This is a genomic window from Scytonema sp. PCC 10023 (genome assembly GCF_963920835.1).
Lineage (GTDB): Bacteria > Cyanobacteriota > Cyanobacteriia > Cyanobacteriales > Nostocaceae > Kalymmatonema.
In genome coordinates, this window is record NZ_CAWUDP010000025.1 from 57,672 (window position 1) to 111,557 (window position 53,886).

A 53,886-nucleotide genomic window follows, 5' to 3' on the forward strand; every position below is an offset into this window, starting at 1 on the left:
TGGCTACTGTTTGGAACTTCTGGGTGAATTTGAAGCTCAGTTGGCGCGTCACACAGGTGAAATAGGTTTTATGAAAAGTGAAGTCAAAAAAAGTGGATATACATTTCCTTGCACATCCACTTTTTCTCAGTTCATGATTTGCCTTTGGGACAGACTCATAAACCCTACTTAATTGTATGAAGATAACCGTACTTCTTAGAAACTGATAAAAGCTTAAGAAGAACACAGAACGCAGAACACAGTTGCATCCCCAGAAATATAGCGCTTCTTTGTGTTGAGTGCAATACATCAAGTTAGGAGAACCACAGATGGACACAGATGGACACAGATAAATAATTACTTCATCCAAACGAGAAGCCCTATAAAATATGTTCTATTTGGCAAGGAAAGAATTCTTTTTTTCTGCATGCCCTAAGTTAGGGGGCTTTATACCAATACTCTCCACCCACTTGTACAGAACTTATACCGCACAAGTGCATACGCGTTTTTTCTTCTGAGTTCTGACAACTGTTTTCTGAGTTCTTTTTTGGTAAAATATGAAAGTTTAACTGTTTAAAACTCATCTTCCCGAGGTGGGAAAAACACTACTTCAAATGTCGTGTTCTCTGGATTTTCACCGCATAGAGTATTAGGGCAAGATAGCAGGTGTCAGCAGTAGAAACGCTGCAAGAATTACTGAATAACACCTAGTAACTAGTAACTAATGCAGAGGTAAACAGTTTATGATGATTCGCTACTGGCAACCTTTCAGAGAATTAGAAAACCTTCGTCGTCAGATGGATCAAGTGTTTGATGAGCTAACGGCTCAAACTAATGATGCATCATCTGCTGCTTGGGCTCCTGCTGTTGAGTTAATTGATGCAGGTGATAACTTGATTTTAAAAGCACAGCTTCCTGGTGTTGCGGCAAAGGATGTCGATGTGCAAGTCACTCGTGATGCTATTTCTCTTTCCGGAGAACGTCAGCGCCAGCATAACGACTCCAACCACCTGCACTCTGAATTCCGTTATGGTCAGTTCCAGCGCATCATTAACTTACCAGTTGCAGTGCAAAATGACAAGGTACAAGCTGATTACCGTGATGGTATTCTGACTCTTACCCTGCCTAAGGTAGAAGAAGTCCGTAATCGTGTGGTCAAGATTAATCTAGGCGAACTATCTTCCTCTGGTTCTGGTCAAACCCTCCAAGCCAGTGTCAAATAACTTCTAATACAAAATCCGCTTAATCACTTATCGTCAGTTTCCTCACCTTTAAACTCTCTCCCAAGCTGGCAAAGAAAGGAGTTAGGGGTGAGGATTTTTGTGCTGGAACGCTATTTTAACTGGTCACCCTGGGACTGGGTACTGGGGACTGGCTCAAGAGTGGAAATGCTCCCGACTTGGTGATGGTCAATATTTCCCCAGACATAATTTTTGGTTTGATATACCACTACCCCAATCTCTAATCCCCAATCCCCAGTCCCCTTTACACACAAAAACCCGCCAAAGCGGGTTGATACACAACAAAACTATGAACTAGAACAATAAAATCTTCACTTAGCTGAAATACTTCATTTCTGCTTCCAGCAGCCGAATTAGGTTTTCATCGCCCTTGGCTCTAGCTACTTCTAAGCGATGTTCTAAGCTTCTTTTAATATTCGATTGATGCACTTCCCGTGCTTTTGTTATTGCTTGCACTCTGTTCTTGGTCATTTTGACAATTAGCCTCTTTAACTTCTCCATTCTATGTCTGCTTTTCATAACATAGCAAATTTTTCGTAGCTTATGTTACAGACAAATGAAATGTCATATATATTAATCAACCAGAAATATATTATAGCCAGATGCATCCTAACCCCATGATCACTATGCTCAGCGATTTTGGCGATCGCGATATTTATGTCGGTGTAATGAAGGGAGTGATTGCCCAAATCAACCCCCAAGTGAGGGTGGTAGACTTGACACACCAAATTCCGCCGCAAAACATCGCAGCAGCTAGGTTTTGCCTGATGAATGCTTACCCGTACTTTTCAGATGGGACTGTGCATTTAGCGGTAGTAGATCCGGGTGTGGGAGGAACGCGACGGGCGATCGCAGTACAATTTGCCAATGGCTATCTGGTAGGACCAGATAATGGCACATTCAGCGGATTATTAAGTCAAAGTCCAGCGATCGCAGTAGTAGAATTGACAAACCCTGATTATTGGAGAACCCCTCAACCGAGCAAGACTTTTCACGGTAGGGATATTTTTGCACCAGTCGCTGCACATCTTGCCAAGGGAGTCCCTTTTCAAGAACTGGGGAATCCAATTAACTCAGCAACTTTGGTACAAATGGATATATCTGGATGTATTTTAACAGAAACTGGTATAGCAGGTTCTATTCAATATATTGACCACTTCGGTAACTTAGTGACCAACATTCCAGGGAGTTACGTGCAAGGCAAAACCTGGTATGTTAAAGCAGCTGGGTTAACGATTACAGGAAGTGAAACTTATAGTGACGTGGAAGTTGGAGAGGCGATCGCACTCGTTGAAAGTCACGGTTGGGTAGAAATTGCCATCAATCGCGGTAACGCACACTCACAGTTGCAGATACACTTGGGAGATACGGTGGAACTTGCTTTTTAATAGTATAGAAATTGTGGATTGAAAAATTTTTTGCTTTTACCACCAAGTCATCCAAAATGTCAAATCTAAAATAATTATGACTCAGCAAACAGTATATGTACCAGAAGTTTATCAAGGTCAGTTTGGAGAATTTACGATCACTGAGGGCGATCGCACAGGCGTGATCATCTACCGTACTGGCTTAATGGTAGCTGCACTCAGTTTTGCCATAGGCAGCGCTTTGGTTGTGCTAAACAATAACCCAAATTTCCAACTCCTAACGCCTTTATATGCCTGTTTCAGTTTGGCGCTTGGTGTCAGTTTACTGACTATCCATATATATATGGCGTTTCTGCACCGACTGTTGCAAGTTTGTTGGGTTATTGGCAGCATAACCGCAGTTATCCTGGCATTATCTAGCAGTACACCTTTAGCTGTCACCATTTACACCCAACCACTAACCTTGCTGGGAGTAGGCTTTACCTTTGTCGCTTTAACAGGAATTTACTTCAAAGAAGCATTTTGCTTCAATCGTCTGGAAACCAAAGTACTGACACCAATAGTGCCGGTACTACTGCTAGGGCATATGCTTGGAGTCTTGCCAACACAGGGAGAACAGGTTTTATTAGGACTGTGGGCAATTTTATTTGTGGTGTTTGCCGTGCGTAAAGCAATACAAGCAATTCCTCCGGATATAGGGGATAAATCTGTGTTTCAATATTTGAAGGCACAGCGTTTAGCAAAGGTGTAATGCCTAGTCAAACTCGTTATAAAAAGCACAAGTTCCCCAAAATTCGCTTAATAAAGCGGCAAGAAATGTGGATGCTTACCCTTCAAGGATGGGTGAGTCTGTTCGCAACTGCCGCTATTTTATTATTTTTCATGATAACTCATATACACCCATTTCTGGCAGTCACTTCCCCCATCAAAGCGGATGCATTGGTTGTGGAAGGATGGCTAACAGACGAAGCACTAAAACAAGCGTTTGCTGAAATTTCCACTGGTTCCTATCGCCAAATTTTTACCACAGGAGTACCCGTGGAAAGAGGTTCCTATCTGATTGAATACAAGAATTTTGCAGAAATTGCCGCAGCAACTCTCAAAGAAATGGGTGTACCAAAAGAAAAGCTGGTCGTTGTTCCGGCACCTAAAGTTATTAAGGATCGTACTCATGCCTCTGCCGTGGCATTTCATCAATGGTTATCAAATTCAAATGACCAGCTAGAATCAGTAAATTTGTTTACAAATGATGCCCATGCCCGTAGAAGTTGGCTGATATACAAACAAGTCCTTGCTCCCAAAATCAAAGTGGGAGTGATTGCTGCTGAACCATCAGAATACGATCCCAAGAAATGGTGGGTTTCTAGCGAAGGCGTGCGAACAGTCATTTCTGAGGCGATCGCTTATATTTATGCGCTATTTGTGAAGTGGAAAGCTTGAATAATACAGAACAAGGCAGTATTGCAGTAGCCAGCAGATATAGGCAGTTCCTGTGGCTACTTGAGTTCACTCAAATATTCCTAGAAAATTAATTTAGGCAGGAATGACTTGAGCAATCAGTGAGCGTTTATCAAGCGACTGGACTTTACCTACTTGCGAGAGAGCAGTTACAATCCGCTCTAACAGTTCTCCAGCCTGTTCACGATATTGATGTTCTCGACCTCGTAAACGAATAACAAACTTTACTGAATCGCCTTTACTCAACCACTGAATTGCTTGCTCGATACGTAAATTGTAATCAGCCACACCCACGTTAGGACGGAGCCGAACTTCCTTTACCGTAGGTCTAGCGCTCTGTCCCTGACGCTTTTTCTTTTGATACTGAAGCTTACCATAGTTAAGAATCTTCGCAACTGGAGCGTCTTTGCCTTCCGAGACTAGAACTAGGTCAAGCTCTACGCTCTGTGCTAGCTGTAGAGCCTCCTGTGTATCCATCAAACCACGGTTGTTGTTCTCATGGTCAATCAAGAAAACTTGAGGTGACTTGATTTGGGAGTTAATGAGTTGCTTTTGGATGACGATAATGGTTTCCTCTCAATTGTTCAATACTTCGCGAGTGCAAGTAATGCCAATGTAACACAACACTAACTATGAATTATGATCTGTTGAACAAGGAGTCAGAAGTCACAAATCAGAAATCAGCAATTCCTGCAGGTGGAGATTCAAACCGCCACCTGATTGTAGACCTCCAAATCAGGGATTATGTACGGGGACTTAAACCCGCGCCCTCACCCGCCAGTCGCACGGAATCCATTCTGGCGAATGGCGAAGTAGCGCCTCTATTCTTTCTTGTTAAAACAATACTCTCCTAATTGGTTAGACAAACGTATATATCATTGTGTAGAGTTTTCATGAACTACGTGTAGCCGCCTACGGCTGAGCTACACGTTTCTGACGCTTCCTCCCTCGCAACTTGCTTGAAGCTTCCGCACTCCTGTTGAGGTTGACTCATCAGCGTCTGTAGAGGTACGTTCCATACCCCTTGCATAATTTAGCATTACCATTGCTGCTGCTACGTCTCTATCGCATTGATAGTCGCATTTTTCGCAATGGTGTAGCCTTTCTGCTAGTGTTTTCTTTTTTTGATGACCGCAATTAGGGCAGGTTTGAGATGGCTTAACTTTTACCGTCGGAATCTCGATGTAAAAACCTCCAGCCTCAGTAACTTTATATTTAATTAAGTCTTTGAGATTGCCAATCCCAACGTCAAGCAGCGAACGATTAAGCCCTGATTTTTGACGCTTTCTCTTACCCTTAGACTTACGAGTCATCCCTTTAAGATTTAACTTCTCAGTCGCTACCAAGCTATTACAGCCAACTATTTGTGTAGAGACTTTATGTTGCCAGTCTTGTCTTTGACGCGCAACTTTAGACTGTATTTTAGCTACAGCAATATTTGCTTTTCTCCAGCGTCGTGAAGGTTTAACACCTCTTTTGGGTGGTCTTTTTCTACGACTAGTTTTAGCTATTTTGCTGATTTTGCTTTGAGCAACTTTAATAAATCTGGGATTCTCAATCACATTGCCGTCAGAGTCAGCAATCGCATGGTGAGTACCAAAATCTAAACCAATTGCGCCAGTATTTGTTTGTGGACGAGTAGGAACACAGTCAACAGTGATTGAAGCATACCACTTCCCTTGCTTAAATATGATTGTGCAAGTTTTAGGCTTTCCCCAATCTCTAGCCTGACCACGCATTTTAAGGTTGCCTAGATTAGATATTTTTAGATAACCGTTTTTCCCATTGGTACAAGCTTTCCAGCCTGCTGAACAAGGGTAAGTCCATCCTTTATAATAACGACTTGATTTAAATTTTGGATACCCAGACTTGAGCTTAAAGAAACGCTTAAACGCAAAATCTACACGCTTAACAGTGTCTTGCAATGTATGGCTACCAAGCTCTTTGTACTCTGACCAAAATTCTTTAAATTCAGGCAAACAATTTTGCTGGTCAAAATAATCTACCGATTTACTGAATTTCTTGTAAGAGGTTTTGCGATGCTCGACACAAGCATTATATAAATCTTTGTGGAGTCGTCGCCAATAGTGCATTTTACTAGCTTGTACCCTTGATGGGTAAAGTCTAAAAGTAATTCGCTTGGTAGCCATAACATATCGACCTGTCTGCTATATTCAAATGGTAGCATCATGAAAGCAGTTTGACAACAATGAAACAGGTAACAACACGAATATCGGATAGAGAATTTGAACACTTGCAAAAATATTGCGAAATATCAGAAAGAACTCAATCAGAAGTACTTCGTAATTTAATACGAAAATTGTCAATCAAAGGGGCATTGAACCCCATTGATTGACCGCTATCCTTCCCCACCCCGCCTTACGGCGCTCGGGTGGGGACTGCCGCGTAATACGTTCAAATTGAGTGGCACGCTCTTGAGCCTAGTGTCTACATCAAATTCAAACTGTAAAGAGTATGTCTCTAAGCTGTGCCATGATCATACTTAGCTATCAATTGCTTAGATAACTTTATATAACGCTTTTTCCAACTTCCTCCCTAAAAGTTGTCTGCTATGTCATGATGGAAAGTGAGAATTAATTCGGTTAACAGCGTTTGTTTTTAATATTGACAGGCTTTTTGTTTTTGGTATTTACAAACTTTTCTCCGAAACCTAAATCTCTACACATTTATAATTTCGGAGACAATCTATGTCAGTTTATGTAGGCAATCTTTCTTACGAAGTTACAGAAGATAGTCTCAATACTGTGTTTGCAGAATATGGTTCTGTCAAGCGCGTTCAGCTACCTACGGATCGTGAAACAGGTCGTATGCGCGGTTTTGGTTTTGTAGAAATGGGTACAGATGCTGAAGAAACAGCTGCGATTGATGCGCTCAATGGTGCGGAGTGGATGGGACGTGATTTAAAAGTGACTAAGGCTAAGCCCAGGGAAGAAAGAGGTTCGTTTGGTGGTAATCGGGGAAACAACAGCTTCCGCAACCGCTACTAAGCTTAATAGATTTAGCTCTTTGAGCTAACCCATTAATCTAGGAAATTAATTTTATTTAGCAGTGGCTCAGGCAAGAATGCTTGAGCCTTTTTGATACAACATTTGGACTGCGGATAAAAACGTGACATTCTGCTATACAAAACTTGACCAAACTTATTTAAAGCTAGCCATTCAACTAAAGTTTCCTTTAGAGGGTCTGCTTCTTGCTTCTATCAAGAGAGTCGGCTCCTTCTTGTCCACAAGCGTAAATTCGGGTGTAGCCCACCCTATGTATCGAAACGAATAACCTTTTTGAGGCTTTTAGTCATTTGTCACCCGTTATTTTCAGCTAATTTAACAAACTGTGGACTTCCCGTTTGACCTTTTTACAGGCTTGCTAGTAATGACCGCGACTGTGGTTTACAAACCAGAAATTTTAGCCTTGGTTTTCGGCATTAACTTAATTATACAACACAAGCTCTGTGAAAAACTTTCTTAAATTCCCAAACTTTGACTAAGTTTAGCAAAGTTTTTGACTATTTAATTATCCTCCCCATCCTGTCTTACGACTGAGGATGGGGCAACTCCTACGTCGCCTTGAAAAAATTTCCTGCTTCATTGGTCATTACTCCAGATACCCTAAGTCGGAAAACATACAGCAACATCCACGCGCTTATTCCTCCACAGGCAGTTTAGATTTTATTTTTTGGAAGTCCGCTTTGCTTTTTCAATTTGGGAATAATAAACCCAGAAGACGTGAGGATGGACTATTGGGGCAAGAACGTGCATACTGGCTAGCTTGGTCGCAAATTTCTGGGGTTGGTCCAGTTTTACTACAACGGTTGCAGCAGCATTTTGGTACACTGGCAGCAGCTTGGGAAGCTAAGCCTGCCCAGTTGGGAAAAGTAGAAGGTTTTGGTTTTCAGACTCTGCAAAAGGTCGTGCAACAACGTTCCCGTCTGCAACCTGAACAATTTCTTGTGCAACACCAAGAGCAAAACCCGAATTTCTGGACACCAGCAGATGCAGACTATCCCCGGTTACTGCTGGAAATTCCCAGTCCACCGCCGATTGTCTACTATCGTGGTGAAGTAGACTTGCAAGAAAATCTTGGACAAAAACAACTCGTTGGAATTGTAGGTACACGCCAACCTTCGGAGTATGGTATTCGTTGGACTCGCCAAATTAGTACGGCTTTGGCTAAAAATGGGTTCACTGTAGTTTCTGGCTTAGCAGAGGGAATAGATACTGAAAGTCACACCGCTACGATGAAAGCTGGAGGACGCACGATCGCAGTTTTAGGTACTGGCGTAGATGTCGTATATCCATCCAAAAATCGAGAACTGTACAAGCAGATTTTGACGGCTGGGTTGGTTGTAAGTGAGTATCCAGCGAAAACGCCACCCGATCGTACGCACTTCCCTCGTCGCAACAGAATTATCGCAGGTTTGAGCCGTGCTGTTCTGGTGATGGAAGCACCGATAAAATCGGGTGCTTTGATTACCGCAAGTTACGCAAATGATTTTGGGCGAGATGTCTATGTCCTACCAGGAAGACTGGATGATTACCCATCTCAAGGGTGTTTAAAATTACTCAGCCAAGGGGCTGCTCCCATTCTCAAGGAATTAGACGAACTGTTAAAAATGCTGGGAGCAATACCACAACTCGATTCTGTTGAAGCATCGCCGTCATTACAACAGCAGTTACCGTTGCCAATATTATCACCAGAACTCCAACGGGTTATGGATGCGATCGCTTCAGAATCTTTACCGTTTGATTTTATTGTCCAACAAACGGGGATGAGTGCGGGTGAAGTTTCCAGCGCTTTGTTGCAGTTGGAACTCATGGGTTTAGTTTCCCAATTGCCAGGGATGCGGTATCAGAGAAGTTAAAAAATAAAAGGCAAAAGATACTGTTTATTTTTAACAGTTACCAGTTATCAGTTATCAAGTACCCGCAGTATCAGTTTTATCGTTGGGGGAAACACCACACCAATTGGACCGAAAGCGTTGGTGGCGGGTTTAAATCCCCCACCATACGCACTGCGGCTGGTACTGCGGCTGGTACTGTTTTAACTTTGTTAAGGTTTGACTTTTGTTGATATCAATTTATTCATCTGATTAATGAAGCCCAAAAAATCTAAAAACCCATTAATATCATGTCCGGTTGAATAATTACATTAAATCTGGCGCTAAGGCGAGCCAGCGCTGCAGGAGGTGAGACCAGCGCTGCAGGAGAGTCTCCCGCTCTCACGGCGACTGGCGTGCCTCAATAGCGGAGGAGCTTCGCTAACGTCGAAGACGTGCCGAAGGCATACCCGAAGGGGTTTCCCGCAGCAGGCGACTGGCGTCGCAAAGAAAGACGCAAAATTTTTTAATAACTAATTAAGCGGACTTAGAAACCTTGAAACTTTGGGCAAGGCTTGGATTTATTTGCCTAAAATATTTGGACGAATCTGGTTGTTATTGTCATAGTCCTACAGACTATAATTATGCTCCATGCATGAGAACAAAATAAAGTACGGCAATCACTTTAGTTGAGGTAGACGTATAAATATCTTCGGTATTTGGGAGCCTGATACATATGCATGATTACGCACTAATGCTTGGAACGCGCTCATACCCAAACCTACTTACAGCTAATGAATTGGCAAGCTCAAAAAGCACAACAGCACCTGAGTCAAACAGGAGTTTTGACAGTAATTGTTCAAGACAACGCCTCCGTTCAATGGATTCAACTGAAGAAATCCTCTTTTATTACTTGAAACTTAGGATCCCCTCAAATGAACAAAAAATTAGGCAAAATACTTCTCGCTAATGATGCTTCAACTTTAAGTAACCTCGGATTTGAAAAATCTCCTGACGCGGCAATTTTTGCAAAAAATATTGCTAATTGGTTCACGGGCGGTCGTCCAGGCAAGTTTCATTCTTACTTGAACCCGGATTTAGCAGAATCTGAATCGGCTTTAGCAGAGACAATGACTAAAGCTGGTCATATATGGACTGTGGGATATGATATCCCAGAAAATGTGGATGCGATTTTTACACATGAAACAACTATTTATGACGATATACTCAGAGATTTGGTTAGCGCCGGAGGGAACGTTTACTTAGCTGCCGAGACTGAAGATGAGGACTATGCTTCAGGGTATAACTTTAACTGGTTTCTTTGGGAAGTTGGTTTACAGTTTAAAGAGGGCTATAACGGAATTTCAGGAAATCAACCAATTAATAGCCAGCATCCGATTTTTGCTGGAGTTAAATCTCTCTATCAACGCAATGGCAGTTCGATTATAGATTTCCAACCTGACGAGCAAGCCAATCAAATTCTCGTTTCCAGTCCTGATGGAGAAGGGCTATATGCAATACTCGATCTCTCAAATGCGACACCTAACGTCAGGATAAACAGGATTTTTTCGGACGGAAGTGTTGAATCCACTTCTGCGGACGAATATATCGCTATTGTCAACGAGGGACTGGTTGACATAGATATATCGGGCTGGAAAATTCAAAGCATAAATCGCAATCAAGAATTCTCTTTTCCCATGGGGACAGTATTGAAAAAAGGAGATGAGTGTCGAGTTTATACTAACGAGGTGCATCCCGAGTCAGGCGGCTTTTCTTTCGGTAGCAAACGCTCTGTTTGGAATAACAAAGCCGATGAGGGAAGGCTCTATGATGATCGGGGAAATTTGATGTCTAGCTATGCTTATACTGAGCAAAGTCAAAAGTTATCTAATCTGACAAAATCCCTTGGCTATGACAATCTGATCCTAGAGGCAGATCTAGAAGCGATTAAGGCACAAAAAGCTTTAGGCGGTCAGGTAACTTTTGAGGAAGCATTGAACAGAGCATACGATAGCTTTGAAGGTGACAACAGAGAAGAAGGCTCGGCTGTAGATGCGATCGCTGCTAATGCTGCTGCTGTGGGTGTGCCATACGCCTATTTTAATGGCGATCATGTACCCTCGTCTTACCACTATATGCGAAAACCCACCACTAAAATTACCCTGTGTACGCAACAGACACCGATGCTCCCAACAAAAGGGGAAAGCATAGAAGCTAACTGGATATTTATGTTACAAATTCCTGAACTCAACACAGTACATTGGGCTATTATCGACCGGTCAGGCGAAAAAGAAGACTACAACTACGGTCGCAAATTGTCCTGATATAGAGGCATTCGCTTGCAGATGAACCGAAGAAATCGCTCGATGTCACTGCGGTTAATAAAGCAGGGGGTCAAACAAACTGTTAACTGGGGCGTTCATCCAGATTACCTAGAACACCGATTCAGTATTCAGAATTGTGACGAAAAAACCGAGTTTCTTCTAGAGCGCCGGTACAGTAATAATAGTTGACAAAAAAGAGATAATATGAGGGGAGAAACCAGGAATAACAAAGAACTAGATAAAGCGATCGTTAACGAGGAGGGTTTAAGAAACTTGTTGGGAAAAAGCTGGAGCAGACATACGTGCAATTACATGGACATTATGTATAACTGCTACACGGCGTAAGTCAAATAAGTTCTTGCTAGCGCCAAGATAACGAGCACGATTACCTTGCCATTGACCCAGATGAGCCGTAGAAGGACGGCTTATGTCCTCGCTAGTTCAAAACCCCGACTTTGTTGAGGTGATTTCTGTCTACTATGGCAAAACCCACACAATCAAAATTTTGTCAATGCGTAAGTCCTAATTCAGATGATGGAACTTGAAGCACTTGAAGCCAAAACATCTGGACGTATTAGAGTCCGAAGTGCAGGACAACGATCCAATACATCGGTGTAAAGAAGTAATTCTGTTATGGTCAAAGTGGGAAGATATGGGTTTGTACATCTTCTTTCTACCCAAATATTGTTCTGAGATGAATCCAATTGAATTGGAGTGGCAACACCTCAAAAAAGATGAACTAGCCTCGAAAACTTTTGAGGATGAGTTAGACGCAAGCTTTATGCTGTCATTGATGGGATTCAAAGAAGAGGAGAAAAGGGAAACTACAGTACACAACGTTTAAGAAGAACGCAGAACACAGAACGCAGTAATCAGAATATCCCCACGGATGAAATCCGGGGGATTTAAGAATGGAAAAATTTTCTTTTTCTCCACAAATAAATTCGGGGGCGCGCCTACCAATACCCACCGAAGCTGAACTCTTGATTTATTACGAGAAAACGCGTTTAATATTCTGACGAATGAGTTCTGACGGATGATTCTTTCTTGGTCAAATTTAACTCTAATTCTTCTGCTTAACCCTTTGTTACATACTTATAAATTTTCTCGCCGACTTACTTATGTACTTTTGAAGTGGTAATCTATGACTCCCCGTAAGCCATCCCATTAGCCTCGGCATAACGATGCATAAAGCGCATGAATCTTTCCCAATGGTCATCCTGCTCAATTTCAAATTTGCACTCTACACGCTGCAATTCATCGCCTTCTGCACCCCCAAAAATGAATTGTGTGGAAGAAGGAGTGACGCGAATTTCACCTTCCTCATCAGTTAAAAGCATGGAATTTAAAGATTGTTTGGTGAAGCTGTTAAATTTTTCCAAAGCTTTCAATTGATTGAATCTCATCAAGACAATGCGCTTTCCAGAACTAGGGTTACCTCGCAAGCTGACGTTGCTGAGTTCTTCAAAAATGCCAGCAAAAAATTGGATTGAGGGTGTAGTAGATGTCATGAAGCAGGAAAATTTAGCGTTGGTAAGGATAATAATACTGCGGATTCATCACCGGGGGCTGAACGGGAGACTGATAAGTATTGTTGGGTACAGTGCTTCCCATGCCGTTGTTAGGTAAAGGCGGAGTCATGATTGGGGATTGATAACCAGTTGTCGGCATTGTTCTTCCCATATTGTTAGGTATATTGTTAGGTATATTGTTAGGTAAAGGCGGACTCATGACTGGAGACTGATAACCAGTTGTGGGCATTGTGCTGCCTGTAGTGCCTGGTATGGCAGCAGGTTGGCTAAACTGTTGGTAAGCAGCACGAGAAATTGAGCCAATGAGTTTTTCGGCGCGGGAGTCGTTATTAGGGCGTTGTACCATAACAGCGAGTATGTAACGCTTGCTAGTAGGCATATCAACCACACCCGCATCTGCTAGTGTTGTCCCAATATCACCTGTTTTATGGGCAATGGTTGCACCTGGTCCTAAACCGGTTGGCAGGAGATGATTTCTTACAGTGCGGCGCATAATATCCAGCATGCGATCGCGTGATGACATACTCACCAAATTACCTTTACTCACCATCGCCATCAAATTCCCTAACTCCTTGGGACTGGTGGTGTTTGTCCCTTGCAAATCGGGAAGTGGACTGCGAATTGCAGTGGTTGTCAAACCCCAACTCTGGAAACGCTGATTCAGCACTTCCATACCACCCAAGCGAGCAATCAGCATATTTGTGGCTGTGTTGTCGCTCACTGTCATCATCTTAGTTGCTACTTCCATTGCTGTGAACTGGGTTCCCACTGGTTTGTACCGCATATCCCCAGAACCGCCTACCATCATTTCTTTCTGCATGGTGAGTGTTTCATCTAGGCGAATGTTACCAGCATCTACATCTTGGAAAAAAGCAACTAGAATCGGAATTTTAATCGTGCTTGCAGCAGAAAAACTAGAGGAGCCATTCACATCCACATAACTGCCATTGTCCAAATCTACCAAGAAAACTCCTGGTGTGAGATTGGGGTTTGCCGCTGCCAAATTTTGTATAACAGTTTTTAAAGAAGAAATTTCCTGAGTTAACAATAACCTAGGAGCTACTGGGGGATTTTGGGTAGGTTGTGGTTGTGCTTCTTGCCCGATAGTTGTCTCAGGTGATGTTGCTTCTGGTGTGGCGATGCGAGTAGCAGGATCTAATACTGATAACACAGTGCCTACAATTGCGCCGATACCAACTCCCACAATTAACAACCGTAGCCCATACAAAAATGTTCTTGCCATCGGCTTTAACCGCGTTTTTCGGGTTGGAATGGTTTTTCTGGGTAACGGCTGCTTCCGCGCCCCCACATTCTTGAACTGTGGTGTCTTTGGGTTATACGGTGGAATTCTCCCTTTTGCCGTAGCGATTGGTTTGACTGTTTGGGCTGCTACCCTGGTTCGTGTCGGTATTGCAAGGGTGAGAGGGGGAATAGATTTTATACGTGTAGGCGTTGTTGGTTTATGCGAGGCTCGTTGCTGCTGTTTTGGCACTTCAACTTTATTTTGCCCCTGCTTTTGGACTTTGCGCTTAACCTGCTGACCGTTGGCGGGTTGACGCCGCGAAACAGTTTTTATAATGGTTCTGGTTGGCATAAAAAACAATGGTGATATAAGTGTATAATCTAAAACATATTTCTCAAGGCTTCACCTTAGGGGCGGAGGTAGTTTCTTATCAAATGTTTATAGGGATTGAATTGTTTTTTTCGTGCCGACTCCCTAACTACAATTCAAAGTGACTTTTAAAGCTCCTTGTTACTCAAATCAATTTCTGCTTACCAATAACATTTTGTGTTTAGTTTAAGCGATAATCAAAGGCTTTGGTACGATGACTGGATACATGGTAACCGATGAGTCAAAAGTCTTTACGATTGTTCCGGTTCTCAAGCGCCCATTCTACCTGGCGTAAAATACCTCGCAACATACCAACTTCCTTAGTTTGTAGCTGAGCGCGATTGTACAACTGCCGGAATTTTTCCATCCTGCTGGCTGCTGTATGAGGATAAAGGTACCCAATCTCGAGCAGTAGCGATTCTAGCTGCTGGTAGTATTCTTCCAAGACATCCAAAGGTGCAGGCTCACTAGAAGACGCCTGGAGGGAAGAAGTCCCCGTGTCCTCTTCAATCTTTGCGTCACTTTGTGCGAGTTCATAACAGCAAATTCCCACAGCACTCGCCAGATTCAGCGATGGATAGCTGGAACTGGTAGGAATGCGAATAAATCGTTGAGCATAATTTAATTCTTCATTACTCAATCCCCGGTCTTCTCTACCAAAAATGAGCGCGGCGGGTTGTTCTGGTTTCTCCAGTAACCAGGGTAGTGCTGTGCGGGGGTTTTCTAGGGGGGAATCCCAGTTACGAACACGAGCTGTCGTGGCGATCGCTCGCGTACATCCTTGCAATGCTTCTGGCAATGTCGCCACTGATACCGCCGATTCTAAAATATCTTTGGCATGGACTGCCATTTGCAACGCTTCTGGTGAAAGCGGATCGCACTGAGGATTAACTAACACCAGATGATTGAACCCAAAATTTTTCATCACCCGTGCGATCGACCCTACATTCATTGGACCTGCTGGTTCTACTAAGATAATTCTCACCCCAGTCAATGCCATTTACTGCCCCTCCGAATTTCTTCACTGCTACTTAAATAATTCTCCTGCTTGTTGCAAGACTTGTTTATAGAGGGTGGTACTAACCCAATATTGAGCAACATCAATCATGGCATTAAAGAGGGGTTGGAAACGGATGATAATTTGCCCAAACACAGCATAAAAGAAAATTTACAGAGTTTGCTGCAGGTTAAACTATGGTGCTATTTTCTGGTGCAGATGTTGGTTATCATATCCAAAAATTAAGATGCCACTGTACATGCCAATGAAAATATCCCAGAAACTTTGGTTTCATAAAGCATTTAGGATGACTGTGATTGTACTGCTCGTGCTGGCGGTGTCCCTAGTGGGGCTTGCAACCTACAGTGTGAGGCAATCATTTCCCATAGAAAGTGGCACAATTCAAATACCTGGGCTGAGATCTGAAGTGAAAGTCGATCGCCATAGCTGGGGAATTCCGCACATTTACGCTACGAACTCCCACGATCTGTTTATGGCACAGGGTTACGTCCACGCGCAAGACCGCTTTTGGCAAATGGACTTTTGGCGACACATTGGCTCTGGACGACTGGCAGAAATGTTTGGTCCCTCCCAAGTCGAGACAGATAAATATCTGCGGACAATGGGTTGGGCAAGGGTGGCGCAGCAAGAAATCAATCAACTGGATACACAGATGAAGGCAAACCTGGAAGCTTACGCTGATGGTGTAAATGCCTATCTACGGCAGCGGCAAGGTGTTTCACTAAGTTTAGAATATGGGGTGCTGCAATTCCTCAATCCTGGTTATAAACCAGAACCTTGGCAACCGCTCCATTCTCTCACGTGGGGCAAGGTGATGGCTTACGATCTCGGCACGAACCTTGATCATGAAATTGAACGTACTCTCTTGCTCAAAACCCTGTCTCCTACAGAGGTAGAAGAACTTTTCCCACCTTATCCTGAAGACCTACCAACGATTTTACCTGAATTTAAAGTAGGTAAAACAGAGGGTACAGTAGATGTCTCCCCAACCGTTCCTGCTCCCGTGCCTGTTGCAGACACTATCACCTCTGCCTTAGAGTCAATCACCAAGCCAATGGCTGCTTTAGAACAACTGCTAGGTTCTACTGGAATAGGCATTGGTTCAAACAGCTGGGTGATATCAGGTCAGCGTACGACAACAGGCAAACCTATTTTGGCGAATGACCCTCATTTGGCTGTACAAATGCCTTCTATCTGGTATGAAGTTGGTCTGCATTGTACACCAAAGGGTACAGATTGTCCATACAACGTGACAGGTTTTTCCTTTGCTGGAATGTTGGGGGTGATTGTCGGTCAGAGCGATCGCATTGCCTGGGGCGTCACCAATGCCCTACCAGATGTCATGGATTTATACATCGAGAAAATCAACCCAGAAAACCCCAATCAATATGAGGTTAACGGCAAATGGGTAGATATGCAACTCGTGAAAGAGACGATTCAAGTTGCCGGGAGTGAGCCGATAGTGCAAACAGTGCGCTACACCCGACATGGTCCGGTACTCTCCGATATTTCTCCTAAGCTGAAGCAGTTCAAACCAACTGAGGGGGTGGAACTGCCGCAAAACTATGCCGTTGCCCTCCGCTGGACAGCCCTAGAACCGTGCCGACTCGTTCACGCGATTCCCCTAATGAATCGCGCTCAAAACTGGCAAGAGTTCCGCGCTGCTGCGAAAAATTTTGACGTACCTGCCCAGAACCTGGTTTATGGTGATACAAATGGTAATATTGGCTACCAAATGCCTGGTAAAATCCCTGTTCGGGCAAAGGGGAATGGGCGGTATCCCGTTCCTGGGTGGACGGACGAATATGAATGGCGTGGCTATATTGACTTTGACCAGTTGCCAAGAAGTTTTAATCCACCTCAAGGTTATATTGCTACCGCAAACAATTTGGTAACTAAGGACTATCCCTACCTAATGACCACTGATTGGGTGTATGGTTACCGGGCACAGCGCATTGTTCAGATGATTGAACAACAAACTCAGCCAATTTCCCTTGCCGATGTGCAGCGAATACAAGGCGACAATCGGAATCTGAATGCACAAACGCTAGTGCCATTGTTGCAATCTCTCTCATTGAATACTCCCCGCTTGCAAGCAGCCCAGAAACTGCTGCTTGACTGGGATTTGCAGCTAGGAATGGAATCGCCTGCTGCGGCACTGTTTGAAGTGTTCTGGAAGCACTTACTCGCAGATACCTTTCATGATGAGTTGCCAAAAGAGTACTTTCCCGATGGAGGCGATCGCTGGTATGCTGTGATAAATAATCTGGTCAAACAACCCACTAGCTCCTGGTGGGACAACCACAACACCCCTACAGTGGAAAACCGCGACCAAATTCTGCGGCAAGCCTACACCGAAGCCGTGGATGAGCTGGAACGCCTTCAAAGTAAAAACCCGAAAAACTGGAACTGGGGCAAACTGCACACTATCACCTTTCGCAATGCCACCTTGGGTAAGTCTGGAGTTGCTCCTATTGAAGCTCTCTTTAACCGTGGTTCCTTTCCCACTGCTGGCAATGGAGAAACCATTAATGCTAATCGTTGGAAGGCAAACCAATCTTTCGAGGTGACCGATATTCCTTCTCTACGAATGATTGTAGATTTAGGAAATCCAGACAATTCACTAGCTATTCACACTCCTGGACAGTCAGGTCATGCCTTTCACACTCATTACACAGATATGGTTGACTTTTGGCGCAAGATTCAATATCATGCAATGTGGCAACACAACAAGGTCACAACTCACCCTGGTGAGACACTTAAGCTGATTCCGATTCATACAAATTGAACTCCTCAAAAGCTAAAGCTCTAAGGAGTCTTGAGGTGGAATTTCCCTTTTGAGATTTTTGCAAGTTATACTGGTTTGCAATTGGGTAAGGTACACCAAAGAAATAATGAACCACAGATAGACACAGATGGACACGAAATTTATCTGTACTTCATTCAATTGAGTTGCGCTATAGCTGTAAAGATCAGCAACAGATAGCTACCTATTGTTCAACCCTCCATTCAAGTTTCCTGGCGCGGGCAGAATTCCTGTGTTAGGGTTTTGGGGTGTAGGTGGTAACCCTCCATTCGAGCTTCCTGGTGTGAGAAAAGTTCCACCAGGGCTCACTGTACTGCTATTGGTGTTAATGCGCGTCCCATCCCGGTAATAGTAAGTGGTAGTGCCGTTGCCATTATTAATTGTTGTGGCAGGATAAATCGCACTTCCATTTGGTTTGTTAATGACACCATTCGGATAGATGCGCGTCCCAATAGGATAATTGGGAATGTTACCCACGCCCGGACTGGAAGTGGAATTACTTTGTGCTTCAGCTTCTTGAGGCGATAAAAAACTGATTCCCAATGCTGTCACAGCAACTATCAAAAGCTTGAAGACTTTTGCGCGATGATATGAGGACAGCTTGTCTATCGAAAAAAGCTTATTCATGAGTATTCTCCTTAAAACGAATCTCCCACTTACTAATTGATAACGGTTGTTAGTCCCGTCATCCTCAGTTAGGTACTCCTCAAAGCTTACTTTTACGAGTGTTTACGTTGTGGGAGACTCCGTAGTAAAAACCGCAAAGGTTTCTATATCTATATCTATGATAGAAAACTGTTAGGGAATTTCACTCAATAACACAAAGACGCAAAGTTCTTCTTAGCGCCTTTGCAACGCCAGTCGCCTGCGGAGGAGACAGTACTGAAGGCGGGTCTCCCAACCTAGGTAACTGTCGTTGGAAACCCTCCTGCAGCGCTGGCTCGTCTTTGCGCGAAATATTATCTATTGTGCTTGACCTCAAACCATCTCTGAGGGTGCTTGCATCACTGGCTGAGGCTGGGGCTGGAACATGAACAAGGAGTAAACCACATCTCGGCGGATGTTGACCATCATATCCAAGAAAAGTTCATAACCTTCGCTCTTGTACTCAATCAATGGGTCTTTTTGACCGTAACCCCGCAATCCCACGGATTCGCGTAAGGCATCCATCTGTTGCAGGTGTTCCCGCCAGAGGGTATCAATCCGCTGCAAGATAAAGAACCGTTCAGCTTGGCGCATTAATCCGGCTTGAATTTGGTCAATTTGGGCTTCTTTGAGGTCGTAAGCAATCCGCACTTGTTCGTGGAGGAAGGCTTTAATCTCGCCAACTGACATATCTTCTAATTGATTCGGCTGTAAATCTGCCAATAGATAGACGAATTCCTTGACTTTATCAACTAACTTGTCTAATTCCCACTCTTCCGAAGGCAAGTCTGGGTTGATGTAGAAATCAACGATCTCATCCATCGTTTTTTCGGCGTACTTGATGACTTGTTCTTTGAGGTCTTGCCCTTCTAGCACGCGACGACGTTCGGCGTAGATAGCACGGCGCTGGTTGTTCATGACCTCGTCGTACTCAAACACCTGCTTACGGATGTCGTAGTAGTAGGTTTCGACTTTTTTCTGTGCGCCTTCCAAACTGCGGGTGAGCATTCCGGATTCGATGGGCATATCTTCTTCGACTTGGAAGGCATCCATGAGCCGTGCGACGCGGTCGCCACCAAAAATCCGCAACAAGTTATCTTCTAAGCTGAGGAAAAATCTTGTCGAACCGGGGTCTCCTTGGCGTCCTGCGCGTCCCCGCAACTGGTTGTCAATCCGTCGCGACTCGTGGCGTTCTGTACCAATCACGTGCAACCCGCCTAATTCGACGACCTCATCGTGTTCGCGACTGGTGAACTGTTCGTACTCCTGCTTAATACGCTTGTAAGCTTCCCGCAATTTCTGGATCACCGGGTCGTTCGTGGGAGCTTTTTCTGCTGCCACAGCGACTTTGTCTTCTGCTTCCAGTTCTGTTAAGCTGCGATCGCCATACTCCCGCACAGCAATTTCCACCGCTTCTTTAAGGAGTTTCTCAGTTTCTTTGGTAAGCTGAGTCGGGAAAACCTGTGGCGAAGCTTTCCAAGTTTTCACTTTCTTACCAGGGACAAAGCCTTGACCTCCGCCAGTGCTGGGAGACGGTAATCCAGCAGCCCTATGAATGCCAAACGTATCATCATCTTCCGGCTTCACAATCCGAGGCATCAAGTATTCCCGCAGCTTCAGACGTGACATATACTCGGCATTACCACCCAAGATAATGTCAGTACCTCTACCCGCCATATTTGTCGCAATTGTTACAGCACCTCTGCGTCCGGCTTGTGCGACAATCTCCGCTTCGCGTTCCACGTTCTCTGGTCTGGCATTAAGCAGTTCGTGGGGAATCTCCATCTGTCTGAGCAACTGACTGAGATATTCCGATTTTTCCACGCTTGTCGTTCCTACCAGCACGGGTCTGCCTATTGTGTGCATTTCCGCACATTCTTTAGCAATTGCCCCCCACTTGCCCGCTTCTGTCTTAAAGACCATATCAGACAAGTCTTGGCGTCTTCTGGTTCTGTTGGTGGGAATTACCGTAACTTCCCGTTTGTAAATTTTTTCCAACTCCACTTCTTCCGTTTTTGCCGTTCCGGTCATACCACCGAGTTTGGGATACAGCAAAAACAGGTTTTGGTAGGTAATTGTCGCCAAAGTTTGAGTTTCCGGCTGAATTTCTACTTGTTCTTTTGCTTCAATTGCCTGGTGTAGTCCATCGCTCCAACGCCGTCCTGGCAAGACTCTACCAGTAAACTCATCTACGATGACGACTTCCCCGTTACGGACAATATACTTTACGTCTTTAAGGAACAGTTCTTTTGCCTTAATTGCGTTAAAAACAAAGTGCGCCCAAGGGTCTTCTGGGTCAAATAAATCTTTGACTCCCAAAAGCTGTTCTGCTTCAGCAAAGCCTTCATCCGTCAGCAGCACGTTATGAGCTTTTTCATCAACTTCGTAATGCTCTTCTTTTTGCAGCGCTATTGCGATTTCAGCAGCTTTTAAGTATTTTTCCGTTGGTCTTTCTACCTGTCCGGAAATAATCAGCGGGGTTCGTGCCTCGTCAACTAAGATAGAGTCTACCTCGTCAATCACACAGTAATTGAACGGGCGTTGCACGACGTCTTTAATGTCTGTTGCCATGTTATCGCGCAGGTAGTCAAAGCCCACCTCGCTGTTGGTGACATAAGTAATGTCACAGTTGTAGTTTTTCTGGCGTTCAGTGGGCGTCATGCTTTGCTGAATCAGCCCTACAGTTAATCCCAAGAAGCGATGCACCTGTCCCATCCATTCCGCGTCCCGACGAGCCAGGTAATCGTTTACAGTGATGACGTGTACGCCTTTTCCGGTAAGGGCATTCAAATAACTCGGTAAGGTAGCAACCAAAGTTTTCCCTTCACCAGTTTTCATTTCGGCAATTTGCCCTGAGTGCAGGATGACACCGCCTAAAAGTTGAACATCAAAGTGCCGCAACCCTAACACTCGCCGTCCTGCTTCCCGTACTACAGCAAACGCTTCGCTTAAGATATCATCCAGAGTTTCGCCTTTCTTCAGACGCTGTTTAAACTCTGTTGTTTTGCCCTTTAGCTCATCATCCGAAAGGGCTTTTATTTCTTCCTCTAGAAGGTTAATTTCTGTAATGTAAGGTTGGTATTTCTTAAGTTTACGAGCGTTGGGATCGCCCAACAAGGTCTTTAGCATGGCAGATTATACAGAATTAAGGGGGATGGGAATTATAAGGATTGCGATTGATTATAAACTCTTAACCCAACCAAACGGCAGGAGCGCACACTCGGGGAAACCCGCCTAAGGCGCTGGCTTTGCTACGCGCTACCTCGCCTTTGTTGTTTTGGATGGGTAATACATAAGGATTTGCTAAAAAACAGCAGCAGTACAAGTTAATCAGCTTACTAAATGATTGGTTTTAATTTTGAGCTTACAGCGCTTATTCTATGATTAGACCACAAATCGTAGGTAGGGCTAAAGCCCAGAAAACCCTATGTGATACACATTTGAGATAATGGTGAGCAATGCCCACCTTACACGAAACCGCTGTAAATTTAAACTATTTTAATAGTATCATTTTGCCTCCTAATGAAGCAGAGAAGCCCGACTAAGCAGAAGTAGCGATCGCCCAACAAGGAGATGAGGGAGTGAGGGAGTGAGGGAGTGAGGGAGATGAGGGAGATGAGGGAGATGAGGGAGTGGGGGAGTGAGGGAGAGATTCTTAATGCGGCGTGAATTGATTTGTCTTCGTCACTCGATTACTGCGAGTTCTCCCACTCCGGAGTCAGGCGACGAAAGTTAAAGTCCGCAGCACTGGGATGACAGCTCACACAGCTGCCAATCTCCACAGGGTTGGGTAGTTTGACTTTGGGATGCAAAGCTTTGAAATACCGGGAACTATTGACACGATATGGTGTTTGTTCGTCTTGTAGTTGGACACGGGAAAAAGCTGTAATATACCTCCATACTAAAATCCGTGGCGGATCGACCAAAGGCTTTAACTGTGCGCCGTAATGTTGTGTGTCTTCCAGGAGATTTTTCCAAGTTTGGGTAGGCAAAACAGCAGGTGGTAGGGCAATGTGACAAGTGGAGCAGTTTTCTATATACACTTCTTGTCCAAGCTGGTATTGTGCAGGCACTACGTCAACAGTCCCTACCTCTGAAGGAGTTGCCCCTTGGGCATGAGTTGCCAAGGCTAACAGCCATCCCATAGCTAAACTCCAACCCAAAATCACCAAAAGCAAACCAATGGGCTTTCGCTTGAGTTTTCGGTTACGAGATTGGCGCTTAAGCTTAACAATATTTGACATTCATCACACTCACAAACTTTGCAGATCGCGCTTCTTGCACATCTTATGACATAGATGGCGTCTGTCTTGTTTCAAAATGTTTGTTTGGAATGCCTTTTTGCCGACTGAAGCCTTATTTGCGTTTGGTAGTGAAAACAGTGGTGAACATCATGAGGAAGCCGCCTAAGACAATAGCGATCGCCACTCCCCCTGTGATTAAGTCAAGCGTATTGTTATCCATAATTGAAAAGAACTCAGAATACAGGACTCAGAATACAGAATAACCCCATGCCATAAGGTAAGGGGTTTCAACAAGAAAATTCTTTTTTTTTATCCTAGAGATTTATCCGCGCTCTTGCAACCTCGACTCTCCACGCAGTCCTATAGAAAACATTGCTCCCGTTGTGAGTTGTGAGTTCTTTGTTTGTTATTTTAAAAATCTACCCCTTGCTTGAGTTCTACACCATGATTGGCGTAGTGCTTGTGGCAGTAAACTTCAGAGTGAACGCTAGCCAAGTCAAAGTATGCTGGCTGATTTTGGCAGCGACCAGTGATAATAACTTCAGTATCGCGGGGTTTGCGGAGTAAAGCTTGAACAATCGGTTCGACTGGTAGGAGTTCCAAGTCAACTGTGGGATTAAGCTCATCAAGGATAATGGTCTTGTACAATCCGGAGGCGATCGCAGTCTTAGCAATTTCCCAACCGCGTTCTGCTTCCAAGTAGTCCATTTCTTGACGGGAGTTGCGCCAGACTATGGCATCTCGTCCACAGCGTTGATGGTCTACCACTTCTGGATATGACTGCTGTAAAGCAGCGATCGCAGCATCTTCAGTGTAGCCTGTGCCACCTTTTAGCCACTGCATAATCAATACACGAGTTGACCCAGGATGATTGATTCCTCGACCAATTGCTTTTAACGCCTTACCCAAAGCACTCGTAGATTTACCTTTGCCAGCACCTGTGTAAATTTCTATACCTTGTATCCCTTGTGCTTTTGCTGTTGGGTGGACATGAGGTTTCATTTCGGAGTGTAAATCGGCAATATCTAGCAACTGTTGTGGCGCTGCGCGTCCAGTCGCAATGATTTCTAGCTCCTGTGGTTTGGATTTGAGCGTCCGTACGACTTCATCGACTCCAAGCAAACCTAAATCTAAAACAGGGTTAATTTCATCTAAGACGACAACTGAATACAAACCCGAGGCTAGCGCACCTTTAGCCACATCCCAACCTCGCGCTGCTTCAGCCCGATCATAAACCGTAATTTCGTCTGCTCCAAAATATTCTGCTCTGCCCGTGCGAACTTGGTCGATAAGATGGGGAAAACCGCGTTGCAAGGCGGTAATCGCCCCATCCTCGTCATAATCTCGTTCTGGTCCTTTTAAGAACCGCAACAACAAAACACGGTTAGAATTGTTGGCAGTATTTATCCCTAAACCAATAGATCGCAAAACAACTCCTAAAGCTGCTTGTGACTTGCCTTTCCCGGAGCCATCATAAACGTGAATTTGACCAGTAAGCCGTGAGGATCGCAATTGAGCCGTGCGAATACCGATGCCGTTCCTTGTCATATGAATGAAAGCTGTAACGTGGCAGTCTTTCATCTTACCCAAGGTTTTGCACTCTTGGGTGTAGGGTGCACAGCAGCCAGTCCCGTGCGCAGAGAAGTCCTGTTCAAAGCAGCGTCTCCGTTAGGAGAGGAGGGTTTCCGTTTCATTGAAGGACTGAAAAACTGCGGTGCCTCATTACAAGTTAACGGGTTCTAAGCCTCGTCTTGACGGAAAAATCGCCTAAATGTTATTTTTTATACATAAAAACCATCTTTCATAAGGCGATTTTTCCGGAGGCTGGCAGATTTTTCTAGGTTTTTACCCAACCCCGATTTAGGGAAGTGGCGTTGCGGGGTGTAGGGATTCTTCACACCCCACACCTGACAAGGTATGGAGATATATGAAGAAAAGCAACAAAAGCAACAACGAAATACTAAAACAAAAACATGGTAAAAGACTGGAAGAATGAGATAATTGCCCGCAGCACGCTCAATATTACGGTTATACTCTCTTAAAGTTACACCTTAGCGATGACTTGTTTATGTTTGAAATTCCTGAACTTCCACTTCCCCGCATTTTTCCCCTTGGAGCAATTTTGTTTAATTTTTTGTTTTTACTAGTAGCAATTCCTCTAGAAGCGTATGTCTTAAATACAAGGCTAAAATTTGACAAAAAGACGAGTGCTTTTTATGCCGTATCTATCAATCTTTTTTCCAATGTCATTGGTTGGCTCATATTTTTCTTTGTAGATCCAGTGTTGCCGGCACAAATAAAATCAGAATTAATCAACTTTATTTTTTTCAATCGTTTACAAGCCCCAAATATACAAACATTAATCATCTTAACGGCTTTTATAATTTTCTTTGGGACTTTTTTAGTTAAGTATTTTTTGTTGAGAATCTTGTTATTGTTATTAAGCGAACTCAAAAAAGCTGAACCGCAACCTCAACCAATTCAACAACGGCGTAATTCCCGTCGTGCTTTGAAGAGTAAATGGCAAAATACCAATGTAGTAACCACAATACTTATAGGAAATGCACTTAGCTATAGTTTGATAGCAATCATCTTATTTATTCGCTCGGTTAATACGTAAAAAAGTATCCAATTTTATGGATTGTATTTTCGATTATATTTCAATAATTTTCAGCAATAATTCAAGGAGAGAATATGCAAATATTGAGAGATGTTTTTGGTTTATTTGGAATTATTGAAGACGTTTACGAGCGAATAAAAAAGATATTTATCCCGCCGAGAGCGTACTCCTGGCAGACTTTAATTTATCTCAGTATTTTTTCTTGGTTAATGTCATCTCTTGCCACAGGTCCTATCAAAGATATAATTGCATTTGGCGGCTGGTTATTTTTAATTTTTGGTACTGCTTGGTATACGACAGACAATCCGTTACTCATTCCTGGTACCAATATGCCAATAGGGTCAGTGATCACTGGGTTCTTAGTCAGTGTTTTTGCCTTTGGTAATCAAGAAGATGTTTTTACACCAAGAACAATTGTTCTCTGGCCAACAATTTCGGCAGTCATTACTGCAATTCCAGAATTTTTTGAAGGAACTGGTACAGAAGCAAAAACTCAACTTCCAAAGATAGAAGACCGCCAAAAAATCATTATGTTACTTGGCAGTTGTATGGTAATCAGTTGCTGGTTACAATTCTATTTTGTGACAGATAATTGGATAAATGAATATCCCAGCCTGCTAGTAGATAATTATCAGGACAGTGCCTTTGTTGTCAAAACACAACCTACTGACAAAATTCCGAGAAACGGCGTTGTAATTTTAGATAAACTGACTTCGCAAGTGGAAGCACAAATAGCTGGACAACCCTGGTCGCAAGTAGAGCAGTGGTTAATCGATGCTAGACAAAGAGTGGGCAACTTAGGCAGGCAAGTTATACAAACAAACTTGGCAGAATATGAAGAAAGGTCTTTATGGGGCGTTGAACCGCGTATATATGGTGTCAAGGACGGATATAAACTGGATTTACTAAGTATCTGGAAGGGTCCTAGTTCCAATCCCCGTGGATATTACCTAGTAAAATCCTGTCGAGTTGATCCGGTGATAGAGTCTGGAAGCAGTTCGAGTCAAACAACCAGGAAAGCGGAGCAGAGAAATACAATCGCCGAAATTGAGTGCGAAAGAAAAACTTCATTTTTTGCAGGTTCACCACCACCGCAGCAGTGAAGAGATGAGGGAGTGAGGGAGTGAGGGAGTGAGGGAGTGAGGGGGATGAGGGTTCCGGAGGGTTCCGGAGGGTTCCGGAGGGAGATGGAGGTAAAGAGCGAAGCGAGTATTGGGGAGAAGAACTGTAACAAAATTCCTTATCACCTCTTGTCATTTCTTCTGTGATGAGTAGAGAATAATGTGTAGTTTCGAGAAGAAAACTACGAATAGAACTGATTTCGGAAATGACAATCAGTATTGGAGATGCAGCCAAAGAGCTAGGCGTCTCAGTCATAACTTTAAGGAGGTAACGCAAAGGTGCTGTTAGGTTTCAAGACAGAATTGAAACTGAACAACCAACAGCGTACAGCATTGATAAAGCATTGTGGTGTAGCACGTCATGCCTGGAACTGGGGACTAGCTTTGACAAAGCAAATACTTGCTCATAACAAAGCGAATCCCGATTCTAAAATCAAATTCCCTACTGCCATTGATCTACATAAATGGTTAGTCGCACTTGTGAAATCTGAAAATGAATGGTATTACGAGTGCAGCAAGTCCACACCACAACAAGCATTGATGGCTTTACGAGAAGCCTGGAAGCGTTGTTTTAACAAAAGTGCTGGCGTTCCTAAGTTCAAGAAAAAAGGTAAGCGTGACTCTTTCACATTGGAAGGTACGGTCAAAATATTAGGGAACAACAAAATTCAAGTACCTGTTATTGGTGTTCTAAGAACTTATGAACGCTTGCCACAGGTATTAATTAAGTCTTGCAGTATCAGTTGCCAAGCTGATAGATGGTTTATCAGCTTTCGATTTGATATAGGACAACAGGACTTAAGTAAGACAAGCGTTGTAGGTGTTGATCTCGGCGTTAAGAACCTTGCCACATTGTCTACTGGTGAGGTAATAGCTGGAGCTAAATCCTACAAAAAGTACGAGGCGAGACTTTCTAGAATGCAGTGGTTGAACCGTCATAAAATCATCGGTTCAAACAACTGGAGAAAAGCACAAATGGCAGTAGCTCGCCTCCATAGGAAGATTGCCAACATCCGTAAAGATACGTTACACAAGCTCACGACATTACTGGCTAAGAACCACGGCACAGTAGTCATTGAGGATTTAAACGTGTCTGGAATGATGGCTAACCATAAACTGGCTAAGACAATCGCTGATATGGGATTTTATGAGTTTCGCCGTCAACTAACCTACAAGTGCGAGCTATATGGTTCAAAGCTAGTTGTGGTTGACCGATGGTTCCCGTCCAGCAAAACTTGCTCTAACTGTGGAACCAAAAAAGAAACACTCACCTTGGATGAGCGACTTTTCAAGTGCGACCACTGCGGATTCAGCTTAGACAGAGACTTGAACGCCGCAATTAATTTGAAGCGAAGCGGTTCCTCTTAGGAACTAGAAAACCGTCAGTTAGACGGGGATAGCCTGTGGACTGGTCTTGTTGCCGACTTCTCCAGTCCTGTTGTAGGAAGTAGACGAAACCCAAAGTGATGAGCAATGAAGATTGTTGAGTAGCTTTGAGTAGGTTTTATATAACGGAAGAATCACTAATGGCGAATTTCCTATGAATTTTGGCAGAGTTATTGTATTGGCAAGCAATGTGTTTCGGGAAGTGGTGCGCGATCGCATCCTTTACATTATTGGTTTTTATGCTTTAATACTCGCAGCCGCCCTGCTCTTACTTCCTGAATTTGCCGCAACAACAGAGGACAAAATGTTTTTAGACTTTGGTTTGGCGGTGATGAGTTTCCTAGGCTTAATTGTTGCTATATTTGTTGGCACAGGATTGATTAACAAAGAAATTGAGAAACGCACTGTTTTGCTATTAATTGCTAAACCTTTAAGCCGCAGTGAATTGATTGTTGGTAAATACTTTGGTGCCTTAGCAGTACTAGCGCTACTCATCGTCACGATGACGGTGATTTACCTAGGATTTTTGCAATTTAGGAATATTCCTTATCCTGTGGCAAGTCTTCTTCTTGCCGCAATTTTTCTATTTTTACAGTTATCTTTAATAACTGCTGTGGCGATGACCTTGGGTGTGTTTACGAGTTCCTTGTTAGCGACAGCTTTAACATTTGCAGTGTATCTGGTGGGTAATTTTACCAAAGATCTACTACAACTAAGTCGTTTAAGTAGCAATCCTAGCATTGGACGCATTACTCAAGCTTTGTATGTTGTCTTGCCAGATTTATCTCGATTAGATTTAAAAAATCAAGCTGTGTACGGTTTGGCTGCGCTGCCTGACACGATGTCACTCATTTTGAATGTTGTCTATGGCTTAATATACACTATCCTACTGTTAGCAATAGCTATCTTTATTTTCTCGCAACGAGAATTTTAAGTATTTGGCAACTATTTCTAGAGACTATTTCTAGAGACTATTTGTAGAGACGTGCCATGGCACGTCTCTACACTAAAGACGAGTCACTTTCCCTAAATTAAAAAAAGAATATATGAGGTTGGTGAATTGTTCCGTCAGGCATGATAGCACCTTGTAGTTTTGCATTCGTCAAATTTGCCTCCCAAAGGTTTGCCTCACTCAAGTTTGCTTCCATGAGATTTGCCCATGTTAAGTCAGCAGCAGTTAAGTTCGCTTGATTCAAATTTGCTTCTAGCAGCATCGCTCCACATAGCTGTGCGCCAGTGAGATTGGCTCTCACTAAATTCGCTTCGATGAGCGATGCTTCAACTAATTTAGCTTCGGTTAAGTCGGCTTCGCTTAAATCAGCATCACACAAGGAAGCTCCCCATAGCTTACTTCCACATAATTTCACTCGCCATAAAAAAGCGCCACACAAATTTGCATGGGTTAAATCAGCAGCAGTTAAGTTAGCTTCACACAAAGAAACTTCATACAAATAAGCTTCCTGCAGATTGGCTTGCATTAAATTTGCGCCACTTAGGTTTGCACCAGTGAGGACTGCTCCACTGAGATTTGCAAAGCGTAAATCTGCTCCTATCAAGTTAATTCCACTTAAATCAACTGCTCTCAAGTCGATTCCACTTAAGTCGCATCCACTTAAATCCCTTTGTTGAAAACATTGATCTGTAATTTTACTGAAAATGAATTCCTGTTTTTCAGCAAAGTTTCTCATGGTATTGACCTCTGGGTGTAACATATCCAAATTGGAAATACTGAAAATCATTGTATTTTTGAGATTACACCCCAGAAGTAGATATGCTGAGTAAAAATCTCAAAAAAATTACGAAAAAATTCATAAAAATCGGTAAAAAGCTTAATTTAGGCGCTTACAGTCCTTTTTTGTGTCAAAATACTTTGATAAAGGTCACGAAAGGTTGATATTTTAGCAAATAGCTAAAGTCGTGTTTAGGGGATGGAGTTAGAACAGATTCTCAGTACTCACAACTCAGCACCCATTAACGTGTTTGCATGGGCAACGGCTTCCAATCGGAGTAACCAGCAAGATGTCCCCAGTAAGCTAGATACCCTGTGAAAGCGAAGATTAAAGCAGCAGCTACCAGTACTATTGCGCCAATGATCCGCAAAGTGCGTATCGATTGGAAATACAGTGTTGGTGCTGCAAAGACTCCTCCTAACCCTGCGAGGATAAATCCGATTCCTGATAATAACGGGCTTCTTGTCAAACCTAGGTTAATAATGCGTACACCAATTACAATGGCAGCAAGTCCAGCGAAGAAGCCATAGATTGCTACTGTAAGTAAATCCCAACCTTGAGCTAATGCGATCGCAGTACCGATAAATAAAATCCCAAACAAAACGGTTGTTTCGCCATAAGCAATATTGTAACTTCCAATCACAGGCCAAGTGAAAATCATGTGTAAGCCAGTAACAAGTGCTACTGCCCCTGTCATACCGAAACCAGGAACCCAACGCTTTTGATTGGTGCGATTCACACCAAAATATACGTAACCGGCAAGCAGAAACAGCCCTGCTACCAAATTAATTAACATTAAGGTGATGTAGTTAATAAACATAATCTACCTTTTGATAGTATTTTGATAGTCTTTAAATCCTATTGGAATACATATTTTGGTAACTTGAAAATACGCATTTAGAAGCATTTTTTTAAATAGCAATACTGGGATAATTGCAAGCAATATTTACAAAAGTCAATAATTACTGAAAAGCTAAAAACTCTACATGACTCAAACTTGGCTGTGGATTGGTGTCATTAGTATGGCACTAGGAAGTGTTTTTTTCGGATTCGGCGCACATAATGCTAAAAATGAGCGTTGGCAAATACTACATACACTAAATTTTTTCATTTGTTTGATTGCTGCTGGACTTTATCTAGCAATGGCATTCGGTTTAGGAGTTAATATTATCAATGGTCGTCCAACTTATTGGGTACGATTTCTGACTTGGTTTTTTTCCACGCCGCTGTTGCTGCTAGATTTAACTTTTTTAGGAAAAACAAGTCTGCCTATTACAGGTAGCTTATTGGGAGCAAACGCCTATATGCTGGCGACTGGCTTCGTTGCTACAGTTACACCCAAACCAATGAGCTACATTTGGTATATTGTCAGTTGCGCTGCTTACCTAGCAATTATCTACTTGCTGGTGCAGCCGTACCGTGTTCAAGCTGAACGCAAACATCCGAGATCAAAGCAAGCATTTCGCAAGCTAGTAACTGTGCATCTCGTGCTGTGGACACTCTATCCAATTGTATGGATTCTTAGCCCAGAAGGTTTCAGCAGTTTCGGTCAGGGTTCTGAGACAATGTTTTACACGCTGCTAGATATTGCCTCTAAAGTTGGTTTCGGTTTTCTATCGTTGAACACATTGAGTAAATTGGAACAAGCAAAAGAACCAGCAAGAGAAGAGCAGGTATCATATAAATTATGAATTTTAGATTATGGATCATGAAACTTTTGATGATTCATAATTCATAATTCCTAACTCTCCTCACCCCAAGTTCGCAACTGCAAATACACTAGCACCAGCGTTATTGCTAACAGTACAGTTGCTGCTGCTGCTGCATAACCAAAATCAAATTGACCAAAGGCTTCTTGATAAATGTAATAAACGAGTAAATTAGTAGAATTCAAAGGACCTCCACTAGTCATTACATAAACTTGTTCAAAACTCCGCAACGTGAAAATCACAGTTGTGACTGTGGCAAATATTAAAGTGGGTCGTAATCCGGGTAGGGTAATGTGCCAAAATTGTTGCCAAGAATTCGCGCCATCAAGTTCCGCCGCTTCGTAACGACTTGGAGGAATTGCTTGTAACCCTGCCAAGAACACCACCATATTGAAACCCAATTGCTTCCAAATACTTAATATAATTAGGACTGGCATTGCCCAAAACGTGTCTCCTAGCCAGGAAATTGACGAAATGCCAATACTATTTAATAGTGCGTTCACTGGTCCTTCTGGTTGAAACAACCAGCGAAACCCTAAACCTGCGGCTACCAGAGAAATGATTGAAGGTAGGAAATAGGTGGTTCGCAAGGCTTCGCGCAATGCTATGCTACCGTTTAACAGCACAGCCAGTCCTAAAGGAATAATGAGACTGGGAATGACCGTGGCAACTGTAAAATAAAAAGTGTTACCAAGAACTTGCCAAAAATCGGGATTAAGAAGCAAGCGCCAATAATTTTTAAGCCCCACCCAGTAAGCCCCTGTTGAGGTGAAATTACCAGCGGTGAAACTGAGGAAGAACAAATAGGCAATAGGACCAAGGATAAAGATGCCCAGAAAAATCACTGCGGGAGTGAGAAAAATCCAGGCGGCAACTGTATCATTATCTAACCACGACTTAGTAGTATATATTTTTGGCATCTACTGATTTATCCTCCCTGCCGTTATGACGCTTCGCCCTGATTCTACTCCAAGCCTGGTTTCTCCCGATATAAGTGCTGACACACTTCGGACACAATCTCCCTTGAAATTGGGAATTTTGGCTTCTAGGAATGGCAGTAATTTTGAGGCTGTTGCCCAAGCAATCAAAGACGGGCAACTAAACGCCCAAATTCAAGTTTTAATCTACAACAATCCAGATGCTTATGCGGCAGTACGGGCAGCAAAGTGGGGTGTCCCTGCTGTACTTCTCAACCACCGCGACTACAAAAGCCGCGAAGAATTGGATGAGCAAATTGTGCAAACTTTGCGGCAGTATGATGTGGAATGGGTAGTTATGGCAGGTTGGATGCGACTGGTAACGTCAGTTTTTATCGATGCGTTTCCTGACAAGATTATCAATATCCATCCCAGCTTGTTACCCAGTTTTAAGGGTGGGCATGCTGTAGAAGAAGCCCTTGCTTCTGGGGTGAAGATTACTGGTTGTACAGTGCATCTCGTTTGTTTAGAAATGGACAGTGGTCCGATTTTGATGCAAGCAGCCGTGCCAGTGCTACCTGATGATACACCAGAAACACTCCACGCTAGGATTCAAGTTCAGGAACATCGGATTTTGCCACAGGCGATCGCCGCTTGTGGCGCTGTTCCTTGCCCAATCACCCTGGCAGCACAATCGCAAAAATCTACATCCATATCCTAGAGTGTGTGTCCTGTCAAAACAATTCATAAGGTACGGCATTATAAATTCAAAATTAATACCCCATGGCTAAAGCCAGGGGCTTGAAATAAGGATGCTGCGCTTTTTTTTGTTTTCCATGTCGCGCATACAGGGGCTTGCATCCTGAATTAATCAATTCAAAATTGTTTCTTGATTTTTGATAGCCCAGCCTGGCACTAAGTGCCATACATACTTTGAATGAGCGAATTTTGAATTCAAAATTCGCTCATTCATTACCCGCAACTTGGGTTAGTACGATTCTATTGAGACACAGTAGTTGCACCGACTGCCATTACTGGAGACCATTCACTGACGCGGTTGCCATCTAAGACAGCTCGCACTCGATAACCAAGCTGAATCTTATGCATCAACAAGATTACTTCACGGTTGAGTAATCCTTGCGATTTTTGGTTTTCATTAGATGCAGCTTGTATACGAAAGCAGCGATCGCTTTGACGTTCCAACTTTGGAGATCTCCCTTGCATAAGCACCGTTTGCAGTTCGTATTCTTTAGCTTCGGGATATGGTTCCCAGCAAAGTTGCCAGTAAGTTGACCAGCGAATTAACTCTGCTGGTAATTCCTCGACTTCATCCGACAATGTAGAAACAAGTCCGGTGACTGGAGGTTGTACCGCCTGAGGCTGATTGGAGGTGATGTCAGCATTTACGGGGTCTATAAATCCAGGTTGCCCAACCTTCTGTGCGGCTAAAGATGAACTGTCATCAACACCTAGTATCAGTCCGAATATCAAAGTGAACAGCACAATCAATCGTAGGCATTGTAATTGCACCGACAATATTTTCCGATTCATCATGATGCAAAAGTCAGTTGCTTACCACTCCACAGGTAAAATCAGGTTGCCGTTGTCGACATAGATTGTTCGAGAACTGATGTGCGTTCTGGGAGGTACTGTAGAGTTGAAGACTGCGCTTTTTTGCCCAACTGCTGAGTTGTTGCCGATAACTGCACTGTATATAATAGAGTCCGGACCTAGCCCTACAGCATCACCTACGCTAGTCTCAGGACCATTAGCAACACCATTGACAACCTGCCTACCGCCATGAACTAGAACGCGAGGCCCATAACCAACTCCATTACCAAGAGTCAAGTTAGTTGATGCTAACGCATGAAAGACAACATTGTTTGCCATCCCAGCAATTTGACCAACATTAAGAGGTTGACCCTCATCACCACGCAGCGAAATTCTATTAGCTAGTTTGTTGTTGAGGTTTGCTAAAGAATCTTGCAGAACGATATTACCGATGATGCGGTTACGATAGTTCGGATCACGAGTTGGACTTCCACCTATCTGTGGCAGACCTCCGGAGTTAAAAGAGGTGACGGGAGCGTAATTTATCCCTCTTACATTTGACAAGTCTGCTCTGGCTAATTCTGCGTAACCTTTGGCCAATGCTTCATTGACTGCAACGACACCTTCCATCAATCTAACGTCGGCTTGTGTCAGGTTTGCAACCTTTCCAAGGGTGCCGCTACTAGCTTCTAGGTTGGTTGTGACGTTTTTACCAGGCAAGACAACTTTACCAGCCGGTAAGGTAACACCAGGGCCAACCCGCGAGAGAAAGTTGACTACTGAGTTTCTTTCTATAGTTGCACCGTCTACTTCACAGTTGAAGGCGAGAAATGTCTCTGGAATAGTATTGCTGAACTGAGTATTAGTAACTGGGTCGGTAAAAGGCCCGGTTGAGCCTTGAAGACCGATTTTAGCTGCACCTTTGATTGTGGCCATGTGTGCCATAATCACACGCTCACCTACTTGCACTCCTGTTCCGGAAGCTGTAATTTTCGCTTGGTCTTGGACGTTAGAATCTGCCGCGATGCTAATGGGGCCATCAGTAGCGTTTAACTCTGCAAATGGAGCGACGTAAACATTTTCCCCCAAGCTAATATTTGTGGGATTGATGATTGTTGCAGTTGGGTCAATGAAACTAGCTGACTCTGCCGGTGCTGCACTTGGGCATATAGGTAGGTTAGCCGCAGTTGGATTACACGTTCCTCCAGCGGCTACTGCGGGTTGTATATATATCTGTGTGCTGATAACAAACGCTAGGATAATCGCAGTTAAGGCACTAAAAATTGTGCGAGGTTTGAACATAGAAAGAAGAGTCCTCACGGTTTATGGAATATTTGGCTATGGGAAATCTGCGTTAACGAATGAGAGATATAGCTAGGCGATGGGTTACGTCCCACCGTAGGTGATCACCTATGCTGGGCGGAACGCCATCTCAGGCGTAGAAATGACCAAAAAATGACACTGCAACAGCCTCTATTTAGACTTTTTTTAGGTATGAGACAAAGAATTAACCGCCCCAAAAACCTGCCAATTCGTAGAAGATGTCTAAGACAAGTGATAATAAAGGCTGCAAAAGCGGAACTGAAATTGTTGTTGTTGCCCCAGCAACCGCATTATTGTAGACAGTCTCCCAAGCTTCTGGCCCAGTTGTGGACTGTCCATATACTTTAGTACTCACAGCCAGCGTGAAGGCTAGCACAGTCAGACCAGCTAGTATTGTGCGACGTTTAAACATTATTCGTTGATACCTAATAGTTCGCCAAGTTTCTTTGGCAGGATAAAGCGAAAAGTTAAAGGAAACGCGGCTTAAACTTTTCGGTTTACCTGACCTAATAATCGTCAAATTTTAAGTTAATGAAGCACTAATTGCTACAAACCCTGATTAAGAAATTATTATATTCTTACTTGCTGCTTTAATACTAGAGCTTTTTCTATTACAAAAATTTATGGTGATGATAAAAATGTTGCTAAAGAGATTATCAAAAAATAAAACATTCAAATAATAATCATAATCACTGTCTAGAGTGGGGAAAAAACGAGCGATCGCTATTGCAAATACGGAGGGATCAAACCCGGAAATATCACAAACAGACAAAAAATACAATACAGTTCAGTTAAGGCTGAAAGCGTTATTGAGGAAAAGAAAGAGGTTCAACTTGTCGTCCAGTACTTCTGTGTTTTGGCAATTTCATCGCGAAACTTGGATACAGGTTCTTTGACAATGGGATTACACCGATGAACCCGTTCAGGTAACAATGTATCTACAATCCCTAGAGTCAGCCAATCGAAAAAAGGGGCAAATCTTCGCTTTTGAGGCGTTGGCTTGAAGACTATGAGATTGAGATTCTTGAAGACTATTGCAAAGCGGTCGGCAGAACAAAAAGCGATGTACTCAGAGAACTCATTAGAAAGCTAAAGGCAAAGAAAAAGCCGTCAAACGAAGGACGGGGCTTTAGACCCATTTTTTTGCTAAACAAAGTCTTAGGCTGCTGACCCTAAGAACTCACGTATGTACTGGTTCACTAACTGTGGCTTTTCCTCGTGAACCCAGTGACCACAACCAGGCACGTAGCGAACTGTCAAGTTTTCTACATAGTTTTCTGTACCAACAACCAACTCTTTACCCAAAGCTGCATCTTCCTCGCCCCAGATCATCAACGTTGGCACTTTCAAAACTCCCCAACCTTGGTCAACTAACCAGGAGTGAATTTAAGGTCATGCGATCGCTCCTGCTGCTATTTTTTCCTCTCAGAATCAGGGGCGTAGGCATAGCCCGCCGCAGGCATTGCTCAACGCTGTCTCAATACGGCTGGGAGATTCAACAGGAGCGATCGCAAGTGTGATTATCAAAATTACCTATTTTAAATGTTCCCGTGAGCAGTTTTGAGTAGGTTTCCTTCCAAAAGAAATTGTTCAGATAAAACCAAAACCCTTGTCCGCAACACAATGTAGAACTCTCGGATGGCGCGTCTCTACACACATGATTTTTTACACATCAATCTTAACTGAACCGTATTGGCCTATATATTATAGCACAATACGGTATGAGGTGCAAGATATTAGTAAATCAAACAAAGATCGATTCATAAATACGGTTCTGAACTCTCAAAGTTCCCTGTTGCTTGACTACTAGCCCCGACAGAAGCAATTCTCTTTCCTCTGAACTATCAACTGCAACAATCTCTCCTTGATGCAAAATTTGTCGATAGAGTTCTAGTAGCCGAACGGATTGTTTGCTCTTAAGGAGGCGATCGCGGATGGTTCTCAAATGCTCTGGTTCATCCTGTGATTCCCAATTCTCTATTACCTGAGTTCGCACCAAATTTTCAATCCATTCGGCTTCTCTGTTGGTAGGGATAGGAGATGAAGAATTGCGGATGAGTCTACAGAGCTTTTGGGTCAAAAAAGGCTGACCATTGGTCCAGGCTAACACTTCTTTCAGCACTGTTTGAGGATTACTCACTTTCTCGGTCAATCCCTGAAGTAAAGGTTGCGCTTCATGCTCTTTAAAGCCTTCCAATTGAATGGTCTGACCGATGTTAAAGGGCGTTCTTTGGTGGTCAGTAATTAAGTCGCTAGGGGTAATGACTCCAAAAAGAGCAAAGGTTAAACATCGATACTCTGGATTAATACTACGCTGATTATAGCAGGAGCGAATCAGAGCAAAAAAGTCATTAACTGGGAAATTCAAGCCCAAAAGGTTATCAATTTCATCGATAAAAATTATCAGGTTTTTAGGGGTAGTGTCATCATTTTGAGCAACTTCAACGAGCAAAACTTCTTCAAGAAATTGACTCAATCTCTGAACCGGAGAAATATCTCCTTGCTCTTGCCACCAAGTTTTTAGATTAACCTTTCTTAATAAACCAAAACTTCGCCATAGCTCTACTGTCAAGCCTTTGTACCATTGGTCAGGCGTGACGTTTTCGCTACCAATGCGGGTGAGATCAATTGCCCCGCAGCTAAATCCTTCATGCTGGAGATGGTGTATCATGCGTACCATCAGGCTTGACTTGCCCATCTGCCGAGGATTGAGAATGTAACAAAACTCCCCGCGCTTCAACGCCTTGTAGAGATAACGGTCTGCTGAACGCACAACATAAGTGGGAGCATCCATCGGCAAACTTCCTCCCACTTGATAGTCAAAGGTAGAGGGTTGTTCGCCACTTTTAAGTAACTCGTTTTCAAAGAGCAGTTCGGCTTGGGTGGCTTTGAGAATTTCTAGGGTTTGTGAAAGTTCATGAGTGCGCTCTTCTACTCTCAACTCTAGATTTCGGTTATAATCTTCTAACTGTCCGTAGAGACGGGCATTTTCAATGGAGATAGCAGCTTGAGCAGAAAGAATTCTTAAAACTTCAATGCGATCGCTGGTAAATGCATCTGTGGTTAAATTGTTTTCTAAATATAAAATACCGCTTAGTTTGCTTTGATGTAGCAAAGGAGTACAGAGAATCGATTTTGGTTGAGTGGCGACGATGTAGCGATCGCGGATAAACTGTTCTTCTTCGGTAGCGTTACTAAGAACTACATTTTCTTGAGTACGGACAACATAGTTAATGATCGCAACTGGTAGGATAGGTGTCTGCGTATCGCCATCTACAGAGTCAATCGGAAGCGATGCTCCTAAAGGGAGCCGAGCCCTTGCGGGCGATCGCAGTAGAGCCACGTCATCAGAATCTACTGTCCCTTCAGCTTCGATTACCCATTTATGATCTTTTTCCAATATTAGAAAGCCTTTTTCAGCACCTGCATTTTCAATTACAGTTTTCATTAACTTAGCCAGCAGTTGGTCTAGTTTAATTTCGCTAGCTAATACTTGAGATGCTTTAGTAACTGTGACGATATCAAAGGCTTGGGGATTTGTACTAGCAGTAGATTCAGTTGTATTAATGCTTTGGTTTTCTTTTCGGTCGTTTATATCCATTAGAAACTGTGGGTACTCCGATTCTAGGGCTTTAACTTTGGCTTTTGCACCCCAGCAACTATAACAATGATAGGCATTTCTTAAGTATAGTTTCCCTATTTCTTCTCTACCCAGAGAGAGATAAAATTCTGCTGCGCGTTCGTAAGCTATAGCTTCTTCGTGAATAAAATCAGATTTTTTAGCACCTTTAATTGCTTTTTCATATAGTTCTTGAGCTTGCCAATTTTGTCCTAAGATTCGTGCTTTTTCTGCTTCGACTAAATCGTATTTATTTTGAAAGTTCGCGGGGCAATGACCAGCCCATATTTTCATATCCTGCTGATTTTTTTCTACTTGTTCTAATATTTCTTTTTGCTGGTCTATAGCGCAATTATGATAGTGAGCGATAAAGGAAAGAGAAGAGTAAAAATTGTGTTGTGGTGCAGGTAAATAGTACGAACAACTTTTAACGTATTTTTTCGCATTGATTCCGCTTTCATAAGCCCGTGCATAGTCTTTAAAAAAATAGCATGAAATTGTCTTACAAAATTGGGCTATGAAGAGCAACCATCCGTTGTTTATTTGCATCCAATTCTTTAAATATTCATCTTCTTGTTCCCAAGAATATTCCTTAAACAACCGAAAACTATTTTCTTTTTCAGAAATCAAATTTATAATTATTTTTTGGCATATCTTTATGTAAAAAATACTGTATTCTATATTCAATTTTTCAATTTTTTTAGTATAAACTATGTAAGTTTCCTCAACTTCTCTTAAATTAAAGCCTCCAAAAAAAATTATTAAACAAAAGCTTATAATTGCATAACCAGCATATTCATTATTTCCTGTATCTAAACCTGTTTGATAACCTTTCAGTAATTGTTCCTGCGCCTCTTTATTTCTAAGAAACTCTTTCCAATGAAATATACAGCCATAATATAAGTGAAATATTAAGGCTTCTAATCTCATAACCTTAGATTTTTGCTGCAAGTTAATAGCAAGTTTACCAAATTGATATCCAGAATTAATATCCCTCATTACTCCACACATTAATGCTCCATAAAAGCTGTAGACAGCCGCAGCTTGTGGTGCATTTCCATATTTAATCAAGAGATGAAGTTGCACAAAAATTATCTCAATATGTAATGCAAATTTTGTAGTAGTAGTAGCAGCAAAAATATGCTGCAATATTTGTAGAGCTACTAGTTTATCTGGAGCGACCATTGTAGGAATATTAACTAAATCTTCAATTTCTTTTCCTTCCAATAGCAATTTTAAATATTTTTGTTCTTGTATAATTCTATTTTCTAATTTGCTCCCATTGTCTTTTTGAGAGATACATACGCCTAGTTCTGCTAAATATTCTAAGGCAGTATCTATTGCTTTTTGTGGCTCAAAAATTGCATAGTAGACAAGCAATAGGGCTTCGTATACTTTAACTCGATCTAAATTATTCTGAGTTTCTTGCAAAACCTTTACAGCTAGCTCTTCCACTTGAGCATACTTTGTGTTTAAATAAAGTCCTTCTAAAGTTTCTACATGGAGTTCTAAAGTTAATTTATAATGTTTCTTCCAGCTATTTGATGCTAAAAATCCTAACCCAGTTTCTAAATATTTCAGGGCTGGTTGATAAGCTGTTGATGCTTTCGCTTTTTTGCCTGCTCGAAGATTTAATCTTGCTAACTTATCCGTTTCCGATTGCTCAGTAATTAATTCAGAACCTTCGTTTAGTTGCTTGACAATATCAAAAATATTTTCTTCCAATTCATTATCTTTTGTATTTTTCAGTAGGAGACGACCTACTTGCAGATGAACTGCTTTTTTCTCTGCTTCTGGAATCAAAGCATAGGCAGCTTGCTGAACTCGGTCATGCAAAAATTTATAGGGGATATATTCGGGAATTTTAGGAATAAAGGCATCGGATATTTCTGAAGTATCCCTTGATATTTCTTCCTGATCCCAAAGTAGAGCTATTTTATAGTCATTACTCAGGGGTAAAATCAAACCTTCCTCTAGTGCTGGCTGAAGTTCTCTTGCTGTAATTATTTGAGATTGATTATTGACAACGGAGAGGACTTCTAAATTAAATTGATTGCCAATACAAGCAGCTAATTTCAAAATATTCTGAGTTTTTTCATCCAGTTTGTTAATCTTGCAGATAGTTAATTCAACTACATTATCAGTGATTCCTACTCTTTTAATTTCCTCAATATTCCAGTGCCAAATATTTTTATTATGGTCAAAGGACAAAAGATTTTCTTGGTACAAAAATTGGAGTAATTGAGTTGAGAAAAAAGGGTTTCCTTGAGTTTTATTGGTTACTAACTCTGCTAGAGTTTTTGACTTTTCTATTGAGCAGTTTAAAGTATCGGCAATTAATTGATTGATATATTTGATTCCTAATGGTTGCAGCGAGATTTTATTGACGCTAGCACCTTCTTTTCTGATTTGCTCTAAGGTTTGCATCAAAGGATGAGTAGCATCAACTTCATTATCTCGGTAAGCTCCGATTATCAATAGATGTTGGCTGTCAGCATCGGTTATTAATAGCTCAATCAACTTCAGAGATGCTAAATCTGCCCACTGTAGATCGTCGAGGAAGATAACTAAGGGGTGTTCTTTTTGAGCGAAAACAGTAATAAATCTTTGAAAAAATAAATGAAATCGATTTTGAGCCTCAATTGCTCCTAATTGCTCGACTGGCTGCTGTTTACCGATAATCTGTTCCACTTCAGGAATAACATCGATGATAACCTGAGCATTAGGATTCAAGGCTGCTAAAAGTTCTCGTTTCCAAGTTTGTAGTGCTGCTTCAGATTCGGTAAATAACTGTCGTATTAAGTCTTGAAAGGCTAAAGCGATCGCCGCATAAGGAATATCTCGCTGCAACTGATCGAATTTTCCGCTAATAAAGTACCCTCGCTGGCGTAATATTGGTTTATGAACTTCATTAACCAAAGCAGATTTGCCAATTCCTGAATAACCAGAAACCAACATAATCTCACTGCTGCCTTGAGTGACTCGCTCAAAAGTAGTTAATAGTTGCGTAACTTCTTCTTCTCTACCATAAAGTTTTTCAGGAATGACAAAGCGATCGCAAATATCCTGAATTGCTAAACAAAATTCGTCAATTTGCCCAAGACTCTCTAAGCGATCGCGACAGGTTTCCAAGTCGGCTTTGATTCCCCAAGCACTTTGGTACCGTTCTTCTGGGGTTTTTGCCAACAATTGCATCACAATGTCTGAAACGGCTTTAGGTATTGGTTGAGACGTTGAATTTAACGTTTCTACAAGTTCATGTGGGGGAACAAGTTGTTGAGCAATATGACAATGAACTAATTCTATAGGGTCAGTAGTTGCAAAAGGTAGTTGATTAGTCAGCAGTTCGTAGAAAGTAATACCCAAGGAATAAAAATCGCTGCGGTAATCTATCCCTCGGTTCATTCTTCCAGTTTGCTCTGGAGCAATATAAGCTAAAGTTCCTTCTAGGCGCTCAATATTGCCAACTGTCTGATTTTCCCACGATAAACGAGTGGAAATGCCGAAGTCAATGATTTTGAGTTGTTCAGTTTCTGGGTTATAAACGATATTAGAGGGGTTAATATCTTTGTGGATGATATTAGCAGCGTGAATAGCCCCCAAACTCTCAGTAGTTTTGATGGCAATAGAGAGAAATTCTTTGAGAGTAAATTGGCGATTACACATTAACAATTTTAATGATTCACCGCCAAAGTCTTCTAAAAACATAACTAGACTATTTTCATATCGCTGCAAATCATAGGCTTTAATCACTCCATCCGTATTTAAGGAGCGGGTAACTTCATATTCCTGCTTGTATCGAGTCAATTCTGAGGGAGTAGGGTAGTTTTCTTTAAGAATCTTTAAAATAACTGGTTGATTATCGGGCTTGAGAATGGCTCGGTAGACTAATGAATTAGCACTTTCATAGATTTTTTTTAATAATCTGGTAGTCTGTTTGAATATTGTCTGACTGCCGATTCATAGGAAGTTTGATAAAGTCCTGGAATTTTTTTACAGGCTTTCCAGGATTTTATCATTGTGCATAAATTTTAAGCTACATTTTTAATTAGCTGGAACTGAGTGGAATATAGGGATAGGGAGACCTAAAATAGTCCACATCTATTAAATATTTGCCATTTTCCTTTTTATAAAAGGGAAAATGACGTGTATCTTCTGGGTCTTCTTCTGAATATTCTTCTTTTGCATATGCCCAGTCTTGAATCTCCTTTTTATCGGCATCAGCAGGTATGCTTGGATAGGGAATAGCAACCTGATAACCTACCCAAGGTTTTTCCTGGCTAATAATAATCTCTTTGATGTCACCATGAAACCTATTCCAATCTACTTCTAAACTATACTGAATAGTGATTTCACCTGTGCTTAAAATAGGTTGGGAAATTTGGTGGTATTTATCTCCTCTTTTATAATAGGCTTGCCCAGCTAATAAGAGAGATAAAGAAATTCCTTGCCAAGCTCTGCTGCTAGGCAAAATCAGAAATCTTGCTTGTTCTGGAGGTCTTTCTTTAGGCTTTAAAGGCGAGTAAATACTAGGATCGTCAGGATCGGGGTTGTCAGGAGCATCTCCTCCACCATAAAGGAAAATTTCTCTAGCGATGAGACCATCTAAAATATCAGAGTCAATAGCATCCCACTCACCAGTAGTAAATTTATCCCACAAGTCAGTGTTTTTAACTTTCAAATAAGACCACCAAGTTTTAGCAATCAACTGAGATATTTTGCGATTATGTAGTAAAAATCGCATTGGGCTATAAAAATTACCTAGCTCAGTTTGTTGATGTTCTTTGGATAATGAGTCGATAAAACCTTGGGGAAAAACGACTCCTGACGAGGGTAAATATGAAGATAGTTGGTTTTTTGGATCTTCCTTTCGTCTAGGATAATTTTCTAAGTTGTTTATTGTTTCTTCATCGAGTTCAAACTGATTGAAACTCTGTGGGTGAGTGTTATTAGACGTTTGACCATTATTAGATTCATTAACTCTTGTTTTCGCCAATATGCTTGTAGTTATTCTCTCGTTTTTTTCTTGAGAAGGTTCTACATACAGAACCTGGTAATAGGTATTGTCCTTAAACACCATATTTGGCAAAACTGGATCTGATGCCGCCATTGTCCTTTCCTCCTATATGATTTGTAATTCAAAACAAATTGTAAAAACGGCGAGGATTATCCCAAAGAATCTTTTGCACAGTTTCTTTCGATAATTTTTCCTCAAGCTTTACCATTTCTGCAACGATGTTCGGCTTGTGATCCATATGGGGATAGTCCGAACCAAAAATTAAGTTGTCCGTGCCAATATATTTGATCGCCTGAGCCAGTAATGGTTCTGAAGGCTCTATGGCAATAAAACACTGGCGACGAAAATACTCAGAGGGCTTGATTTTGACATTATCATTAATTTTATCCTCCCAATGTAAATTTTCGTATTCTTCATCTAGTCGCCACAGCCAATAGGGAAGCCAGCCACAACCGGACTCCAGAAAAGCCACTTTAAGTTTTGGATGACGTTCTAATACCCCTCCTTCAATCAAGGCTAATAAAGCCATCATCTGTTCCATCGGATGAGAGCAAGCGTGGGTAGCAAAACGAGTGTTAAATCTTCCTGTTCCAGTAGTTGGCAAACGACTGTGAGTCCCTTCGTGAATGCCTACTGCTATGCCTAGTTGTTCGCATTCTGTCCAAAAAGGCTCGTAAGCGGAGTCGCTCAATAGTCTTCCTTTTACGGGGTTTGGGCGTAAAAACACGGCTTTCCAGCCAAAATCGACAATTCTATGCAATTCATGCACCATTGACTCTGGCGCGTGCAGATTAATAGCTCCTACCCCCTTCAACCTATCTGGATCGTAGCTGCAAAAGTCCTTTAACCAATTGTTGTAAGCGCGGGTAAAAGCGCCAGCAACTTCCGCTCGCATAGTATTGCTCGCCCAAACCCACAATCCATAAGTTGGGTAAAGGAATGCCAGATCAATCCCCATCTGCATCATCTCTTGAACGTGAGACTCGACATTGTAGCCTTGGAAATAAGCATTAGGATGAGCTTCCATCATCTGCTTATTCGCCTTATCTCGAACTTGCCTAGAGACTTTTCTTACAATGTCTACCCCTTGAATTTTCATGTCTGGTGAGGGGGCAAACTGTTTAAATTCTGGTTCGAGATATTCAGCCCACATACTGGGAGGTTCAATAACGTGGGAATCCGCATCAATAATCGAATATCCGTTTAACATGATCTGTAATTAATCTGTCTCGGAATTGGGAGTCGGTGCGTAACGCTACAAGTTTGATTACTACGCTGAAATTTTTTCGTAGCTTCACACATCCTACAGTTTTTCGTGTCAGTTGCGTAAGTTTTATTTTTCTCAAAAAAGCGGTCAAATAAACTTGATGGTACTACCAACAATTTTTAAAGGATTATTGATTTTTGATAAATACTTATTAAAATAATCAATTTTTCCAGCAGACTTGTTCAGACTATTTGTAGCTTGTTCAATTTTTGAACGAGGACTGTCAAGATTATTATTGAGAAGCTTTTTTTTAAGTTCTTCATCAATCATAATACCCTTTATCTCAAGTTGTATTGTTTCCAGTCTGCCCCATTTATCTTTTGCTTCTTGCCATTTTGATTCAGAAATTTTTCCAGAGTTTAAAGCGTTGTCAGCCTTGACTCTAGCAACATCAATTGCTTTAGTTATAGCCTCATGAATCTCTTACTTCCTGACTCATTGACGATCGCTAAAATTCAAAGGTTGCGTTGGGAATATCCCAAAAGCAGTGAATTACCTTTGATATTAGTTTTTCTCTCAGTCTCTGAAACTCATAAAAGTTATCCCAGAACTCATAGAAAAACTCATGAAAAATAACATCACTAAGTAGGGAGAACCTCACATCCACATCGGAAAAGAAATGAAAAGTGCTGAAATTTGCATAAATCGCCTAAAATTTAACTTAACCGGGTGTTAGACGAGTTAAAGGTAGAAAAACATCCGGTTAAAACTTTTATCGTGAACTTCCCCCTTTGACAAAAGTCGTATGCGGCGAACTTTGACTGCAAGTGAGGTTGTCAGGCTGATAGACGTTGGCTATACTCACTTAGAAAAGCGTTAAATTTCGACAGCCTTGTTTAGTTTTGCGTCCATACAGAAAAATCCCTCCAGCACTTTTTTAGATCGGTCAATAAAATTTGAATTCGGATCAACGAATTTTTACGTATCTACTTAATCTTGAAAATCAGTAGGCAGTTGGAAAACTTTTGACCATCTCTAGCACAGCCCTCAGAGAGGATATTAAGGCTCCTTGAATCCAGCCTGGAGCAGGCGACAGATGTTCTCCCGCGAAGTGTAGCCGCCCCTCAGGTTTGAGTCCAGCTTGATAGTACCAATCAATATCTGAGGAATCGAAATGGGTAAAGGCTCCAGTACTCCACTTGTTCTGATCCCAGAACATGGAGGCGTTACCTATGACTTGCCCTGGTTTAGTAATCTCCTCATGGAATTTGCTGATAGAATTTATGACCGTCTGAGCCCGCTCTTTCTGACTCAACACACCCAGCCGACGCGCGCTCATACCCCAGGTATAACTGCCCAAAAGTACCCCCGGTTGTTTGGCAGAAGTCCCCTCGTCTCGCTTGCAGAATGCATCAGAGTAAGCTGCATGTAGAGCCACGGGTTGAAATTCTCGACCCTCCTGTTGCTCTGGCCATGGTTTGCGGTAGTCCTCGACGTGGTTAGAGGGATAGTAGGTCTGGCGGCTAATGCGATCGGAGATAGACGCACCGCCAACAATGTCGTACTTTTCGTCTTCCCAGAATCGCTCTTGGCAGTACAGCAGCACCTTAGTAGAGGACGCATAAGTAATGTTGCGGATAGCAAGCATTTTTTCAGCACTAAAGCCATTCAACTCCAGACGGCGGAGAACTGAGAAGGGAATCGTGCAAAGGACGTAGTCGTAGTGTCTCTGGAGCGGCTGTTCACCTGCTGTGAGTTCCACCTCGTTTTCTTGGGTGGTGATGCCCCGTACTTCAGTTCTAAACTGGATATCCTCCCGAACAGTTCCCCTCGTGTCTATTTGCTTGTCAGCGAGGCAATTGGGGAGTCTATCCATGCCACCGATAATCTCTTGCAAGCCGCTGCTGTGACCCGCAATCGTTGATCGAAGCTCGTCAAGGAGACTGCCTTGCCACAGGTTTTCCAAGGAAGTCAGAGAGCCAATCAGCTCCATCGCTCCGTCAGGCTCAGGACGCTCCTTATGGAGAAAGTGGCGCACAGTTTCGGCATCGAGTTTTTTCAGCTTGTCAGTCAGTTGACCACTGTAAAGGGCTAGCTTATCCTCTTGCGAAAGGTCTTCCAGAATCGGGCTAAAAAGATTATCTAAAATGGCACCTACTCCCTTTGGGTAGCCATTTTCACCAATTTCACTGGCTAGCGCTAGGTCGCTTGGACGGAGGTTTTTGTATTGAGGATAGAGGTTGTTGATCGCTTCAAAGATGCGGGTGATAATGCCCCGAATATCATAGAAACCCTTAGGATTGGAAGTGATGAAGCGACCTAGTTCAAGGTTCGTTTCTTTAATGTAATGGCGGGTATAGTCGTGCTTGCCTGGGATACGCATAGCACCATATTCGCCGTATTGACCGTTATCGAAGTGGTGTGTCCAGACTCGACCTCCAACTCGATCTGAGCCTTCCAAAATTTCCACTTGATGACCCCGCTTCTTTAATTCATAAGCTGCTGCTAGACCAGCCATTCCGGCTCCGAGAATCCCAATCTTTTGACGCTCCTTACCATTATCGACATTGTTGATCTCTTTAAGTATGCTCTCAACAGTCGTCCAGGGTTGATTTATACTTGACATTTTTGACCTCCTAATGGCTAATTTTTTAACGGGACTTAAACAATTTTCAAGCCAGAACTAGCTTTACTCAGATCTTGCACCTATCCGTATAATCCTGGGTTTAGTCAAAAGCAGCGCAATAAAGCGGAGAGCGTTTTTCTTGGCTTTTATCAGTAGAATAAGGATTTTAGGATTAGTACTGTGTGTAAAAACCATATCAATTTTTCTTAGTGCAAGATATGAGCTTTAATATTAGTTTTTCTCTTATAGAACTTACGCATTGACAAAATTTTGATTATGTGAGCATCACCATAGTAGGCATAAATCACCTCAAGAAAGTCGGGGTTATTACCTTGTGAGGACATAAGCCCTCCTTCTACTTCTTATCTAGGTGTAAGTGAAATCAACTTATGCACGCTGCGGAAGATGAACGTGGATTTGTAGATATCAAGCATTTTGCCGCCGCAGTACAATTGATCCGCAGATACAGACAATGTTTCCACGCGATCGCGCACGTTATGAATAATCCAGTCTTTTTGTACAGTGCGTAAGTCCTAGTTTACTGACTTGAGGCTTTTATTCTTTCCTTCAGGTTGTGACACTTGAGGGTGCGGAATGTGAGCTTCAATCGCAGTGAACTACCTTTGATATTAGTTTTTCTCTTAGTCTGTGAAACTCATAAAACTCATCTTAGAACTCATAGAAAAACTCAGGAAAAATAACATCATAAACTAGAGAGAAACTTACATCCACATCGGAAAAGAATTGAGTCGCTCTTCTGTCAGCGGCTCTGACAACCAACCCATTTTCACTGGAACCTCATAAAGCCGTCCAGGCGCTAACCTTTTCCACATATGGCGCATTCCAGGAACGATAACCTTGGCAACGTGAAGTCCAATATCAGGACGAGTCTGATCTAAAACCAGCATTTCTAAACCATTGTTCTCAACGATTTGTTGACACAGCTTGACATCTTCGAGTAAATCGTCACTTGCAATTTCGCGATAATCGCCACTGACTTTTGCAGCAATTCTCTTGTCTGGAACTAGATAAGGTTGATTGGCTAAGGTTGCGGTTTTCCACCAATCTACCGCCAAGCGATCGGCTGATGGAGGATATTGAGTACTTCCATCAGCTTTTGTAAATAAAACGTTAGGTAAAATTTGGTTAACTTCAGTCAAGGCTCGACTAATAGCAATCTTGGCATCGAAATGAGCGCCATAACCCAAAACAATATCTTCAAAAGAGCGATCGCTCCTCCGACTAATGGCTGCAAAAACTGGAATATTCAGATCACTGGTAATATCTAAAACCCAAAGTTCCCGATTAATAGTTTGATAATATTGCTTCAGGCTTTGAAAATAAGGCTCGTCGAAACTATCTAAATCCACTTGAGGCTTTTGCAGGGAGTTATACCACCATAACGCGACAGCATCCCGCTCTACTAACTCCATAAACCCTTGCAAAATCGCTTCTTCAAGAGTATTACCTGCCGCACATCCATTAGAATCAGCCCAACAGTCGGGTTTATAGGACGGTTGATAGCCATAATAACAGTAAGCCGTTGGCAGATACTTAAATTCTTGATGGGTTAAAGACCAAACGGGAGTCCAGTCAATTTCTCTTTCTTCATCAAAAGGTTCAGGGACTTTTTGAAACCAGCCTTGACACTCAACATTCCATTGCTCTCTATTGTGATATTGCTGTTGGCTGAAGTTCATACAAGCATTGGGATGGATCGCCTTATCTCCCATTTGTTGGTAACTGCCTTTTTCTCTAATTTCATCCCCTTGAAACACCCCAGAATATCGCTCGATCGCTTCACAGAAACCGCTAGCCATAGCTTGAGAGTCAGTTCTACCTTTACCTGCACTTCTACCACCCAAATTTTGCCGCAAACTAGCTGAGTCGTCGAAAATACTGAGAAAATGATGTTTGGCAATGTAATTATGAGTTAATCCATTCCCAGGAATTTTATTGAGTTCCCGCACAACGCCAGTAATGGGGCTAATAAGATGTTGATATTTCCTGAGAGTTTCTTGTGGCGAACAAGAACGATGTCCTCCATCGGCGGTAAAGGTTTTCTGGCGGTGTTCTAAAACAACAGGTAGGGGGTTTTTAGTTAACCCATTTACCATCTCTCCACAGCTAGAACATTGAGGACGCTTAACGAAGCTATGATTTTGAGTTTGCAGTGCGATCGCATCGTAAGCAATCAAATTACTTTCTAATTGTTTATTTTCCCCTTGGACAATCCACTTAAACACCTCTGTGGCTACCATTCCTAAAGCAGTTTGTACTGTAGATGGCAAAAATCCCAAAGGAGGAGTTAAAGGGGAAGAAATATGCTTTTGTCTCTGAATAAACCCTTCAATCGGTCTATTATCTTGCAAACGCTGGGCTAAACAGTTCCAACAACCTGTTTTCTGAGGATTAAATAAAGGGCCAATCCAGACTATTGTCCCTAATGGCTTAACCAGCATCCAGGGAGATTGGGATTTTAAGGCTTGTTGATTAAACTTATCTAGCTCAACATTGAGATAATCATCAGTTAAAACTACTGTCAAATCACCTTCGTCTGCTACTTGAATTTGGAGAGACTCAAGCACAGTAATCAAGTCCTTAGCAGAAACTGAACCATTAGCTTTTACTGCTACTTTAGTTGCTCGCAATCTTTGATGGGCTACTGTGGGAGCAATATTAAGATGATGGCAGAAGATACTTAAGTGCGATGGGAGAGAGTTATCTTCTTGAACAAGATAGCCCTTTTGTTGCATTTGTAATAAAGCATATTGGACTTTAATACTTACATTGAGAACTTCTTGGAAGAAGGTGGTAGCTGAGTGTAAAGATTTTGGGTCTTGCAGTAGTGACTGTTGAATAATGTCAATAATTTCGTCAATATTGCGATTGCTATCGATTAAAGTAGCTAAACTACAAGAAAGGCGATCGCTTAACCAGACTTTTTCTCTCTCGGATAACAAAAATACATTGTCTGTTTCTATAGTTTCAACAGAGTAACAAGGATTGAATTGGGGTTTAGGTTGCATTGATCGTTATTAGTTGTTTGTTTACTAATCCCAGTGGGATTCTAGCGCAATACGCTTCAGTTAAGGCTTAAATAGTTGTCAATTATGTATTGTTTCCAAAGTATCCCGTTAATAATTCGGGGTAAGGAGCAACCCTCTAAATATTGACAAAAAATGTGCTCTGTTAAGCAGTTCACTACTTCGGGCAATGTTTTATTTTCAGTAAAAACTGGGGGATTTGCTGTACTAATTAATTCAATAATCCTCACAGCTTAAAAACATTTTTCTCGTTTTGACAAGTTATGAATTTTACAAAAATTCATGCGCTTAATGCCAATCCAGTAATATATTTTGACAAAAGCCAAATATTGTGATTTGGGTTACTTTTTAGCGATGGCACTCTGTGCCCGCAATCATGCGAGCGCGCGGAACGCAGACGCGCCTTGGCGTATCGCTAAAAACGGAATACTAAAATTCCCAATTTGAACAACAACCCTATCTTGCAGGGCAAACGCATCTTAATTACTCTTGACAAAAAAACTTAATTTGTGTGTCAACGGGAGAATAAGAATTTATTGTTTGATTGGTTTTTCAGGGGTTAACCGATCGCTTAAAATCTTGTCAATAAGCGGGCATTAATGCAATTATTTTGGGGTTGATTGACATTTAGAGGCTCTTGTTGACAAGATGCGTTTGCCCTGAGCGCAGTGCAATCATGCAATCGCATTCATTTTCAGTCTACTGAAACTACAAAAGGGTTTCAAATCTAATTTTGTGTAATTAATTTTGATTAACTACTTCACAGGATTTTATCACTCTCATGAGAAAATAATCTTGTAGTACAAGGCTTTTCCAAAAATCCTGATTTCAACTATTTACTTAGAAAATAAACTCTCTACCCCTGGGCACATCTAAAGTTAGAAAATTGGACTTAATTTTTCTTTAGCAAAGTGATGGAAGCTGTCCACGAGCGCTAATTTGCTCGTGATGGTAGAGCGTTAAAAAACTTCTTCCTTTACTTCCTGTGCGCTAAGAGCGCCCCGCTGCGCTAACAGCATAGCAGCCGTTTGCCTTCTGTCTTATCAAACGTGACATTTGCCTGTAATCTCTATGAACCTTGATTGTCTGTTTGAGATTGTTGACCGCCTGCTAATTGAGAACCACAATCGCCCCCTTAACTCCACAGAAAACCTGATTCTGCATGGCATTTGGCAGTGTAGAACTTATAACCAAATGGCGATAGAAGCAGGTTATAGTCCCGGCTACTTTACCAATGTCGTTGCCCCAGAGTTGTTTGGGCGGCTCTCCGAGGTCATTGGTCAGCGTGTGACCAAAAAAAACTGTCGGGTGCTGCTAGAGTCTTATGCCATCACCAAAGCGGCCCCAAAAACAAAACCTTTGAGACAAGACCTGACGCGATTTCCCCCCACAGATAACCAGAATACGTCACCTTGCTACCCCAGTGGCTCAGTTCCTCTTGACTCTCCCTTTTACCTCGAACGTTGTTGCCTTGAGGAGCAAGTTTATCAAGAAATTGGGAAACCAGGAGGGCTAATCAGGATTAAAGCTCCTAGAGAAATGGGCAAAACTTCACTGCTGCTGAGGATTCTTGACTATGCGAACCGCCAGGGCTACTACACTATCAGCTTGAATTTAGAACAAGTTGATCGGGCAATTCTGAGCGACTTGAATCAACTTTTGCGCTGGTTGTGTGCCAATATCGCTCGCCAGCTTCAGCGTCAACCGATGTTAGACGAGTATTGGGATGAAGATTTGGGAAGTAAAATTAGCTGCACCCTCTACTTGCAAGAATATCTACTAGAGTCAATTAATACTCCCCTAATCTTGGCGTTGGATGAAGTGAACTATATTTTCGAGCATCCCCAAGTAGCGAAGGATTTTCTACCTCTGTTGCGTTCTTGGTACGAAGAAGCGAAAAGACTGCCCATTTGGCAAAAGCTTCGTCTGCTCGTGGTTCACTCAACAGATATTTATGTTCCTCTGGAACTTCATCAGTCTCCTTTCAATGTAGGGTTACCGATTCAGTTAGACAGCTTTAGTCAAGAAGAGGTGCAGCAGTTAGCCCAACGCTATGGACTCAATTGGACAGATGGGGAAGGAGCCAGACAATTAATGGCAATGGTCGGGGGACATCCGGCACTAGTACACTTAGCACTCTATCATCTGGGTCGAAAGGAGATAACTCTGTCGCAACTGCTAGAAACTGCTCCCACTGCTAGCGGAATTTATTTTCATCATTTGCAGCGTCACTGGGCAACCTTGCAAAAACAGCCTGAGTTAGCACAAGCTTTTGATACCGTTCTGAATGCCAGTGAAGCTGTTCCCTTAGATCCCATCCTAACTTACAAGTTAAGCAGTATGGGGCTGATTAAACTCTCTGGAGCTCAAGCGATCGCAGGTTGTGAATTGTATCGGCGATTTTTTACGAAAAAGGAGCAGCAACATTTAATTTATACACCATATTTCTTGTAAAGGACTTCCACGAAATAAAATATACAGCTATAATGTCTCAGCAATGGAAACTATTGTATCTCGGTTGGATGTAACACAGATTTTTTGTGACGTAGATGATTTCTGCTTCTCATGGGAGAGGATGTGGCAAAAAGTACCACAACTTCCATCAATGAGTGGAGAGCGTCTTTAGATGTTTGACACTCCCCACGGCTGCATGAATTTCGCTCCGCTCCATTCATGCAAAAAGCCGGGGGATTCTTGGCTCATTGACGTTTCTTGCCTTTACAGGTCTTGCGACCAATAGAAGTAGAGGAAACATCTCCCCAAGCGTTACTTCCCGCTTGCCCAGCGGTAGACTTTGCTTTACACAAAATATTGATAGCTGCATTTACATCACGTTGCAATACTGTTCCACAATGTGGACACTTGTGAGTTCTTGTAGACAATCCTTTCTTGACCGTCTCTGCTATATAAAAGCTAGACAAGTCTAGACATTTACTTCTTTCTTCACGGGGAG

The 53,886-nt window shown here is 42.4% G+C and carries 43 protein-coding genes and 1 pseudogene (1 of these 44 cut by a window edge); 20 read left to right on the top strand and 24 right to left on the bottom strand.

Features of this window, described 5'->3' with window-relative positions; all coding sequences use genetic code 11:
* On the top strand, nt 1-65 hold the 3' portion of the coding sequence (locus ACM0OZ_RS16935) for a glycosyltransferase (RefSeq protein WP_414583982.1). The gene continues 1,177 nt to the left of window position 1, outside the view; only the last 65 of its 1,242 coding nucleotides appear in the window; the start codon falls outside the window, past its left edge; it ends in the stop codon at nt 63-65.
* Between the two features lie 657 nt (nt 66-722).
* Nucleotides 723-1,202 carry an Hsp20/alpha crystallin family protein gene (locus ACM0OZ_RS16940; protein WP_414583983.1) on the top strand — a complete coding sequence of 160 codons (480 nt, stop codon included), beginning with the start codon at nt 723-725 and terminating at the stop codon, nt 1,200-1,202.
* 333 nt (nt 1,203-1,535) lie between these two features.
* Here the strand turns inward: ACM0OZ_RS16940 and ACM0OZ_RS16945 are convergent, their stop codons facing one another.
* Nucleotides 1,536-1,691: a hypothetical protein gene (locus ACM0OZ_RS16945; protein ID WP_198940826.1), complete on the bottom strand. Its 156-nt coding sequence runs from the start codon at nt 1,689-1,691 to the stop codon at nt 1,536-1,538.
* 146 nt (nt 1,692-1,837) lie between these two features.
* Here ACM0OZ_RS16945 and ACM0OZ_RS16950 point away from each other — a divergent pair, with 146 nt between their 5' ends.
* The 3 genes from ACM0OZ_RS16950 to ACM0OZ_RS16960 all read left to right on the top strand — a co-directional run bounded on the left by ACM0OZ_RS16950 (nt 1,838) and on the right by ACM0OZ_RS16960 (nt 4,027).
* A complete protein-coding gene (locus tag ACM0OZ_RS16950; RefSeq protein WP_414584028.1) occupies nt 1,838-2,608 on the top strand; it encodes an S-adenosyl-l-methionine hydroxide adenosyltransferase family protein in 771 nt (256 codons plus the stop codon).
* A 76-nt stretch (nt 2,609-2,684) separates the two neighbouring features.
* A complete protein-coding gene (locus ACM0OZ_RS16955; RefSeq protein WP_414583984.1) occupies nt 2,685-3,338 on the top strand; it encodes a DUF2301 domain-containing membrane protein in 654 nt (217 codons plus the stop codon).
* Nucleotides 3,338-4,027, top strand: coding sequence for an ElyC/SanA/YdcF family protein (locus ACM0OZ_RS16960; protein ID WP_414583985.1), 690 nt, complete (start codon nt 3,338-3,340; stop codon nt 4,025-4,027). The genes ACM0OZ_RS16955 and ACM0OZ_RS16960 overlap by 1 nt, the downstream gene beginning before the upstream one ends.
* Before the next feature lie 93 nt (nt 4,028-4,120).
* Here ACM0OZ_RS16960 and infC read toward each other — a convergent pair whose 3' ends face one another.
* The gene (infC, locus tag ACM0OZ_RS16965) at nt 4,121-4,612 is read right to left on the bottom strand and encodes a translation initiation factor IF-3 (protein WP_414584029.1); all 492 of its coding nucleotides are present in this window, start codon (nt 4,610-4,612) and stop codon (nt 4,121-4,123) included.
* Between the two features lie 65 nt (nt 4,613-4,677).
* On the opposite strand from infC, the gene ACM0OZ_RS16970 reads away from it, so the two are divergent.
* The gene (locus ACM0OZ_RS16970; RefSeq protein ID WP_414583986.1) at nt 4,678-4,899 is read left to right on the top strand and encodes a hypothetical protein; all 222 of its coding nucleotides are present in this window, start codon (nt 4,678-4,680) and stop codon (nt 4,897-4,899) included.
* Between the two features lie 69 nt (nt 4,900-4,968).
* Here the strand turns inward: ACM0OZ_RS16970 and ACM0OZ_RS16975 are convergent, their stop codons facing one another.
* Nucleotides 4,969-6,195, bottom strand: coding sequence for an RNA-guided endonuclease InsQ/TnpB family protein (locus tag ACM0OZ_RS16975; RefSeq protein WP_414583988.1), 1,227 nt, complete (start codon nt 6,193-6,195; stop codon nt 4,969-4,971).
* 558 nt (nt 6,196-6,753) lie between these two features.
* On the opposite strand from ACM0OZ_RS16975, the gene ACM0OZ_RS16980 reads away from it, so the two are divergent.
* From ACM0OZ_RS16980 to ACM0OZ_RS17000, 5 genes are all read left to right on the top strand, one after another.
* Nucleotides 6,754-7,053: an RNA recognition motif domain-containing protein gene (locus tag ACM0OZ_RS16980; RefSeq protein ID WP_073627803.1), complete on the top strand. Its 300-nt coding sequence runs from the start codon at nt 6,754-6,756 to the stop codon at nt 7,051-7,053.
* Between the two features lie 749 nt (nt 7,054-7,802).
* A complete protein-coding gene (gene dprA / locus ACM0OZ_RS16985) occupies nt 7,803-8,924 on the top strand; it encodes a DNA-processing protein DprA (protein ID WP_414583989.1) in 1,122 nt (373 codons plus the stop codon).
* A gap of 749 nt (nt 8,925-9,673) precedes the next feature.
* Nucleotides 9,674-9,796 carry a hypothetical protein gene (locus ACM0OZ_RS16990; RefSeq protein ID WP_414583991.1) on the top strand — a complete coding sequence of 41 codons (123 nt, stop codon included), beginning with the start codon at nt 9,674-9,676 and terminating at the stop codon, nt 9,794-9,796.
* An 18-nt stretch (nt 9,797-9,814) separates the two neighbouring features.
* The gene (locus ACM0OZ_RS16995) at nt 9,815-11,203 is read left to right on the top strand and encodes a lamin tail domain-containing protein (protein ID WP_414583992.1); all 1,389 of its coding nucleotides are present in this window, start codon (nt 9,815-9,817) and stop codon (nt 11,201-11,203) included.
* Between the two features lie 550 nt (nt 11,204-11,753).
* A complete protein-coding gene (locus ACM0OZ_RS17000) occupies nt 11,754-12,047 on the top strand; it encodes a transposase (RefSeq protein ID WP_414583993.1) in 294 nt (97 codons plus the stop codon).
* Between the two features lie 298 nt (nt 12,048-12,345).
* Here the strand turns inward: ACM0OZ_RS17000 and psb28 are convergent, their stop codons facing one another.
* The 3 genes from psb28 to ACM0OZ_RS17015 all read right to left on the bottom strand — a co-directional run bounded on the left by psb28 (nt 12,346) and on the right by ACM0OZ_RS17015 (nt 15,347).
* The gene (gene psb28, locus ACM0OZ_RS17005) at nt 12,346-12,714 is read right to left on the bottom strand and encodes a photosystem II reaction center protein Psb28 (RefSeq protein WP_414583994.1); all 369 of its coding nucleotides are present in this window, start codon (nt 12,712-12,714) and stop codon (nt 12,346-12,348) included.
* Nucleotides 12,715-12,727: 13 nt separating this feature from the next.
* The gene (locus ACM0OZ_RS17010; RefSeq protein ID WP_414583996.1) at nt 12,728-14,329 is read right to left on the bottom strand and encodes a serine hydrolase; all 1,602 of its coding nucleotides are present in this window, start codon (nt 14,327-14,329) and stop codon (nt 12,728-12,730) included.
* A gap of 259 nt (nt 14,330-14,588) precedes the next feature.
* Entirely contained in the window at nt 14,589-15,347 is a 759-nt protein-coding gene (locus ACM0OZ_RS17015; protein ID WP_414583997.1) for an RNA methyltransferase, read from the bottom strand.
* Nucleotides 15,348-15,609: 262 nt separating this feature from the next.
* Between ACM0OZ_RS17015 and ACM0OZ_RS17020 the strand changes: the two genes are divergently transcribed.
* Nucleotides 15,610-18,153, top strand: coding sequence for a penicillin acylase family protein (locus tag ACM0OZ_RS17020; RefSeq protein WP_414583998.1), 2,544 nt, complete (start codon nt 15,610-15,612; stop codon nt 18,151-18,153).
* 198 nt (nt 18,154-18,351) lie between these two features.
* On the opposite strand, the gene ACM0OZ_RS17025 is transcribed toward ACM0OZ_RS17020, so the two are convergent.
* From ACM0OZ_RS17025 to ACM0OZ_RS17040, 4 genes are all read right to left on the bottom strand, one after another.
* A complete protein-coding gene (locus ACM0OZ_RS17025) occupies nt 18,352-18,798 on the bottom strand; it encodes a hypothetical protein (RefSeq protein WP_414583999.1) in 447 nt (148 codons plus the stop codon).
* Between the two features lie 351 nt (nt 18,799-19,149).
* Nucleotides 19,150-21,945 (bottom strand): preprotein translocase subunit SecA, encoded by a 2,796-nt coding sequence (gene secA / locus ACM0OZ_RS17030; RefSeq protein ID WP_414584000.1) that lies wholly within the window; start codon nt 21,943-21,945, stop codon nt 19,150-19,152.
* Nucleotides 21,946-22,508: 563 nt separating this feature from the next.
* The gene (locus ACM0OZ_RS17035; RefSeq protein WP_414584001.1) at nt 22,509-23,060 is read right to left on the bottom strand and encodes a cytochrome C; all 552 of its coding nucleotides are present in this window, start codon (nt 23,058-23,060) and stop codon (nt 22,509-22,511) included.
* A 411-nt stretch (nt 23,061-23,471) separates the two neighbouring features.
* On the bottom strand, nt 23,472-24,608 hold the full coding sequence (locus tag ACM0OZ_RS17040) for a cob(I)yrinic acid a,c-diamide adenosyltransferase (protein WP_414584030.1): 1,137 nt from the start codon (nt 24,606-24,608) through the stop codon (nt 23,472-23,474).
* A gap of 520 nt (nt 24,609-25,128) precedes the next feature.
* On the opposite strand from ACM0OZ_RS17040, the gene fraC reads away from it, so the two are divergent.
* The 4 genes from fraC to ACM0OZ_RS17060 all read left to right on the top strand — a co-directional run bounded on the left by fraC (nt 25,129) and on the right by ACM0OZ_RS17060 (nt 29,121).
* On the top strand, nt 25,129-25,680 hold the full coding sequence (gene fraC / locus ACM0OZ_RS17045) for a filament integrity protein FraC (RefSeq protein ID WP_414584002.1): 552 nt from the start codon (nt 25,129-25,131) through the stop codon (nt 25,678-25,680).
* Between the two features lie 74 nt (nt 25,681-25,754).
* Entirely contained in the window at nt 25,755-26,783 is a 1,029-nt protein-coding gene (gene fraD, locus ACM0OZ_RS17050) for a septal junction protein FraD (RefSeq protein ID WP_414584003.1), read from the top strand.
* A gap of 297 nt (nt 26,784-27,080) precedes the next feature.
* Nucleotides 27,081-28,169 carry an RNA-guided endonuclease InsQ/TnpB family protein gene (locus ACM0OZ_RS17055; RefSeq protein WP_414584004.1) on the top strand — a complete coding sequence of 363 codons (1,089 nt, stop codon included), beginning with the start codon at nt 27,081-27,083 and terminating at the stop codon, nt 28,167-28,169.
* A gap of 172 nt (nt 28,170-28,341) precedes the next feature.
* Entirely contained in the window at nt 28,342-29,121 is a 780-nt protein-coding gene (locus ACM0OZ_RS17060) for an ABC transporter permease (RefSeq protein ID WP_414584006.1), read from the top strand.
* Between the two features lie 97 nt (nt 29,122-29,218).
* Here the strand turns inward: ACM0OZ_RS17060 and ACM0OZ_RS17065 are convergent, their stop codons facing one another.
* The gene (locus ACM0OZ_RS17065) at nt 29,219-29,875 is read right to left on the bottom strand and encodes a pentapeptide repeat-containing protein (RefSeq protein WP_414584007.1); all 657 of its coding nucleotides are present in this window, start codon (nt 29,873-29,875) and stop codon (nt 29,219-29,221) included.
* Between the two features lie 283 nt (nt 29,876-30,158).
* Complete coding sequence (locus ACM0OZ_RS17070) at nt 30,159-30,737, bottom strand: DUF981 family protein (protein ID WP_414584008.1); 579 nt, start codon at nt 30,735-30,737, stop codon at nt 30,159-30,161.
* Between the two features lie 166 nt (nt 30,738-30,903).
* On the opposite strand from ACM0OZ_RS17070, the gene ACM0OZ_RS17075 reads away from it, so the two are divergent.
* Complete coding sequence (locus tag ACM0OZ_RS17075) at nt 30,904-31,608, top strand: bacteriorhodopsin (protein WP_414584009.1); 705 nt, start codon at nt 30,904-30,906, stop codon at nt 31,606-31,608.
* A gap of 50 nt (nt 31,609-31,658) precedes the next feature.
* Here the strand turns inward: ACM0OZ_RS17075 and ACM0OZ_RS17080 are convergent, their stop codons facing one another.
* Nucleotides 31,659-32,546, bottom strand: coding sequence for a carbohydrate ABC transporter permease (locus tag ACM0OZ_RS17080; protein ID WP_414584010.1), 888 nt, complete (start codon nt 32,544-32,546; stop codon nt 31,659-31,661).
* 25 nt (nt 32,547-32,571) lie between these two features.
* Between ACM0OZ_RS17080 and purN the strand changes: the two genes are divergently transcribed.
* A complete protein-coding gene (gene purN, locus ACM0OZ_RS17085; RefSeq protein ID WP_414584011.1) occupies nt 32,572-33,264 on the top strand; it encodes a phosphoribosylglycinamide formyltransferase in 693 nt (230 codons plus the stop codon).
* Nucleotides 33,265-33,542: 278 nt separating this feature from the next.
* On the opposite strand, the gene ACM0OZ_RS17090 is transcribed toward purN, so the two are convergent.
* The 4 genes and pseudogenes from ACM0OZ_RS17090 to ACM0OZ_RS17105 all read right to left on the bottom strand — a co-directional run.
* The gene (locus tag ACM0OZ_RS17090) at nt 33,543-34,097 is read right to left on the bottom strand and encodes a hypothetical protein (protein ID WP_414584012.1); all 555 of its coding nucleotides are present in this window, start codon (nt 34,095-34,097) and stop codon (nt 33,543-33,545) included.
* Nucleotides 34,098-34,115: 18 nt separating this feature from the next.
* Nucleotides 34,116-35,396, bottom strand: a complete 1,281-nt coding sequence (locus ACM0OZ_RS17095; protein ID WP_414584013.1) for an acetyltransferase — start codon at nt 35,394-35,396, stop codon at nt 34,116-34,118.
* Nucleotides 35,397-35,601: 205 nt separating this feature from the next.
* Nucleotides 35,602-35,829 (bottom strand): hypothetical protein, encoded by a 228-nt coding sequence (locus ACM0OZ_RS17100; protein ID WP_414584014.1) that lies wholly within the window; start codon nt 35,827-35,829, stop codon nt 35,602-35,604.
* Between the two features lie 746 nt (nt 35,830-36,575).
* Nucleotides 36,576-36,776: pseudogene (locus ACM0OZ_RS17105) on the bottom strand (alpha/beta fold hydrolase); the annotation flags it as partial.
* Here ACM0OZ_RS17105 and ACM0OZ_RS17110 point away from each other — a divergent pair.
* Nucleotides 36,755-36,937: a hypothetical protein gene (locus ACM0OZ_RS17110; RefSeq protein WP_414584015.1), complete on the top strand. Its 183-nt coding sequence runs from the start codon at nt 36,755-36,757 to the stop codon at nt 36,935-36,937. The pseudogene ACM0OZ_RS17105 and the gene ACM0OZ_RS17110 sit on opposite strands and share 22 nt — an antisense overlap.
* 224 nt (nt 36,938-37,161) lie before the next feature.
* Here the strand turns inward: ACM0OZ_RS17110 and ACM0OZ_RS17115 are convergent, their stop codons facing one another.
* The 6 genes from ACM0OZ_RS17115 to ACM0OZ_RS17140 all read right to left on the bottom strand — a co-directional run bounded on the left by ACM0OZ_RS17115 (nt 37,162) and on the right by ACM0OZ_RS17140 (nt 50,915).
* Nucleotides 37,162-42,981 (bottom strand): AAA family ATPase, encoded by a 5,820-nt coding sequence (locus ACM0OZ_RS17115; RefSeq protein ID WP_414584031.1) that lies wholly within the window; start codon nt 42,979-42,981, stop codon nt 37,162-37,164.
* Between the two features lie 103 nt (nt 42,982-43,084).
* Nucleotides 43,085-44,146, bottom strand: a complete 1,062-nt coding sequence (locus ACM0OZ_RS17120; RefSeq protein ID WP_414584016.1) for a hypothetical protein — start codon at nt 44,144-44,146, stop codon at nt 43,085-43,087.
* A 28-nt stretch (nt 44,147-44,174) separates the two neighbouring features.
* The gene (locus ACM0OZ_RS17125; RefSeq protein ID WP_414584017.1) at nt 44,175-45,263 is read right to left on the bottom strand and encodes an amidohydrolase family protein; all 1,089 of its coding nucleotides are present in this window, start codon (nt 45,261-45,263) and stop codon (nt 44,175-44,177) included.
* Nucleotides 45,264-45,407: 144 nt separating this feature from the next.
* Nucleotides 45,408-45,590 carry a hypothetical protein gene (locus ACM0OZ_RS17130; RefSeq protein ID WP_414584018.1) on the bottom strand — a complete coding sequence of 61 codons (183 nt, stop codon included), beginning with the start codon at nt 45,588-45,590 and terminating at the stop codon, nt 45,408-45,410.
* Between the two features lie 673 nt (nt 45,591-46,263).
* Nucleotides 46,264-47,886, bottom strand: coding sequence for a flavin monoamine oxidase family protein (locus tag ACM0OZ_RS17135; protein WP_414584019.1), 1,623 nt, complete (start codon nt 47,884-47,886; stop codon nt 46,264-46,266).
* A 722-nt stretch (nt 47,887-48,608) separates the two neighbouring features.
* Entirely contained in the window at nt 48,609-50,915 is a 2,307-nt protein-coding gene (locus tag ACM0OZ_RS17140) for a TOMM precursor leader peptide-binding protein (protein WP_414584020.1), read from the bottom strand.
* Between the two features lie 1,089 nt (nt 50,916-52,004).
* On the opposite strand from ACM0OZ_RS17140, the gene ACM0OZ_RS17145 reads away from it, so the two are divergent.
* Entirely contained in the window at nt 52,005-53,387 is a 1,383-nt protein-coding gene (locus ACM0OZ_RS17145; RefSeq protein ID WP_414584021.1) for an AAA-like domain-containing protein, read from the top strand.
* A 245-nt stretch (nt 53,388-53,632) separates the two neighbouring features.
* Here the strand turns inward: ACM0OZ_RS17145 and ACM0OZ_RS17150 are convergent.
* The coding region (locus ACM0OZ_RS17150) for a zinc ribbon domain-containing protein (protein WP_414584022.1) at nt 53,633-53,886 on the bottom strand (254 nt) is incomplete at its 5' end.

Coding starts and splice junctions, on each gene's coding strand:
- secA (WP_414584000.1), bottom strand. CDS start 21,945: ATGCTAAAGACCTTGTTGGGCGATCCCAACGCTCGTAAACTTAAGAAA.
- ACM0OZ_RS16970 (WP_414583986.1), top strand. CDS start 4,678: ATGAATTATGATCTGTTGAACAAGGAGTCAGAAGTCACAAATCAGAAA.
- ACM0OZ_RS16950 (WP_414584028.1), top strand. CDS start 1,838: ATGATCACTATGCTCAGCGATTTTGGCGATCGCGATATTTATGTCGGT.
- ACM0OZ_RS16980 (WP_073627803.1), top strand. CDS start 6,754: ATGTCAGTTTATGTAGGCAATCTTTCTTACGAAGTTACAGAAGATAGT.
- purN (WP_414584011.1), top strand. CDS start 32,572: ATGACGCTTCGCCCTGATTCTACTCCAAGCCTGGTTTCTCCCGATATA.
- ACM0OZ_RS17025 (WP_414583999.1), bottom strand. CDS start 18,798: ATGAATAAGCTTTTTTCGATAGACAAGCTGTCCTCATATCATCGCGCA.
- ACM0OZ_RS16995 (WP_414583992.1), top strand. CDS start 9,815: ATGAACAAAAAATTAGGCAAAATACTTCTCGCTAATGATGCTTCAACT.
- ACM0OZ_RS17020 (WP_414583998.1), top strand. CDS start 15,610: ATGAAAATATCCCAGAAACTTTGGTTTCATAAAGCATTTAGGATGACT.
- ACM0OZ_RS17010 (WP_414583996.1), bottom strand. CDS start 14,329: ATGCCAACCAGAACCATTATAAAAACTGTTTCGCGGCGTCAACCCGCC.
- ACM0OZ_RS17100 (WP_414584014.1), bottom strand. CDS start 35,829: ATGTTTAAACGTCGCACAATACTAGCTGGTCTGACTGTGCTAGCCTTC.
- ACM0OZ_RS16955 (WP_414583984.1), top strand. CDS start 2,685: ATGACTCAGCAAACAGTATATGTACCAGAAGTTTATCAAGGTCAGTTT.
- fraC (WP_414584002.1), top strand. CDS start 25,129: ATGTTTGAAATTCCTGAACTTCCACTTCCCCGCATTTTTCCCCTTGGA.
- ACM0OZ_RS17125 (WP_414584017.1), bottom strand. CDS start 45,263: ATGTTAAACGGATATTCGATTATTGATGCGGATTCCCACGTTATTGAA.
- psb28 (WP_414583994.1), bottom strand. CDS start 12,714: ATGACATCTACTACACCCTCAATCCAATTTTTTGCTGGCATTTTTGAA.
- ACM0OZ_RS16945 (WP_198940826.1), bottom strand. CDS start 1,691: ATGACCAAGAACAGAGTGCAAGCAATAACAAAAGCACGGGAAGTGCAT.
- ACM0OZ_RS17060 (WP_414584006.1), top strand. CDS start 28,342: ATGAATTTTGGCAGAGTTATTGTATTGGCAAGCAATGTGTTTCGGGAA.
- ACM0OZ_RS17090 (WP_414584012.1), bottom strand. CDS start 34,097: ATGATGAATCGGAAAATATTGTCGGTGCAATTACAATGCCTACGATTG.
- ACM0OZ_RS17070 (WP_414584008.1), bottom strand. CDS start 30,737: ATGTTTATTAACTACATCACCTTAATGTTAATTAATTTGGTAGCAGGG.
- ACM0OZ_RS17035 (WP_414584001.1), bottom strand. CDS start 23,060: ATGTCAAATATTGTTAAGCTTAAGCGCCAATCTCGTAACCGAAAACTC.
- ACM0OZ_RS16960 (WP_414583985.1), top strand. CDS start 3,338: ATGCCTAGTCAAACTCGTTATAAAAAGCACAAGTTCCCCAAAATTCGC.
- ACM0OZ_RS16940 (WP_414583983.1), top strand. CDS start 723: ATGATGATTCGCTACTGGCAACCTTTCAGAGAATTAGAAAACCTTCGT.
- ACM0OZ_RS16975 (WP_414583988.1), bottom strand. CDS start 6,195: ATGGCTACCAAGCGAATTACTTTTAGACTTTACCCATCAAGGGTACAA.
- fraD (WP_414584003.1), top strand. CDS start 25,755: ATGCAAATATTGAGAGATGTTTTTGGTTTATTTGGAATTATTGAAGAC.
- ACM0OZ_RS16990 (WP_414583991.1), top strand. CDS start 9,674: ATGAATTGGCAAGCTCAAAAAGCACAACAGCACCTGAGTCAAACAGGA.
- ACM0OZ_RS17040 (WP_414584030.1), bottom strand. CDS start 24,608: ATGACAAGGAACGGCATCGGTATTCGCACGGCTCAATTGCGATCCTCA.
- ACM0OZ_RS17145 (WP_414584021.1), top strand. CDS start 52,005: ATGAACCTTGATTGTCTGTTTGAGATTGTTGACCGCCTGCTAATTGAG.
- ACM0OZ_RS17140 (WP_414584020.1), bottom strand. CDS start 50,915: ATGCAACCTAAACCCCAATTCAATCCTTGTTACTCTGTTGAAACTATA.
- ACM0OZ_RS17075 (WP_414584009.1), top strand. CDS start 30,904: ATGACTCAAACTTGGCTGTGGATTGGTGTCATTAGTATGGCACTAGGA.
- ACM0OZ_RS17130 (WP_414584018.1), bottom strand. CDS start 45,590: ATGATTGATGAAGAACTTAAAAAAAAGCTTCTCAATAATAATCTTGAC.
- ACM0OZ_RS17080 (WP_414584010.1), bottom strand. CDS start 32,546: ATGCCAAAAATATATACTACTAAGTCGTGGTTAGATAATGATACAGTT.
- ACM0OZ_RS17120 (WP_414584016.1), bottom strand. CDS start 44,146: ATGGCGGCATCAGATCCAGTTTTGCCAAATATGGTGTTTAAGGACAAT.
- ACM0OZ_RS17135 (WP_414584019.1), bottom strand. CDS start 47,886: ATGTCAAGTATAAATCAACCCTGGACGACTGTTGAGAGCATACTTAAA.
- ACM0OZ_RS17015 (WP_414583997.1), bottom strand. CDS start 15,347: ATGGCATTGACTGGGGTGAGAATTATCTTAGTAGAACCAGCAGGTCCA.
- ACM0OZ_RS17095 (WP_414584013.1), bottom strand. CDS start 35,396: ATGTTCAAACCTCGCACAATTTTTAGTGCCTTAACTGCGATTATCCTA.
- ACM0OZ_RS17065 (WP_414584007.1), bottom strand. CDS start 29,875: ATGAGAAACTTTGCTGAAAAACAGGAATTCATTTTCAGTAAAATTACA.